36 protein-coding genes and 1 tRNA gene are annotated in these 57,671 nt (G+C 45.5%); 20 read left to right on the forward strand and 17 right to left on the reverse strand.

What is annotated here, in order from left to right:
- Window positions 1–386: 386 nt before the first annotated feature.
- From JGK14_RS09240 to JGK14_RS09250, 3 genes are all read right to left on the reverse strand, one after another.
- Window positions 387–1,256, reverse strand: a complete 870-nt coding sequence (locus JGK14_RS09240) for a Tic22 family protein (RefSeq protein ID WP_325314986.1) — start codon at window positions 1,254–1,256, stop codon at window positions 387–389.
- Window positions 1,257–1,409: 153 nt separating this feature from the next.
- Window positions 1,410–1,483 (reverse strand) — tRNA-Pro (locus JGK14_RS09245).
- A 232-nt stretch (window positions 1,484–1,715) separates the two neighbouring features.
- A complete protein-coding gene (locus JGK14_RS09250; protein WP_293152075.1) occupies window positions 1,716–2,267 on the reverse strand; it encodes a GNAT family N-acetyltransferase in 552 nt (183 codons plus the stop codon).
- Between the two features lie 247 nt (window positions 2,268–2,514).
- Between JGK14_RS09250 and JGK14_RS09255 the strand changes: the two genes are divergently transcribed.
- The 11 genes from JGK14_RS09255 (at window position 2,515) to JGK14_RS09310 (ending at window position 14,147) form a co-directional block, all read left to right on the forward strand.
- Window positions 2,515–2,691 (forward strand): hypothetical protein, encoded by a 177-nt coding sequence (locus JGK14_RS09255; protein ID WP_293179970.1) that lies wholly within the window; start codon window positions 2,515–2,517, stop codon window positions 2,689–2,691.
- A 121-nt stretch (window positions 2,692–2,812) separates the two neighbouring features.
- Window positions 2,813–4,267, forward strand: a complete 1,455-nt coding sequence (locus JGK14_RS09265) for an RNA-guided endonuclease InsQ/TnpB family protein (RefSeq protein WP_442921443.1) — start codon at window positions 2,813–2,815, stop codon at window positions 4,265–4,267.
- 47 nt (window positions 4,268–4,314) lie between these two features.
- Entirely contained in the window at window positions 4,315–5,040 is a 726-nt protein-coding gene (locus tag JGK14_RS09270; RefSeq protein ID WP_006631881.1) for a hypothetical protein, read from the forward strand.
- Window positions 5,041–5,305: 265 nt separating this feature from the next.
- The gene (locus tag JGK14_RS09275) at window positions 5,306–6,172 is read left to right on the forward strand and encodes an alpha/beta fold hydrolase (protein WP_293179967.1); all 867 of its coding nucleotides are present in this window, start codon (window positions 5,306–5,308) and stop codon (window positions 6,170–6,172) included.
- Window positions 6,173–6,423: 251 nt separating this feature from the next.
- Window positions 6,424–7,521, forward strand: a complete 1,098-nt coding sequence (gene hrcA / locus JGK14_RS09280) for a heat-inducible transcriptional repressor HrcA (RefSeq protein WP_293179964.1) — start codon at window positions 6,424–6,426, stop codon at window positions 7,519–7,521.
- Between the two features lie 759 nt (window positions 7,522–8,280).
- The gene (gene metG, locus JGK14_RS09285) at window positions 8,281–9,888 is read left to right on the forward strand and encodes a methionine--tRNA ligase (RefSeq protein WP_293196950.1); all 1,608 of its coding nucleotides are present in this window, start codon (window positions 8,281–8,283) and stop codon (window positions 9,886–9,888) included.
- A gap of 91 nt (window positions 9,889–9,979) precedes the next feature.
- Window positions 9,980–10,585, forward strand: coding sequence for a LabA-like NYN domain-containing protein (locus JGK14_RS09290; RefSeq protein WP_096831201.1), 606 nt, complete (start codon window positions 9,980–9,982; stop codon window positions 10,583–10,585).
- A 10-nt stretch (window positions 10,586–10,595) separates the two neighbouring features.
- A complete protein-coding gene (locus JGK14_RS09295) occupies window positions 10,596–10,718 on the forward strand; it encodes a hypothetical protein (RefSeq protein WP_325314987.1) in 123 nt (40 codons plus the stop codon).
- Window positions 10,719–10,858: 140 nt separating this feature from the next.
- Window positions 10,859–12,079 (forward strand): LPS export ABC transporter periplasmic protein LptC, encoded by a 1,221-nt coding sequence (gene lptC, locus JGK14_RS09300; protein WP_293179958.1) that lies wholly within the window; start codon window positions 10,859–10,861, stop codon window positions 12,077–12,079.
- 190 nt (window positions 12,080–12,269) lie between these two features.
- Window positions 12,270–13,256 carry a DUF1517 domain-containing protein gene (locus JGK14_RS09305; protein WP_293179955.1) on the forward strand — a complete coding sequence of 329 codons (987 nt, stop codon included), beginning with the start codon at window positions 12,270–12,272 and terminating at the stop codon, window positions 13,254–13,256.
- Window positions 13,257–13,592: 336 nt separating this feature from the next.
- Window positions 13,593–14,147, forward strand: a complete 555-nt coding sequence (locus JGK14_RS09310) for a cyclic nucleotide-binding domain-containing protein (RefSeq protein WP_293179952.1) — start codon at window positions 13,593–13,595, stop codon at window positions 14,145–14,147.
- Between the two features lie 488 nt (window positions 14,148–14,635).
- On the opposite strand, the gene JGK14_RS09315 is transcribed toward JGK14_RS09310, so the two are convergent.
- From JGK14_RS09315 to JGK14_RS09325, 3 genes are all read right to left on the reverse strand, one after another.
- Window positions 14,636–15,052 carry a hypothetical protein gene (locus tag JGK14_RS09315; protein ID WP_293152017.1) on the reverse strand — a complete coding sequence of 139 codons (417 nt, stop codon included), beginning with the start codon at window positions 15,050–15,052 and terminating at the stop codon, window positions 14,636–14,638.
- Window positions 15,053–15,405: 353 nt separating this feature from the next.
- Window positions 15,406–16,176 carry a hypothetical protein gene (locus tag JGK14_RS09320; RefSeq protein ID WP_293179946.1) on the reverse strand — a complete coding sequence of 257 codons (771 nt, stop codon included), beginning with the start codon at window positions 16,174–16,176 and terminating at the stop codon, window positions 15,406–15,408.
- 697 nt (window positions 16,177–16,873) lie between these two features.
- Window positions 16,874–17,029 (reverse strand): hypothetical protein, encoded by a 156-nt coding sequence (locus JGK14_RS09325; RefSeq protein ID WP_293179943.1) that lies wholly within the window; start codon window positions 17,027–17,029, stop codon window positions 16,874–16,876.
- A 42-nt stretch (window positions 17,030–17,071) separates the two neighbouring features.
- Here JGK14_RS09325 and JGK14_RS09330 point away from each other — a divergent pair, with 42 nt between their 5' ends.
- The 3 genes from JGK14_RS09330 (at window position 17,072) to JGK14_RS09340 (ending at window position 19,533) form a co-directional block, all read left to right on the forward strand.
- Entirely contained in the window at window positions 17,072–17,770 is a 699-nt protein-coding gene (locus tag JGK14_RS09330) for a class I SAM-dependent methyltransferase (RefSeq protein WP_293204347.1), read from the forward strand.
- 195 nt (window positions 17,771–17,965) lie between these two features.
- Complete coding sequence (locus JGK14_RS09335) at window positions 17,966–18,598, forward strand: 7-carboxy-7-deazaguanine synthase QueE (RefSeq protein WP_293179937.1); 633 nt, start codon at window positions 17,966–17,968, stop codon at window positions 18,596–18,598.
- A gap of 515 nt (window positions 18,599–19,113) precedes the next feature.
- Window positions 19,114–19,533: a hypothetical protein gene (locus JGK14_RS09340; RefSeq protein ID WP_293190896.1), complete on the forward strand. Its 420-nt coding sequence runs from the start codon at window positions 19,114–19,116 to the stop codon at window positions 19,531–19,533.
- Window positions 19,534–19,773: 240 nt separating this feature from the next.
- Here the strand turns inward: JGK14_RS09340 and JGK14_RS09345 are convergent, their stop codons facing one another.
- Both JGK14_RS09345 and JGK14_RS09350 read right to left on the reverse strand, forming a co-directional pair.
- Complete coding sequence (locus JGK14_RS09345) at window positions 19,774–20,211, reverse strand: thiol-disulfide oxidoreductase DCC family protein (RefSeq protein ID WP_293211828.1); 438 nt, start codon at window positions 20,209–20,211, stop codon at window positions 19,774–19,776.
- A gap of 194 nt (window positions 20,212–20,405) precedes the next feature.
- The gene (locus JGK14_RS09350; protein WP_293179928.1) at window positions 20,406–23,456 is read right to left on the reverse strand and encodes a PAS domain S-box protein; all 3,051 of its coding nucleotides are present in this window, start codon (window positions 23,454–23,456) and stop codon (window positions 20,406–20,408) included.
- Here JGK14_RS09350 and JGK14_RS09355 point away from each other — a divergent pair.
- The 4 genes from JGK14_RS09355 (at window position 23,455) to JGK14_RS09370 (ending at window position 27,103) form a co-directional block, all read left to right on the forward strand.
- A complete protein-coding gene (locus JGK14_RS09355; RefSeq protein WP_325314988.1) occupies window positions 23,455–23,760 on the forward strand; it encodes a hypothetical protein in 306 nt (101 codons plus the stop codon). The two genes, JGK14_RS09350 and JGK14_RS09355, sit on opposite strands and share 2 nt — an antisense overlap.
- A gap of 40 nt (window positions 23,761–23,800) precedes the next feature.
- A complete protein-coding gene (locus JGK14_RS09360) occupies window positions 23,801–24,994 on the forward strand; it encodes an NAD(P)/FAD-dependent oxidoreductase (protein ID WP_293219385.1) in 1,194 nt (397 codons plus the stop codon).
- Window positions 24,995–25,425: 431 nt separating this feature from the next.
- Window positions 25,426–26,145, forward strand: coding sequence for an HAD-IA family hydrolase (locus JGK14_RS09365; protein ID WP_293179922.1), 720 nt, complete (start codon window positions 25,426–25,428; stop codon window positions 26,143–26,145).
- A 181-nt stretch (window positions 26,146–26,326) separates the two neighbouring features.
- Window positions 26,327–27,103 (forward strand): ABC transporter permease, encoded by a 777-nt coding sequence (locus JGK14_RS09370; protein WP_293190902.1) that lies wholly within the window; start codon window positions 26,327–26,329, stop codon window positions 27,101–27,103.
- 133 nt (window positions 27,104–27,236) lie between these two features.
- Here the strand turns inward: JGK14_RS09370 and JGK14_RS09375 are convergent, their stop codons facing one another.
- The 8 genes from JGK14_RS09375 to JGK14_RS09410 form a co-directional block, all read right to left on the reverse strand.
- Window positions 27,237–28,280 carry a methyltransferase gene (locus tag JGK14_RS09375; protein ID WP_293219387.1) on the reverse strand — a complete coding sequence of 348 codons (1,044 nt, stop codon included), beginning with the start codon at window positions 28,278–28,280 and terminating at the stop codon, window positions 27,237–27,239.
- A gap of 198 nt (window positions 28,281–28,478) precedes the next feature.
- A complete protein-coding gene (locus tag JGK14_RS09380) occupies window positions 28,479–29,069 on the reverse strand; it encodes an REP-associated tyrosine transposase (RefSeq protein WP_325314989.1) in 591 nt (196 codons plus the stop codon).
- 229 nt (window positions 29,070–29,298) lie between these two features.
- Entirely contained in the window at window positions 29,299–33,147 is a 3,849-nt protein-coding gene (locus JGK14_RS09385; RefSeq protein ID WP_325314990.1) for a type I polyketide synthase, read from the reverse strand.
- Between the two features lie 259 nt (window positions 33,148–33,406).
- Window positions 33,407–38,884, reverse strand: coding sequence for a non-ribosomal peptide synthetase (locus JGK14_RS09390; protein ID WP_325314991.1), 5,478 nt, complete (start codon window positions 38,882–38,884; stop codon window positions 33,407–33,409).
- Between the two features lie 453 nt (window positions 38,885–39,337).
- Window positions 39,338–45,010: a trifunctional serine/threonine-protein kinase/ATP-binding protein/sensor histidine kinase gene (locus JGK14_RS09395; protein ID WP_293219393.1), complete on the reverse strand. Its 5,673-nt coding sequence runs from the start codon at window positions 45,008–45,010 to the stop codon at window positions 39,338–39,340.
- A gap of 962 nt (window positions 45,011–45,972) precedes the next feature.
- On the reverse strand, window positions 45,973–47,562 hold the full coding sequence (locus JGK14_RS09400; protein WP_293179901.1) for a glycoside hydrolase family 57 protein: 1,590 nt from the start codon (window positions 47,560–47,562) through the stop codon (window positions 45,973–45,975).
- A 126-nt stretch (window positions 47,563–47,688) separates the two neighbouring features.
- On the reverse strand, window positions 47,689–50,859 hold the full coding sequence (locus tag JGK14_RS09405; RefSeq protein WP_325314992.1) for an EAL domain-containing protein: 3,171 nt from the start codon (window positions 50,857–50,859) through the stop codon (window positions 47,689–47,691).
- A 395-nt stretch (window positions 50,860–51,254) separates the two neighbouring features.
- Entirely contained in the window at window positions 51,255–54,542 is a 3,288-nt protein-coding gene (locus tag JGK14_RS09410; RefSeq protein ID WP_293219396.1) for a PAS domain-containing sensor histidine kinase, read from the reverse strand.
- Between the two features lie 61 nt (window positions 54,543–54,603).
- Here JGK14_RS09410 and JGK14_RS09415 point away from each other — a divergent pair, with 61 nt between their 5' ends.
- Both JGK14_RS09415 and gatB read left to right on the forward strand, forming a co-directional pair.
- A complete protein-coding gene (locus tag JGK14_RS09415; RefSeq protein ID WP_325314993.1) occupies window positions 54,604–55,044 on the forward strand; it encodes a hypothetical protein in 441 nt (146 codons plus the stop codon).
- Window positions 55,045–55,233: 189 nt separating this feature from the next.
- Window positions 55,234–56,724, forward strand: coding sequence for an Asp-tRNA(Asn)/Glu-tRNA(Gln) amidotransferase subunit GatB (gene gatB / locus JGK14_RS09420; protein ID WP_293190915.1), 1,491 nt, complete (start codon window positions 55,234–55,236; stop codon window positions 56,722–56,724).
- Here gatB and JGK14_RS09425 read toward each other — a convergent pair.
- On the reverse strand, window positions 56,721–56,867 hold the full coding sequence (locus JGK14_RS09425) for a hypothetical protein (protein WP_293203166.1): 147 nt from the start codon (window positions 56,865–56,867) through the stop codon (window positions 56,721–56,723). The two genes, gatB and JGK14_RS09425, sit on opposite strands and share 4 nt — an antisense overlap.
- Window positions 56,868–57,671: the final 804 nt, after the last annotated feature.

Consider the following 57,671-nt stretch of genomic DNA (forward strand, 5'->3'; position numbering starts at 1 on the left):
GGTAATTGGTAATTGGTAATTGGTAATTGGTAATTGGTAATTGGTAATTGGTAATTGGTAATTGGTAATTGGTAATTGGTAATTGGTAATTGGTAATTGAGAATTGATAAATAGTAGGTTGAGTCGAGAAATGCAACAATCCAACCTACCAACTTAGTCCCGAACGCAAAACCTAATTATGTAGGGTTCCATCCACAGCGCACCTTACCGCTACTATAAGTAGCACATGAAACCAATTTTTGAGTAAATCTTGTCTGTAACTAATGACTAATGACCAATGAGTACCCTTCGGCTTCGCGAGCGGGCAAGATGACTAATGACCAATGACCAATGACTAATGACTAATGACTGCTAACTAATGACCAATGACTACTGACTACTGACTATTAGCGAGCCGGTCGAGCTGGAGCTGGAGATGCAGCCGGTCGAGCTGGAGCTGGAGATGCAGCCGGTCGAGCTGGGGCTGGAGATGGAGCCGCCTGTGGATTTTGGTTGCCAGCACCAGCCGGTTGGCGCGATCGCAGATATTCTAATGATTCCCGCGACGGAATTAAAATCATTTGGCTCAAAGACGGGTCATTTTCAGTACCCAAAGCCTCCAAAATCCTCTCCAAGTTCGCCACCTCAATCTTGATTGTGGCAGTCACGTTCGGCTGCTGCTGCTTAAAACGTTCGACCATTTCCTGCAAGTCCTCCTTATTAAAAAACAGAGGAAGCTCTTCTTTACCGCCCCGTTGAATCGTCAGATAACCATTTTCCGGGCCACCTCTCGCCAAAAACAGAGGTACACCGTTTAACTCGTTAACTTGTTGCCCAGTCTGCTGAAGAATAGTTTTCGCCGACTGTACCTGCTGCGCTGCTGGAATAAAAGCAAACAGCACCTGATCCGGCTTGCCTTTATTTTCTTGAGCCAGCCGATAAATTTCCCCCAGTGACACCGGTGTCACGCGCGCCGAAGCCGCCAACTGAGGATTTCCCGTTTTCAGTTGATCGACAAAAGCTTGAGCATCTTTCTGGCTGATGAAAATTCTGGCTACCGAAGCATTACCAGTTTGACCCTGACCTTGCTTGGGAACAGTAGTGATGAAGAACGCATTCTGACCGTCTGTAATCGTAAATACCGGCACCGGGCTTAACTTTTCTACAACTTGTGGCACTGGCAATGCGAGTGCAGACATCTTGGCAATGGGCGAGGGGCCGAGCAGAGTGCAGCCCACAATCCCCAATATTGCGCCTAAACGAACTAATGATTTCATGTTTTTCCACTCCCGAGCGATCCTGAAACACATTAACGCAAAGACTGGCTCCTTGACACGATCGGCAAAAACTACCTCAATCGGTTGGCATTTTCAACAAATGTAAACCTCAGCCGCAGTTTGTGCTTGAATCTATTATTTAAAATTGTGCGATCGGGATGACAGGATTTGAACCTGCGACATCCTGCTCCCAAAGCAGGCGCGCTACCAAGCTGCGCTACATCCCGGTGTATTGGCTATCTCTTAACCATTAACGCAGAAAACCACCTGCTTGTCAAGCTTTTTTTTAATTTTAGCTTTCGATGCAGCTACGTCGAAGTTTTTTTAAGGTTGTGGGGCTTGACAAGCTGCGGGGATACATAAAAGCGTAACTGACCGCAGCCCACAGGCTTGTGAGGTGTTTGACAGCTTGAATATTGGATTTATTCAACAAATCAATGCTGACCTCCACCGGACGAGCTAATCTGGATACCAAAACATACCTTTAATGCCCTCTGGATCGGACATAAAGCCCAAATTTCGGTAAAAATCCACCACCTGAGGGTCAGCAAATAAGGTAATGTTGCTGATGTCTTCACTGCGGAGTTTTTTAATGATGTATTTCATCAGTGCCTTGCCCATGCCTTTACCCTGGTAATCAGGATGAACTACCACATCCCAAAGCGTGGCATTAAAAGCATGGTCTGAAGTCGCTCTGGCGAAACCGACCAGCCGTCGCTGGCTGCCCCGTATCTCCCACATAGAGACGACTAGGAAGCTGTGCACAATAGCTTTTTTGACTTTACGCAGGGGACGGCGGGACCAACCCACTGCATTACAAAGTTCTTCGAGTTCGTAGAGGTCAATGTCCCGATCGCAACTAAAAAAGATGCGAGCGTTGCCGCTGGCGGGTTTGCGAAACATTGGGGAAAGCGGATCGCCTAACCCAAGAGCCACATCTTCCTCAAATTCCGCTGTTTGGGGTACAGAGGCAGACTCAGAACTACTAAATAAGTTTTTCCAAAAACCCATGCAGGCGCGGTTAAGGTAGTAGAAGTTGGACGACGTGAAAGAGAGCCCGATAGATAAACCCACTCCGATCGGCGTGGGATGAACTGCGGGTAGCCTCTTGAGGAACAGTTTACGGTACACTCATCTTACGCCGAAAACAGGGATTTGTCGTCCAACATTGACTCTGTGCTTTTTTGCTTCTCGTCAAGTTTGGTAGAACTGTTCTCCTAGCCTGTGCCAGGACAACCCAGTGTTAAGGTAAAATTTGTTGCCCAACCAGGACAGAGGCATTTTAGGAATTGCTTCTTTTGAGTACCGCCGATCGCGTCGGAACTCATATACTTGGTGGAAAATGCTAATGGAATGGCACAACCGTGACATTCTAGTTAGATATTCCCAGACAGATTTGATTTTTGTTTTTAGTGAGGAGACGGGCGAAATTTAAGTCGAATCGTCAAATCGAAAATCCCATTGCCATAAGGCATGGGAGGACTAACTAAATAACAAATTTGCCGGACATTACGGGACAATCTGATACAATCAAACAAGAGTTGAGGAAAAAACTATTGTCAAGTACGTCCCACTCTCACCATCATTCATCCTTGGAGTCAACGAAAGAAATCTCCGATGTTGGGAACAAAGCCAGTGAAAAATCCAAAAGCTTCTTCCCCTATTGGAACGAATTTTCTCATGAGATGTCCGAATGGTTGTCGTTGCCCACAAAAACCGATTGGCAAGAAGAGGCTTTGACCAATGCCAATGGAACAGCGAGCAAAACTGGTGTAAACTCCTGGTACCGGGTAAAACAAACCTTAGTCCAGAACAAAAAATGCTTGAAGACGTGCTTGCAGTCCTCCACCGATCGAGTAGTAGATTGTACGGACGGCGACAGTATAAAACTCAAATCTCACAAGCTCAGGATTTATCCCAGTCAGGAATTAAATAAAGTCTGGCGTAAATGGCTAGCAGCCTGTCGTTATTGTTTCAACCAAGCAATAGCAATGCAGCGCAAAAAGCCCTTAAGTAAGTTGCAGTTGCGTAACGAAGTTATGCGAGGCGATTTACCAGAATGGGTAAAAGAAACGCCTTGTCATATCAGACAGAATGCTATTTTTGATGCTCACCGAGCATTTAAGGCAAGTTCAGACGCCAAGTTCCGTAGCATCAGAGATTACTCTCAAACCATAAAGTTTAACGATTCAAACTTCAAAAAAGGCACTTGGTATCCTTCCTTAACCAAAGGATTAACCTATCATACTTCTGAGATAATTCCTGAGTGCGATCGAGGTACTCAGTTGGTATACTGCAAGGGTCGTTGGTTTGCAGTGTTTCCTCTGTCAGTTACCGCAGAGCCTACGGACGCAACAGGAATTATTGCATTAGATCCCGGCGTAAGAACATTTATGACCGGGTTTGATGGCAATAAATTCCTTGAGTTTGGAGGTGGTGACATGGGGCGAATAGCTCGTCTCTGTCAACACCTAGATAACCTAATGAGCCGAATGTCTCAAGCTACGAAACAGCGCCGAAAACGAATGAGACAAGCGGCTCACCGTATGAGAATACGCATTCGTAATTTAGTAGACGAATGCCAGAAACAAACCGCTTGCTATTTAACTAGCAACTATAGAGTCATATTTCTTCCGACTTTTGAGTCTTCCCAAATGGTCGCCAAAGCACGAAGAAAGATTCGTTCAAAAACTGCTAGAGCCATGTTGACATGGGCGCATTACAGATTCAAACAAACCATCAAACATCAGGCAAATGTTAGAAATGTCAATGTGATTGATGTCACTGAAGAATACACGTCTAAAACTTGTACCCATTGCGGTCACGTACATCAAAAGCTAGGTGGTTCTAAAGTGTTTACTTGTCCTGAATGTGGCTGTTCAATCCCACGAGATTACAATGGCGCTTTTGGTATATTACTGAAAGCTTTGCGGGATACCGCCTCTATCTCCTATGAGGGTGATAGTGCTCTCGTTACTTTGTCCGGTAATAGCCGGGCAAGTGTCGCGTAAATGTATCAGTCAATACCTAGTATATCTCCCGCACCTTCCCCTCAATTATGGCTTCGGGTTTAAAACCATCTACACTAGAACTTCTCAAGCGCTTTAACCGAGCGTTTCCACAGTTTTACGAGCAATTTGTCAGCAGCGAAATCCAACTGCAAAACCTCAAATTAGCTTACCAACTTTACAAAACTCGGCAAGCCGTCATCGAAATAAGAGCCGAAGGTAACAAAAGTGCCCTGCATTTTGCTTACCGGAACCAGTCTTTCCTACTGAGCGACATTTTCGGTGTGCTGGCTGCCTACGGGCTGACGATTCACAGTCTCAGTCTCTACGGTCAAATTTACCCGCCGATGCTGGTATTTATCAAATTGGTGGTATCTCGCGGTGGCAAGGTACTGGCAGATAAAACAGCCGAAAACGTCTGTAGGGCGGTTCGAGAGGCCTTGGCGGGGCATTTTGAGGTGGAAGAGATGTTGGCTGTGGAATTTAATTTAGATGCGGGTTTGGAGGATGTGGCTACTGAATTTTACGTCGATCCGGTTTTCCACTTGCCGGCTTTGCTGATTGAAGCAGACAACCAGCCTGGACTTTTTTACAAGGTTATGTATGCCATCTGGCAAGAGGATTTGTTGGTGGTGAATGCAAATTTATTGGTTTGGCGGGGGCGAACTCGCTTGATTCTCTACTTGTTGGGCCCCAATGAAAGTTTGATTCCTGAGTATCTGGGGCAGAAAATCGCTGAGGGGGTGCGACAAAGATTGTTGGGCGAGCGGTTTTAGGAATAGCGCCTGACGCTGGTGAAAGCCGGTTTATCACAACAACGTTTCGGAGCTATCAGATCGAGCTTAAGGACGTTCTTAATTCCTGAAACCCTTGATTTTATTACTTCTTTGTGATTTCTACTTCCGACTTCCATTTCTCTTGCGTTCAGAAACTGGGTTTTTGCTCAAAACCTGATATTCATCGAGAGAAAGTTAAACTGAGCCGATCGCCCGGAGTGTAACTGCCGATCCCTCTGTCTTGATTTCGCGATAGGATAAAATTATGGCAACCATCGACATCCTAGGGGTTCGGCACGCTTGCGATTTGACGGCTCCCACTCCAACTTCCCCGGTTCTGGTATTTGTCCACGGCTGGCTGTTAAGCCGCCGCTACTGGCAACCTCTGACCGATCGCTTGGCACCCAGCTATCAGTGCCTGACTTACGATTTGCGAGGGTTTGGCGATTCTCAATCCGACGGCGATGATAGTCGCGAGCGAGGAGAATCGCTAAGTTCCTACACTCCCGCAGCCTACGCTCGCGATTTGGAAATTTTACTCAAAAAACTGGATATTTCTAGTGCTTGGCTGGTGGGACACTCTCTCGGCGGTACGATCGCTCTTTGGGGAGCCAGCCAATTGTGCGATCGTATTAAAGGTGTTCTCTGTATTAATGCAGGCGGCGGCATCTATCTAAAGGAAGAATTCGAGCGATTTCGAGCCGTCGGCACACAGCTAGTAAAAATGCGTCCCCGCTGGCTGCCTCATTTGCCACTAGCAGATTTGGTGTTTGCCCGCGATTCTGTCGATCGCTCGATCGGGCGATCGTGGGGACGGCAGCGCTTGAGAGATTTCGTGGCAGCCCATCCAGATGCAGCTTTGGGGGCTTTGTTGGACTCCACCACAGAAGCCGAGATTCACCTGTTGCCACAAATAGTTTCCCGACTCAAGCAGCCCGTGTATTTTATTGCCGGCACTAAAGACAAAATTATGGAACCAAAATACGTGCTGCATTTGGCTAGCTTTCACTGGATGTTCCAAGGTTGTGGCGAAAATGTGCTTCAGCTTCCCGATTGCGGCCATTTGGCAATGGTGGAACAGCCAGATGCAGTGGCTAGTTACCTACAAAATATTCTGAAAGAACACACTTAAAGGGCATGGGGCATGGGGCATGGGGCATGGGCCTTCCCAGGGCATGGGGCATGGGGCATTAGAACTTACCAATAACCAATAACCAATAACCAATAACCAATAACCAATAACCAATAACCAGTAACAACTGACTTCTTCCTTAACCTAAAATCTGTTATGTTTAAGTAGATAAGTCTGTCCGATCGCCCTTTTCGGACAAAGCTTTTCAATGGCTTTCAACTCTAAAATCTTACTCTGCTTAAATATTATTTGTGCGCGTTAACCTCACCGATCGGCAACAACACATCCTTTGGGCAACGGTTCGCCACTACATAGCAACAGCGGAACCCGTTGGCTCAAAAGCTTTGGTTGACGAATACAACCTCAGCGTCAGCCCAGCTACCATTCGCAATGCGATGGGGACTCTTGAAAAAGCTGGACTGCTATATCAGCCCCACACTTCTGCCGGACGAGTCCCCTCTGACTCCGGCTACAGAATTTATGTAGACCAGTTGATTCAGCCGTCTGATACGCTGGCCCGTAAGGTGGAACAGGTACTGGATCAACTCAATTGGTCGGATGGTCGCATGGATGGGGCACTCCGCGGCGCTGCTAAAATTCTGGCAACGATCAGCGGTTATATTGCCATGATTACCATACCGCAAACCAATATGGCTTGCTTGCGACACTTGCAACTGGTGCAGCTAGAGGCGGGTAAGGTGATGCTGATCGTGGTGACGGATGCCTACGAAACTCATTCGGTGTTAGTACAGTTGCCGAAGGGCGCAGAAGGTAATTGGCCTGATGTTGAAATTGTCGATCGCGAATTGCAGATTTTGTCCAATTTTTTGAACAGCAAGTTACGCGGACGATCGCTCTCGGAACTCTCCGCTGTAGACTGGAGCGAGTTAGACCGGGACTTTGAACTGTACGCGGAGTGGATGGAAACCATGCTGGCTGCATTGAGCAGCCGTCAAAGCAATCCAACCTACACGCGGATTCTGATCGGCGGTTTGGCAGAAGCGCTGCGCTTGCCAGAGTTTTCGCAGTTGCAGCAAGTTCAAACCCTGGTGCAACTGCTCGAACAAGAACAGGAACTGCTTTGGCCTTTGATTTTTGAATCGCCTGATTTGGACTCGCCTGGGAAACGGGTAACGGTGCGTATTGGTTCAGAAAATTCGTTAGAACCAATTCGCGGCTGTACTCTGATTTCTTCGACTTACCGCCGGGGATCAATGCCAGTGGGTAGTGTTGGGGTTTTGGGACCGACGCGGATGGTTTACGAAAATGCGATCGCGGTGGTGGAAGCTGCGGCGGATTATTTGTCCGAAGCTATTGGCGGAAATCGAGTGAATTTTCCCGAAGGATAACATATTGTTATATTTACCATAATTTAGATAGCCCCAAGCCTAACTGGCTTGGGGTTTAATTGTGTTTGCCGGATGTAGTGGCAACATTAAAAAAACCATTTTTTTGTCAATAAACATTTGCTTGGGTGCAGCGACCTGTGCAAGGCAAATATGTTTGTAGGGGCGAAGCATGACCGCAGTGAATATAAGATTATAACTAATAACTTATATGCGGTCATGCTTCGCCCTCTTCAAAAACCAGATGGGGCAAGAAACCAAAGCATCGTTCAATAGAGATTTTCGCAAACAACCCGGTTGCTGCTTCTACGAGTAACTCGGAAACTGGCAGGAGTTGCGGGCGATCGGGTTTGACACAGCCAGTGAACCCCGATCGCCCATTTACAGGAAGCGCTGGCGGAGCGCCAGTCGCTCGGTTGCTTTCAGCAAGCTAAGCAAGGAGTTTTGTCGGCACTATCCAGTTGGCGATCCCGCGCACTCCAGGATAGTGCCTGCGAGAAATGAATTGAAGACCCGGGATCTGCACTTCTATGGGCCCCCAAGGCAGCAAAATATCAAAATCTTAAGACATTTTAGAGAGTTCGTCAAAAAGATCTAAAAAAGATTAGTCTTGAGAGGAAAGCTATATTTCTTTTGGGAATAGCCCGGGTTAAACAATTGCCCACAAGTTGCAGCAATTTTGGCTTGAATGCCACTCCAGAAAAGATTGAAGCGCTGAGTTAAGATCGAAATTAAATTTAGGGAATTTTCTTTTACCATTCAATGAAATCGACCGATATAACTAAGAATACCTTTGCCATAACAACGCCTCTGTATTATGTCAATGATTTGCCTCACGTTGGCAGCGCTTACACGACTATGGCAGCCGATGCCCTAGCCAGATTTGAGCGGCTGCGGGGCAAATCAGTGTTGTTGGTTACCGGAACCGACGAACACGGGCAGAAAATTCAGCGCACGGCAAGCAGTTTGGGACGATCGCCCCAAGCTCACTGCGATTTAGTAGTTCCCGGGTTTGAGGCGCTGTGGGAGCAACTCTCTATCCATTACGATCGCTTTATCCGCACAACTTCGCGACGCCACGAGTACATTGTCAAAGAATTTTTCCAGCGCGTCTGGAACTCCGGCGATATCTACTTGAACCAGCAACAAGGCTGGTACTGCGTCTCCTGCGAAGAATTCAAAGATGAACGCGATTTGCTCCCCGGAAATCGCTGTTCCGTCCACACCAGCAAGGAAGTGGAGTGGCGCGACGAAGAAAATTACTTTTTCCGCCTGTCGCGCTATCAAGACCAACTGCTGGCATTGTACGCAGAACGTCCCAACTTTATCGCGCCGGAAAGTCGGCGTAACGAAGTGCTCAGCTTCGTCAACTCCGGACTCCAAGACTTTTCGATTTCTCGGGTGAATCTGGAATGGGGCCTGCCAATACCAGTTGATCCGGGCCACACCATTTACGTCTGGTTTGACGCTTTGCTGGGATACATCACGGCTCTGCTCGATCCGGACAGCGACCCATTGTTAGAGAATGCTTTATCTAAATGGTGGCCGATTGACCTGCACTTGATCGGCAAAGATATTCTCCGCTTCCACGCAGTTTATTGGCCGGCAATGCTGATGTCCGCGGGTATGTCCGTACCTGGCCGCGTCTTCGCTCACGGTTTTTTGACCAAAGACGGCAAAAAAATGGGAAAAACGGAGGGAAATACTTTAAACCCAGTCGAATTGGTGAATAAATACGGCGCTGATGCAGTTCGTTACTATTTCCTCAAAGAAATTGAATTTGGAGAGGACGGCGATTTTAACGAAACTCGGTTTATCAATATATTGAATGCTGAGCTAGCAAATGATTTGGGAAATTTGCTTAACCGCACCTTAAACATGGCTCGCAAATATTGCGGTGGCTGCGTGCCAAATGTGTCTGGGGAAAGTATTTCCGGCGACAACCTTCTCAAGGGTATGAGCCTGGATTTGGGCGATCGAGTGGCGGGTTTTTACGAAGAGTTAGCTTTTAGCAAGGCTTGCGAAGCTGTGCTTGCATTAGTTCGAGCCGGTAACAAGTTTATTGACGTACAAGCACCTTGGAGTTTGTACAAGCAAGGACAGCTCGAAAGTGTTCAACAAGTGCTATATTCTGTTCTGGAATCTGTTAGACTAGCATCTTACCTTTTATCGCCGATTATTCCCAATATCAGCAGTGCTATCTATCAGCAGCTAGGTTTTTCAATTGACTTTAACGATCGGGTTGCAGTTAACAGTTTAGCGACTTTTGCAGTTCATGCTGCCTGGGGCGCTTTGCCTGCAAACCAAACTCTGGGGGAACCCCAACCAGTGTTTAAGCGGCTGGAACTGCTGGAAACAGTAGCGTCATAGTCGGCAGCCTGCGATCGGGGTGCTATGACAGATTATGAATTAGCACTTAATTTCCTTACCAATCTTTCATAAAATTTGAGGCATAACAATCATGTTGAATAGAATAGAAAGCAACGACCTTTTTACGCCGGAACAGGTTCTGGAAAATCGCGGTCGAGTGGCAATTTTTATTGACGGATCTAATCTTTTTTACGCGGCTTTGCAATTGGGAATTGAGATTGATTACACTAAGCTATTGTGTCGTTTAACTGCGGGATCGCGGCTGTTGCGCTCTTTTTTCTACACGGGTGTCGATCGCACGAACGAAAAACAGCAGGGGTTTTTGCTGTGGATGCGCCGCAACGGCTATCGCGTGATTTCTAAGGATTTGGTACAGTTACCCGACGGTTCTAAGAAGGCGAATTTGGATGTAGAAATCGCTGTAGACATGATGGCGTTGGTCGGTTCCTACGACACGGCTGTTTTGGTGAGCGGCGACGGTGATTTGGCCTATGCTGTGGATGCTGTGAGCTATCGCGGCGTGCGGGTTGAGGTGGTGAGTTTGCGATCGATGACCAGTGACAGTTTGATTAATGTAGCCGATCGCTATATCGATTTGGAAATGATTAAAGACGACATCCAAAAAACTTCGCGTCCTAATTATGCCTACCGCCCGTTGTCGGGTTTGAGCTTGATGGACGAACACGACGACAGATAGGGAATGGGGAATGGGGAATGGGGAATGGGGAATGGGGAATGGGGAATGGGGAATGGGGAATGGGGAATGGGGAATGGGGAATGGGGAATGGGTAATAGGGAATGGGGTAATAGCTGATGGGTTGAATAATTGAAAATTAGAAGTTAAAAATTTAGCTCAAGTATGACAGATTTTTGATTAGTGTTTTTAATTAGCCAATTACCAATTATCAATGCCCTGTTTGGCCAATTACCAATTATCAATGCCCTGTTTGGCCAATGCCCTGTTTGCCCAATGCCCAATTATCGATTACCAATGATTAATCTCAAATCCCAAATTACCAATTTCCAATCCCCAAAATCAATGTCGCTATTGTTAGCAGCAATGATTTTGGGGATTAATGCTTGTGCGGCTCCCCAAGAGACTCAAAAGAACAAATTAGCTGAGGATATCAAAACAGCTCAGCAGTCAAATAGCACTTTAACTTTGAACAAAGTAACCCTAGAACAAGCAAACGAAAAGGGTGAGACGTTCTGGAAAGTAAAATCGAAAAATGCGGTTTACAGCAAAGACCAAAAAATAGTTAACGTTCAGAAACCTGTGGGCAAATTGTTTCAGGACGGCAAAGAAATTTATGATATTCAGGGAGAAACCGGGCAGGTATTTCAGGAAGGAAATCAGGTTTTTCTCAAAGGTAACATAGTCGCTACCGATCTCAAAAATGGCGTGGTATTGCGAGGAAATGAGTTAGAGTGGCGCCCGAAGGAAGATGTTTTAGTTGTTCGCAATAATTTGACTGGACAGAACAAACAGGTGACTGTTTCAGCGAAGGAAGCGCGGATTTTCAGCAGGGCTAAGAGGATGGAGTTATTCGGATCTGTGGTGGCGAATGTTAAAGATCCAATTTTGCAATTGCGAACCGAACATTTAGTTTGGTTTGTGGAGCAACAAAAGGTACACAGCGACCAACCGACTCAACTTGACAGATATAAAGATAAAAAAGTAACAGACAGCGGTTTTGCCGACAAGGTAGATGTAGACTTAAAAACCAAAATTGCCACGCTAACCCAAAACGCTCAATTGATGCCATCAGACCCGCCGCTGCAAATAGAAAGCAGTTTGATGAGTTGGAATTTTCCGGCTCAATATGTGATATCGCCCGGGCATGTGAAGATTTTTCACCGCGTGGAAAAGGTGACGATGACCGGGGATACTGGGCGGGGAGATTTAGATAAAAAGATTTTTTATTTGACGGGAAATGTGGTAGGAATCGGGGAAAAACGTGAATCTCAATTAAATACCGATCGCGTAACGTGGTATTTAAGTAACCAGACCTTCGACGCCGAAGGAAATGTGGTTTACAAGCAATTAAATCCGGTGTTTAATTTGACTGGGCCGAGGGCGGCGGGAGAGTTAAAAAATCAAACTGTGATTGTCAAAGGTGACGGTGCCGGCGGCCAAGTGGTGACGGAATTTGTGCCGGATGAGAATAAGGGAATTTTGGACAGTAGATAGGATTGTTTTGACAATTAATTATGGGTCATCTGAGGTGGCAGGCGGTAGCTTTGGACTCTAGCCTTTCTGCTTCTCTCGGGGTGCTGGGATCGGTTGGTACGGATATCTCGCACGCTGCACACCTGCAACCGGGCTGCCCATAAGCGAGGATAGACTGTAAATTAAAAGTGTATCGAATAGTAACGGTCTTATGTACAAGCAACTAATTTCAAAGATCAAACCGCTTTTGAAATCACTATTTGCGATCGGTCTGGTACTGACGCTAGCCCTCGGTAACGCTGACGGAGCTCTGGCTGCTCGCAGCGGAGGACGGATGGGGGGCGGATCTTTTAGAGCTCCGGCGCGCAGTTACTCGTCTCCGACTAGCACTTACGCGCCGTCTGGTGGGTACGGTGGTGGCTATCGCGGCGGTTTTGGTGGCGGTTTCGGTTTCCCATTCTTGCTGCCGTTTTTTGGCTTTGGGGGCGGATTTGGCGGCCTGTTTTCGATTTTGATTTTTATTTCGATCGCCAATTTCCTCGTGCAAAGCTTCCGCCGCGCTGGGGATTCAACTGACGAACTCGGCAACAGCGCGCCTACTACCACGGTATCTGTGGCACGCTTGCAAGTTGGTTTGCTAGCAGAAGCCCGCGGTTTGCAAGCCGAACTCGACGCGCTAGCGCGCAAAGCGAATACCGATACAGCGATCGGCCGCGCTCAAGTGCTGCAAGAATCTACTCTGGCGATGCTGCGGCATCCTGAATATTGGGTTTACGCGGGCGCTGACTCTGTGCAAACTCGCTTGGAAGCAGCCGAAGCTAAATTTAACCAGTTTTCTTTGGCAGAACGCAGTAAGTTTACTGAAGAAACGCTCTCGAATTATAACAACCAGCTCCGGCAAGCAGGGAGCAGCAATAACCTGCCAGTTGTGCAGGAAAACGGCGCCCTAGTTGGTTCTGATTTGAATTCAGAGCCCGGTGAATTTATTGTGGTAACGGTGATTGTCGGTACTCAGGGCAAGTTGCAATTGCCAGCAGTGAAAAACTCTGAAGATTTGCGCCAAGCTTTGCGCCAAATTGGGGGAGTATCGAGCGAGCAGTTGCTGGCGGTTGAGGTGCTGTGGACTCCTCAAGCTAACGGCGACACTCTGACTGCTGATGATATGTTGGCTGGCTATCCTGATTTGCGATCGATTTAGCGATACAGCAGATGGGGCGCGGAGCACTGTCTCCCGCGCCCCCTGCCGCACCCATGCTGTGGGGGAGAACCGGGTTGGTTTTAAGACGGAGATGAAGCAGGATTTTTGGGAATGCCGATCGATTTAAAAAAGATTGTTCAACGAATGCTAGTATTGAGAGATTATGATTCAGCCTGGTTCATCTGTGAATATTGGGAATGTCTGCCCTAATAGGATTTTGCCAAGCAGTTAGGCAGGATAAAAAAACTGTATTCAGCGAGGAGTGACTGCTTAGGAAGAAGTTGCGACCGCGCGCCCTCTAAATTTAATATAAATAAGCGATCGGGAGCTAAAGTTATGGCCGACAGCAGTAGAAAAAAAGCGCTTTTTATTTTGAGCCAGTTAAATAATGACGATATCGACTGGATCGTTCAAAAAGGGAAAAAAGAAATTCTCGAACCGGGCGAGATTTTGATCCATGAAGGGAGACAGCACGATGCCCTCTACATTGTTTTGAAGGGGAGTATGAGCGTTTGGATCGAGGCTGAGCAGAGCAAAGAACTCGCTAAAATAGGTAGCGGAGAACTTGTGGGAGAAGTTTCTTTCATTGACGCACGCCCTCCTTTGGCCACGGTGATGGCGATCGAAGAAACTCACTTGTTGGTAATTCCCCGAAGGCAGCTAGTCGTCAAACTTCAACATGATATGGGTTTTGCTTCCAGATTTTATTATGGAATTTCGCTGTGTCTGGCAGACCGGATGCGCGGTACGATCCGACATATAGAATACGGTCGCAATATAGAATTGGAGCAGCAAGAATTAGATCGGGAGGATATTAATCCGAACGTCCTGGAAAATTTGGCGCTAGCTCAAGCAAAGTTTAATTGGCTGAGGGAGAATGTGAGGGCTTGATTAATTTTAATGCGATCGGCATTGAGGTAAATTTTCAACTCTCAAAACAGAAGCACTCCTGCTCAAGAAACCGGGTTTTTTAACCACCCGTGCGTAATATCATCTCCGAATACAATATTGGTTTGTAGTGAGGGCTTCAGCCCTCATCCATGACGCTTGACTGAAGCGATCGCGCTCGAGCTGTTTTTATTGGAGGTAATTGACGGAGGATAATATTAAGTCCTAAATTAGACCTGAATTGCAAAAGTCCTTTTAATGAAATTTTACGACGGGCGGGACGCCCATCCCACAAGAAAAAAAGTTGTGGGATGGGCGTCCCGCCCGTCGTAGGTATTTTTGCAAGAGGTATATTATCAAAACATCAGTCGAAAGCAAAATAGAGGCTGGTTTTACCGAAAAGATCGACAATTCCCGTATCTAGAAAAACCTGCCCCTTGGCTTTGCAGTTGCAGCCTCGCGCGCCAAAGCGCAACTACCAAGCAGACAACCTAGATCATTCCTGGGCCTTTGCCGCGGGTGTCTTCATCCATTGTCAGTTTTCCTTCCTCACCTTTTTTATCTTTGATTTCTGCGAGAATTTGAGCGCGTTCTGCGGCTTCGGCTTCCTCTTTTGCTCTCAAATCGCCCGGTTCGTTGATGTACATTTCGGGTTCGATCGCGTAATTGTTAACCAGACCTTCCTTGTCTACTGTATAACCATCTGTAGTGTGAATGCTTTCGTCATCGGTTTGGTCGTCGGTTTTGGCGCTTTGCTGCTTCGCTTCAGTGGTTGTGTGCATGAAGTTAGAGCCTTCGCGTTCTTGCCGCGCTGCTGTCTCAGCAGGAGTAATGCCCCTATCGTAGTGGGGGGCTTCCATATTAGCTTCGATTTGTTCGTCGGTCGGTGTTGATTTGCTAGTTGTCATGATTTCTTCCTGAGTTATCTTTTCAAAAAGGTCTTTGGCTTATGTTTAAATATTAAGCCTAAGCTAACTCATTGACTCACTATCTTTGGTTATAGTTTCCTGAAACTTGCTGTTATCTAAAACACATTTATTGAGTCTTCCTCAAGACTGATAAAGTTCTATTTTAATTAAAAGTTTCACAGTCTGCGAGGCTCTGACATCTATCTAAAGGTTGGGAATTGGGAATTGGGAATTGGGAATTGGGAATTGGGAATTGGGAATTGGGAATTGGGAATTGGGAATTGGGAATTGGGCATGGCAACTAACTAATGACTAATGACTAATGACTAATGACTAATGACTACTGACTACTTTTACGATTCTTTGAAGAAGCGGATGATTTCGCGGACGTGGTTGAGAAATTGTCCGTCATCGGTGAGTTGGGCGATCGCACTTTCGGCATCTCTTGCCAGTTTAGTGTGTTCTGCCTGATTTGTCGATCGCAAATTTTCTAGAGATGCGGCTAAATTAGTTAATTCTCTTCTAGTGGCCCGTTGTTCCCGCTGTTGGAGAGTCGCCCACGAATTAGGATCGTCTGAATTTAATTGATCGGCCAAATTTTTGACTGTAGATTCTAATTCTGCAAAGCGGTTGCGGAGTTCGAGAATATCTTCGCGGGGGTGGAAAAATTCGCTGCGGATGGTTGTCAGCCGCTGGGCTAAATACTGATAACCTCGGATAGCTGGACGCAGTATAGTTAAAAGCAGTGCTGCACCGGAACTGAGATAGCCAACAGCGCTAATGCCGGTGGCGGATAGGGCATAAAGTGCGATCGCGCTAACCAGGTGAAGGGCGATCGCCACCCAGAGCGATCGGCTAGCTAATACAGTAACGTATTTGAGTTGTTCGGAATCGACAGCAATATTTTTTTTAGTAGATTCTGCGCCTTGGGCTAACACTTCCTTAGCTTCAAAATGGATATTCCAAGGAACTGTAACTATCAGCAACAGCCATTCAAAAATAGCAATGGCAATTACCCAATCTATAAAACTGCCGGCGGGGACGTGCAGCCATTGTAAAATAGCAAAAATTAACAGTAACAATAGGCCAGTACCAGCACCGAAACCTGCAAAAGTATAATACATAGCGATTGCCTTTGCGAAATGTTATTTTGATTGTGGGTAAGTTGTTTATGTGTCGAGCAATCAACTGTGACAGTTAAGAAATTGTCAGAGTGTTCCCGGTTCGTTAGTGGTTAGTAACAGTCCAGGGCAAAGGCTGCCCAAAACCGGGTTTTGTCACCAAAATACTTGTTCTGCTTCAACAGGAGAATGTTGTTTTTATTGTGGGTAGGTGGTTTAGGTGTGGATAAATATACTGTGACACTTAAAAAATTGTCCCGGTCTAGCCGACTTGTTAGTTATTAGTAATCCTCCCGGATAGAAGGATTGCCATGCGCCTGTTTGATTCCTGAAGAATACACAGGCTATAAGCCATCAACAAGACTCAAATTAAACTTTATTTGTGTGAGTTGTGGGCAAATTATAAATAATTATTTATTGGCGATTAGTTGTCAAAATTAAGTTATATTCTCCCCAGATCGTACCATTTGACATTTGAGATCATTCGACTTCATGAAAGGCTACGCTCAGAGCAAGGCGCGCTCCTACAAGTTGGAGAGTTGAGATGAGGAATGACTGATTGTGTATCGGTTGGCAACTTGCCGATTGTTAGATTATTTTGTTAAGCTGGCATTACTCACAGTGTTACGCAGCGCGAGGAATGCAGCAATCTCAAAACCATCCTTTTGTTCTCTTTTCTTTTCCAGGGCGACTAAATCACCTATAGCTGAGATAAACTGATTGGGAGGTCGATCGCCCGTGAGAGCAAGTTACCAGATTCTTGCAAGCGAGACGGCGATACTCTTACCCTGAGAGAAACGACAGCAAAATAGGTGCCAAAATTCACTCTACCGTCTGCAATTTCCAATAACTGCACGTCTACCACGTAAAATCAAAAGTCAGCAGCAAGGACAAACCGATGGCGAACTCAACTCTTGGCCTAGAAAATCAACTTTACGATTATCTGTTATCTATTTCTTTGCGGGAACCAGATATTCTCGCTTCACTGCGGAAAGAAACTGCTAAGCATCCTATGGGTATGATGCAAATAGCTCCCGAACAAGGGCAGTTTATGGAGATGCTCGTGCAGCTTATGGGAGCGACAAAAACCTTAGAAATTGGAGTTTTTACTGGTTATAGCTCGCTATGTGTAGCTTTAGCACTGCCTTCTAACGGTAAAATTATTGCTTGCGATGTCAGCGAGGAATATACTTCGATCGCGCGACGGTATTGGGAAGCTGCGGGTGTGGCTAACAAAATTTCTTTGCATTTGGGCCCAGCACTAAATACTCTCGACAAACTCATAGCCGAGGGACAAGCCGGAACCTTTGATTTTGCCTTCATCGACGCGGATAAAGAAAATTATGAGGCTTATTTTGAGCGATCGCTCCAACTGGTGCGGAATGGCGGTTTAATTGTAATTGACAACGTTCTGTGGTCTGGACGAGTTGCGGATCCTGAAGTACAAGACACAAGTACCCTCGCCCTTCGTAGTTTCAACGACAAGTTGCGTAACGATCCGAGAATAACACTCAGTGTTGTCCCCATTGGTGACGGGTTGAGTTTGGCCCTGAAACGCCGCTGGGCTACGATGATGGAACCTGAAGAACAGAATTAAATAGTTCAAGTGGCTGGGAACTTCATTAAGACTCCTCGAAACCGGGTGGTTATCTGTATTAAAGGCTGCGATACAGTATTTGCATAAAAAACCCGGTTTCTGCCTACCGGTGCATCCAGGACTATATCAATTACCGATGACAAATTACAATTACTAAAAGTAATAACAAGTATTATTAATTACTTTGAGGTAAAAATGCAGGGATCGAATTTACAAATAAAATTACCGATTCATGAAACTTTTCAGTGTACGGTTCAAGGTGAAGGTTATTGGACGGGGACTTTAGTTGATTTTATCAGATTAGCTGGTTGTCCTGTGCGGTGTGCTTGGTGCGATACAGGCTACGGAAATGGTGGCAAAGGTTTGCCATCGGTGCCACAGTCGATCGCACAATTGCTAGATCAATTGCAGTCTTCGAGGGTTGTCATTAGTGGTGGCGAACCTTTTATTCACCAGAATTTGCCGGAGTTAGTGCGAGCTTTGTTAGCAACTGACAAACAGGTGAATATTGAAACTTCTGGCGCTTACTGGCAGGATATTTCGCCGCTGGCTTGGATTACTCTTTCTCCTAAAGAACACGTCAATCCTCAATATCCGGTGCAAGACCGTTTCTGGACGAGAGCTAATGAAATTAAGTTGGTGGTTAGCAGTGGCGAAGAAGTTGATTTTTACACAAAATATTTGGCTGACAATGTGAATATTCCTGTATATTTGCAGCCGGAGTGGGAAAAGCGCGATCGGGCAATTCCGATGATTTTGGAGTTATTGAAACAGCATCCGAGTTACAGGTTGTCTTTGCAAACTCACAAGTTTATTGGTGTTCAATAAACATCCCAAAATGCTGTAGTTCCTGTCTTGAAAAGTCAAGGGGTAGCGAGCAAATAAGTTGGATCGAAAGGTTTTTGGGATTTTAAAATCCCAAAAGGCAAATGTACCCATTTCCGCATGACTCGCACCAATCACCTGCATTTTCACGCCAGCCACGAGCCAATAATCGCACAGCGAGTCGCTTTCAACAAAGGATTGTGACGCATCGCCACTACATAGGGCATATCTGTGTTGGGCCCAGGTACGGAATTTGCGATCGAAGTGCCGATCGACTAAAATTCATTCAACCTGGGAAAATGTAGCAGATTAAACGCATCAATACCAAAGAAACCGGGTTTTTACTTGCATTGTCGGCTGTAACACGTCTTTTCGTAAAAAAAACCGGTTTCTGGCCACCCGTGCAATCGCGAACTGTAATCTATCAAATAGTCCACAGTTTACCGTTTAAAGCAGGCAATATGCAGTTACATTGTTAACTAAATGTGTAATAACTGTATTTGATAGGAGTATTTCGAGTGAACGCTGCCGAACAAGCCAGAAATATAGAATTAGCTAGCAAAATTGCTGCGGTTGTTAATTTATTTAAGTCAGATTTTCCGGATGTGAAAGTCGATTTGAAACCTTGGATGAATGACCAGGATACCAGAGAACTTGTCGATCCTGAGTCGATCGATATTGGCTTCCATTTTCCCGGTAGAAGTCGGTTGTTGCAAAGCCGCAGTATCTTAATCCAAATCCGATTTTACCAAGATCCGGTCGAAGGATCTCGGCGGGCGATCGGGGTTGAGGCGGCAGGTTACGATCATACTGGTCAACAGTGGCGCTTTTCTACCGTGGAAAATTGGGGTTTTGTGGGTGAAACTGAGCCCGCTGCGGAATCAGCCGAAAAGCTCAAACACTTTTGCCGCGAGATATTAGGTTTGTTTAATTGCTGAGAATAATTCCCGGTTAATGACTCATCATAAATCAGGTTTGTAGTGAGGACTTTAATCCTTCTTGAACTAAATTCTCCACAGATGGAGAGGACTGAAGTCCAGGTTTGTAGTGAGGACTTTAGTCCTTCTTGAATTAAATTCTCCACAGATGGAGAGGACTGAAGTCCTTACTACGAACCACAGATGGAGAGGACTGAAGTCCTCACTACGAACCACAGATGGAGAGGACTGAAGTCCTCACTACGAACCTGATTTTAAGTCTTGATTATCGCAATTGTCGATCGACCTACAGCCCACTGGATAAGCCGATTTGTAAGTTGTCGATCGCTTGCCAAACAAAGTATAGCGGTTATCGCGCACTTGTTCGTACACGCGATCGCCCATCCACTTCATCCCCGGCATTGCCCGGTAAGCTGCCACAAACACCTCGCCAGCAGGCAATATCCGCCCGATTTCCTCGGCTGCATCGCTACCTTGCCAACGTTTTGTGGGATTATTCTTATCTATCAAAATCATCCCCATTTCGCAATCCTCAGCAGTTATATCAAACTCCTTTAATCCCTCTAAATCTTGCATGGAAATATATTCAAAGTTCTGGCCTCGATCTAGATTTTCAAGTAACTGCACCAAGGTGACACAGAGATTGCAATTGCCGTCGTAAATTACGTTGTAATTCATAAGTCAATAACCTAGAAAACTGGGCGGTTGAAACCGCTTCTATACAAGCAAAACCCGCCTCCGCGGGTTGAAGGCAATGCGGTTAAAATACATTATCTTCTTCAGTCCGCGGAGGCGGACATTGTTTGTATAGACGCGGTTTCAACCGCCGTCTGCATCTATGGAATTATAACTCATAATTTCCAATTTTACCGCTAACTTCTAGCGACAGGAATCTCGATCGCAAATTCCGTACCTTGACCCGGTGCAGAATTGCACTTCAGCCGCCCGCCGTGCTTTTCCACCACAATTTGATAACTGATAGACAGCCCCAAGCCAGTACCTTTCCCCGGTTCTTTCGTAGTAAAAAACGGATCGAACAGCCTTTCATGAACATCTATCGGAATCCCCGGCCCGTTGTCAGCAATCCGAATCACAATATGAGAAGGACGGCGAATAGAATCAGCACAAACAGCAGCCTGTTCATATTTTACCTCAGTACAAATCCGCAGCGTCGGCGAAGGACAAGAAGGAATAGGCGCCTGTTCCCCGTCGCCCCACTGTCCGGTTTCCATTGCCTCTTCCAAAGCATCAATTGCATTGCCAATAATATTCATAAATACCTGATTCAACTGTCCTGCATAACACTGTAAGCGGGGCAAATTGCCGAACTCTTTAACCAGCGTAATTTTCGGATGTCCTGCTGTTTCTTTCAACCTGTGCTGCAAAATCAACAAAGTGCTGTCAATCCCTTCGTGAATGTCCACCTGTTTTTGTTCTGCTTCATCCAATCGCGAGAAATTCTTCAGTGACAGCACAATCTGGCGAATTCGCTCGGCTCCCATTTTCATTGAAGTTAATAGCTTTGGCAAATCTTTGAGCAGAAATTTCAAATCTATATCATCTATTTCTTCTCGAATTGCCTCTGTTGGTTCCGGGTATTCGCGCTGGTAAAGTTGCAGCATTTTTAGCAAGTCTTGAAAGTAATCGTCAGCGTGCATGACGTTGCCGTAAATGAAGCTAACTGGATTGTTTATTTCGTGAGCGACGCCAGCTACTAATTGCCCCAAACTTACCATTTTTTCATTTTGAACCATCATGCTTTGAGTTTTATGCACGTCCCGCAGGGCTTTCGCTAATTCTTCATTTTTAGTCCTCAATTGACTTTCGGAAAGCCGCACAGCTTCTTCTGCTTGTTTGCGATCGGTAATATCTTTGCGAATTGCTACATATTGATGGGGTTCTCCCCGAGAATTTAAGAAAGGTACAATCGTAGTATCCAACCAGAATAATCTGCCGTCTTTAGCTTGATTTTTCATTTCTCCCCGCCAAACATTTCCCTGGCGGATTGTTGACCAAAGCTGCTTGAAAAAATCAGTTGGGTGATAGCCGGAATTTACAAGTTTGTGGGTTTTGCCGTTCAATTCTTCCCGAGAATATTTAAACAGTTCGCAGAATTGCTCGTTGACGTAGGTAATAACGCCGAATTCGTTGGTATTTGAGACAATTGCCGATTGATCTAAGGCAAATTTTTCAAATTCTAATTCTTGGAGAGTTTGGCGCAATTCTGCTTCGGCTTGTTTGCGATCGCTAATATCGGTAATCATCCGCAAAACCCCCGCAAATTCGCCGTCAGCGTCGAACATTGGTGTCGCTGAGACGATCGCCCACAAGTGAGAGCCATCTTTGCGGGTAAACTGAAAATCGTGGCGTTCGCGAATGCCTTGCCGCCTGCGCTGCACATAACTTTCGGCTATTTCCCGAGCCTCGTCATCGATAAACTCAAATAGCGATCGCCCCAGCATTTCCTCCACAGTATACCCCAGCATTTCGGCCATCCGACAGTTCGCAAAAGTCGTGCTGCTGTCGGCGTCAAACATCCAAACGCCCTCCGAAGCAGTTTCGACGATGCAGCGGTAATAACTCTCGCTTTCCCTGACAGATTCAGTAGCTTGTTTGCGATCGGTAATATCAGTTTCCACCGCAATAAAACCTTCAAGTTCCCCGGTTTCTCGATAAATCGGGGCGATCGAAAGCGCCACCCAATAACCCTTTCCATCCTTCCTGTAATTGTAAATTTCCTGATTAAACGGCTCGCCTTTATCCAAAGCCGATCGCAATTGGGCAATAGTTAATGGATCTGTTTGAGGGCCTTGCAGCACATCACCCGGTTTTTTTCCCAGCATTTCTTCTAACACGTAACCGCTAATCCGAGTAAATGCTTCATTCACCCATTCAATGCAGCCTTGAGCATCAGTAATAATCACACCATTTTGCGTTTTTTGAGCCACGATGGCCAAGCGCGACAATTCTGTTTCAGTTTTTTTGCTTTCGGTAATATCTTGAGAAATACCCAGAATGTACTTAGGCGCGCCATCAGCGTCAAACAAAGGAACTTTTTTTGTGTGCAAAATCCGTTTTCCCCGGTGCGGAAGTTGGATAATTTCTTCTGGTATATCAACCTCTTTTCCCGTGGCAAATACTTCTAAATCTTGTGCTTGCAAGTAATTTGCCTGATCTGCTTCCAACAAGTCAGCAGCATTATTTCCCAGCACTTCGTCCCTCGAATAGCCAAACAATTCTTCGCTAGCAGCATTCCAATAAATAAATCTTTGTTCCACCGCATCTTTAATAAAGACGCTAACCGGCAGATTTTGCAGTACCGCATTCAGAAAATCTTGAGTGTTTCGCAGCTTTTCCTCAGCGCGCTTGCGCTCAGTAATATCCAAAATCACTCCGTCGAGATAGACAACCTGACACAGAGAATTTGCGATCGGCGAAACCGACGAAACTACACCCGACAAAAATTCCTCTATTTCCCCTTGTCCCTCTTTTCTTTCTCTAGCCTCATCCCCCTCCCCACAAACAGCTTGACCTTTTTCGTAAACCCAGCTAATTTCGCCGTCAGCCCGGAGAATGCGGTATTCCAGGATATACGGAGTTCTAGTTGCTACACTTTTTATGAGAGCCTCCTCCATATTTTTGCGGTCTTGAGGATGGATGATGCTCGCAAAAGAACGGACGCGATCGTTGATAAAATCAGATGATGGATAGCCAGATATTTCTTGAACAGCCTCGCTCAAAAACGCCATTGTCCGTATTAATTCGCCATCGGATCCCGTCCATTCGCAGTTGCAGCGGTATACAGCACCGGGAATATTAGCTACTAAATTTTTATATCGTTCTTCGCTGCTTAACAAAGATGAGCTGTCTTCGTTATGGCGATCGCCATTCTTAACTTTAGAAGAATTCGAGGAAATTTGCATGATTTTTTCACTTGTGACTGCGGGGGCAAGTGTTAGAGTAGATGGCTGTATAAAAAGTGAATTTAATTGGCGAAATAATACGCTATCAACTAATATAGTACAAAATTACTTGTCCGAACATTCAAAAAATTTGAGGGTGGATAATAGCAAGAAGGAAGAGGGAAGAAGGAAGAGGGAAGAAGGAAGTCGGAAGAAGGAAGATTTTGCGACTCTCCCCATCTCCCCATCTCCCCATCTCCCCCTCTCCCCCTCTCCCCCTCTCCCCATCTCCCGCTCCCCCAATCCTCCACTCTCGTTACAATAAGATAAGTTGCCTTGCTACCGATCGCCCTCAAACAAAAACCATGACTCAACAACAACCCCGGATTTGCATTCTCGGCGGAGGCTTCGGCGGACTCCACACAGCCCTCCGCTTGAGTCAGTTACCCTTCTCCAAAACCGAAAAACCCGAAATAGTCCTAGTTGACCGTCGCGATCGCTTCCTGTTCGTTCCCCTACTGTACGAGCTCCTCACCGGCGAACTCCAAACCTGGGAAATCGCGCCGCCCTTTGCGGAACTCTTGCAAAACACAGGCGTGCGCTTTTGTCAAGGCACTGTCTCCGGCATCGATGTGGAGTCCAAGCGAGTGCAGTTGCACGACGGGCCAGAAATTCCGTGCGATCGCCTAGTATTAGCTTTAGGTGGCGAAACACCCCTAGATATGGTCAAAGGAGCCGTTGAATACGCTTATTCCTTCCGCAGCCTCGACGACGCCTACCGCTTGGAAGAAAGACTGCGGTTTCTCGAAGCTAGCAACCCCGACAAAATTCGGATTGCGATCGTCGGCGCCGGTTATTCGGGAGTAGAATTAGCTTGTAAATTAGCCGATCGACTCGGAGACAAAGGTCGCGTCCGATTAATCGAGCAAGGCGACACGATTTTGCGGACATCACCCGAGTTCAACCGCGAAGCCGCCAACAAAGCATTAGAAAAACGCAAAGTCTGGATCGACTTAGAAACAGCAGTAGAGGCGATCGAATCCGACACCATATCCTTACTCTACAAAGGACAATTAGATGTTCTTCCCGTAGACATAGTATTGTGGACAGTAGGAACCCAAGTTAGTCAAGCAGTGCGATCGCTCCCCCTGAAACAAAACCACCGCGGTCAATTAATAGTTAACTCCCAGATGCAAATCATCGACCATCCAGACATATTTGCCTTGGGAGACTTAGCCGAATGTCACGACGCAACAGGTCAAAAAGTCCCCGGAACAGCCCAAACAGCATTCCAGCAAGCTGACTACACGGCATGGAACATATGGGCATCCCTGAGCGATCGACCATTACTACCTTTCCGGTACCAGCCGCTAGGAGAAATGATGACATTAGGAATAGACGAAGCCACCCTGACAGGTTTAGGAATCAAACTCGACGGACAACTAGCACACATTGCACGCCGCCTAGCCTATCTCTATCGAATGCCAACATTTGACCACCAACTAAAAGTTGGTTTCAACTGGATTAGCAAGCCGATTCAGGAGTTGCTGAAAAAGTAATATAGCGGTTATCAGAAAGATGAGGTACGTTGTTGGGCTTCAGCCCTCTTGGTTTAAACGGTTATGTAAGCTGTCAGTTATACCTCATCTTTTTGAGATAAGACGTACGAATAGAATTCGCGTCTACACAAACGATGTCCGCCTCCGCGGACTGAAAAAAATAACTTAATGACCTTCGCCCGGTATTATTCTGATTCTTGAACCTGCGGAGGCACGTGAGTGTTTGTGTAGACGCGAATGACCTTCGCCCGGTATTATTCTGATTCTTCAACCTGCGGAGGCAGGTGAGTGTTTGTGTAGACGCGAATGACCTTCGCACGGTATTATTCTGATTCTGGTTCTTCAACCTGCGGAGGCACGTGAGTGTTTGTGTAGACGCGAATGACCTTCGCCCGGTATTATATTACTCGTTTTCAAATTCATTCTAACCAATGACAAAAACTATCTTTTTAGATGCAGCAGGCACACTATTTTACGTTCGCGGTAGCGTCGGCGAAGTCTACGCAAAACTAGCCAAAAACTTCGGAGTAACAGTTAATAGTAAAGACTTAAATACAGCATTTTACCAAAGCTTCGCCTCAGCAAATCCGATGACATTTCCAGGAATCGAAGCAGCAAAAATTCCCCAACTAGAATTTGAGTGGTGGCTAGCAGTTTCGGCAAAAGCTTTTCAAATAGCAGGCGTTTTCAATCAATTTTCAGACTTTCCCAAATTTTTTGCCGAACTCTACGCTCATTTTGCCACCCCCGAACCTTGGTTCGTCTATCCCGACGTATTCCCAGCCTTAAATAAATGGCAGCAACAAGGAATCGAATTAGCAGTAGTCTCGAATTTCGACTCGCGACTTTATCCAGTATTAAAAGCACTCAATTTAGCAGAATATTTCACATCAGTGACAATTTCCACCGAAGTAGGTGCAGCAAAACCCCAGCCGGAAATTTTCACCGCAGCTTTGCAAAAGCACAACTGCACAGCCGAGAATGTCTGGCATATCGGCGACAGCTTCAAAGCCGATTATTGCGGCGCCAAATCCGCAGGCTTAAAAGCAATTTGGTTGAACCGAGAACAGGAAAAAGTAGAATCCGGCACATTGCCTTTAACTGAAACTAAATTAGAACAGTGCAGCAGCCTTGATTATTTAACCTTTTAACCGGATAATGAGCAAGATGTAAAATCATGTCCGGTCAATTACCCGCCATCCAAAAGGTTTGTAGTGAGGACTTTAGTCCTTTTTGATGCGGACTAAAGTCCTCACTACAAACCAATTTTACTACGGTCATTAGTCCCGTTAATTAACAGAACTTGATATCTATTATGCAAATCACCTCGCCATGAAACAAAACTCAATTCAAACTATACTAACAGACACAATGACCGTGTTTTGGGGAGAATGGCTAGATTTGCGAGTCCGAATCCTGCCAATTGCCGCCGCTGGTTTAACATCCCCATTAATTTACATTCTAGCTTTTGGTTTCGGGTTGGGCAGTTCCATGCCTAAACCGGCAATTGGTGGCAATTATCTAGAATTCATGCTGCCGGGAATGGTTGCACTTTCATCGATGACAGTAAGTTTTACAGGCGCAGTATTTTCTATTTGTGGCGAACGCCTTTTTAGTAAAACATTTGAGGAATTGCTACTGCTGCCGGTACACCCCCTAGCTTTGCACGCAGGCAAAATGCTAGCCGGAATACTGCGGGGACTGCTAACTTCGGTTTCCGTGATTTTAGTAGCAGTTGTGTTTACTCAAAAGCTAGTATTTTTGCATCCGCTATTTTTGTTAGTGATAATTCTCAACTCCGCTGTATTTGCGGGCCTGGGAGTGATAGTGGGTTTAAACGTAAAATCTCTCGAATCAGTCGGATTGTACAACAATTTTCTGATAACTCCGATGTCATTTTTGGGCGCGACATTTTTCGACCCCGCGTCGCTACCAGTAGCCCTGAAAGGGATAGTTTATCTGTTACCGCTGACTTATGCCAGTATTGGATTGAGGGCTGCTGCTTACGATATCGCCAAGTTTCCTTGGTACAGCATACCTGTTTTGTTGGTGGCTGCGATCGCCTTTTCTGCGATCGGCGCCCGCCAGTTTTCTACCCAACAAGACTGAAGGAAGTCCGCACTCATTAGTCCGCGTCGGCTGACTTCGCTGAGAGTATCTCAGTTTTGCTTTGTACAAAGTGAGATGCACCCATTTCATTTGTCCACAAGCGGTCTCAACCGCCCAATCATAAAAGGAGTGGCTAACTAGGATTGGTTATTACCGCCTCGATCGCACTTGCAGGCCCTTTTGTGGCGATCGTATCAGTCACTTTAAAGCCAGCAGAGGAAAGCAAATGATAAAATTCATCTTCCCTCCGCATAAAAGTACCGCCTATCACAAACAAAGTTAGGCTACCCATACCAATAAAAGGCGACATTTTGCCTGAAGGCAACATAAAATCAACAATCAGCAGGCGATCGTTAGCTGTCATAGCTTGATAGCAATTTTTAAGAATTGTAATAGCACGCTCATCATCCCAATTCAGGAGGACACGAGAGAGTAAGTAAAGATCCCCACCACGCGGCACCGCTTCAAAAAAGCTGCCTCCAACTACTTGACACCTATCTGCAACTCCAGCCGCGTGCAAAACCTGAGGTGCATCCACAATAACATCTTCGCGATCGAACAAAATAGCTTGCATTTGGGGATTTGCATTCAGAATAACAGCCGTTAGAGTTCCAATGCCCCCTCCAACATCCACAAGCGTCTTAAATCCTGAAAAATCATAAGCTTCAAGCACCGGAAGCAGCCACTCCCTTGTTGTCTCCTTCATCCACTCATTGAAATTTATAGCCGCCTCAGAATTCTGCGTCAAATAGCTATAAAAACTCATCTTAAAACTATGTTCAAAAGCCGTTTCTCCCGTCTTTATACTGTACAATAAATTCCCCCATCCCTGATATAGTTCATCACCCATTGCCAGAACCGTACCTCGCAAAGAATCAGAAGTACCAGTCAAGAGATGCTTGCCCAGAGCATTCAAGCAAAACTTATCATTATCTTCCATAGAAAACACACCAACACTTACTAGCATACGCATCAGGTGATAAATACCCTGAGAATTTACCCCAGCAGCTTCCGCAAGTTCATCAGCAGTCTTAGAACCATCACTCAGAATATCTGCAATTTCCAGTTTAGCCGCTACAAAAAGAGCCTGGGATATTTTAAATCCATACATCATTTCTAGTAGCACTGACGATGATTTTTCGCCTTCAGGCTGGGCATTTTCTGTATATAAAACCATGAGTTATCCTGTGAATTACAATCTTCAATTATAAGTTGTTGGTATGTTGTTGGGCTTCAGCCCCAAGAGCACTTTGGTATGTTGTTGGGATGCGAGCCCTAAGAGCGCTGAAGCGCAACTACGTACCTGGTTGGTATGTTGTTGGGATGCGAGCCCTAAGAGCGCTGAAGCGCAACTACGTACCTTTAACTACCTACCTTAATCATCCCATCCTTTTCCATAATCTCTTACCGGATATTCTGTCCATGCACTTCTTAGCCACTCTCTTCCTTGATACTCTAAATACCAATGTACGCTACTTGCTGACCAATCATAAGGAGATTTTGCCCAGCCATGTTTGACAGGATTGTAATTGATGTAATTAATAGTGGTATAATAATGCCTTTCGGAACGAATAGCGCGATCGCTAAACGAGTACCAGACTTTACCAGTAAGATTATCCTCCATATTCCATTGTCGAGCCAACGGGCCATGAATCGAACGAAATAGCACACTTAATTGTGGCATATTAACATGATGGACTAAGAGATGATAATGATTCGGTAAAACTACCCAAGCATTAATTTCGATACCATCGGAAATAAACTTCTCAAAAATTGAATCTAAAAGTTGGTGACGGCGTTCCTGAGTATTAATCCGAGATTTATGCTCAAAACAACTAACTGTAAGATGATAAAATTCAAAATCTCGCACTGGATGAGGTGGAGAATGAGCAGGATATCCCTTAGCCAACCTTTCATTAACAAGTTGCACCCGTTCTTCTAAAGTTAATTTCCGATATTCATACATAAAGGTAAGTAGTTGCGCTTCAGCGCTCTAAAAGGTACGTAGTTGCGCTTCAGCGCTCCGAAAGGTACGTAGTTGCGCTTCAGCGCTCCAAAAGGTACGTAGTTGCGCTTCAGCGCTCCGAAAGGTACGTAGTTGCGCTTCAGCGCTCCGAAAGGTACGTAGTTGCGCTTCAGCGCTCCGAAAGAGGGCTAAAGCCCAACAACGTACCTAAAACGTACCTAATCAGTACCTAATCAATATATTCTCTAAGTTGTTGGGCCATAACCTGAACATGAGGAGGGTAATTCATAGTAATATGATTTCCCGGCACCTCTCGAACCTCTATCCCTCCCCCAGCCACCTCAATCCATGGCAATTCAGGATTTTTAGGATTAACTTCATTTTGTTCGCTAGCACGAAAAAAGATAATTCGACCCGGATAAGCTTGAGGGATGTAATTTCGCATAGCTTGACCGTGTACTTTAAACAGATGAAGAAAGTGACGAATCTCAGGCAATCCAAAATCGGGAGGAACTACCCTATTAGCAATCTTTACTTGCTCTAAAAAGTAGAGAAGTTGCTCATCTTGCTCAAGCTGTTGGAGGACATCCAAAGAAAGAGACAGATCGAAACCAACACCTAGTATATAAACCAGAATTGCTGTATCATCTTCTGTCTCTAAAACAGGCATTTGACCGGGGCCAGGAGTATCTATCAGAGTTAGCAATGCTACTTTTTGACCGATCGCATTCAGTTGTTGCGCCATCTCAAAAGCAACTGTGCCACCAAAGGAAGAACCTCCTAGGAAATAGGGCCCTTCAGGTTGGCGAATCTGCAAAGCTTCGATATAGCGAGTTCCCATTTCCTCAACTGTAGTACAGGCATCTGTTTCATCAACCGAAGCAGGTGCTTGTATTCCCACAATAGGCCGCTCTGAACCGAGATAACGTGCCAAATCCCGATAAATGTAAACGTGTCCGCCTACCGGATGCACTAAAAACAAAGGTTGTTTCAAACTCCCCCGCCGAATCTCCACTAATAAGGACTCCGAAGCTGACTGGGATTGCTGATTATCACTCGCAGACAACCCGGAATCATCTTTAATTAATTCAGCCAAAGCTGCAATAGTTGATGATTGTAACAGGCTGTGGGGAGACAAGTTTTTTTGCAGTTTTTCGTTTAACTTAGTTATTAGTTGAACTGCTAATAATGAATCCCCCCCTAAATCAAAAAAATCATCATCAATTCCCACTTGTTCAATCCCTAGAAATTCTTGCCATATCGTAGCAATAGTTTGCTCCATTTCATCTCTAGGAACACTATAAGTATTTTGTAGATTCGGTCGAGAATGGAGTTGTGCTGAATCTACATTTGGGGAATTGTCATCGGGTAAAGATCCAATTTTAATCGGTTGCTCGATTCCTGGTGGTTCAATCCAGTAACGTTGGCGCTCAAACGGATAGGTTGGCAATGGGAGACGATAACGCTGCTCATCAGCATAAAATTGAGACCAATCTATTTGTACTCCTCCTAGCCAAAGCTGACCCAATGTAGTAAGTAAGAAAGCTACATCTGATTTTTGGTCTTGCGGATGGCGCAATGAAGAAAGTATAATCTGTTCAGAAGGCTTATTGTGATGTTGTTTTGCTAGCGTGTTCAATGTCCGTCCGGGACCCACTTCTAGCAATATTTGATTGGGCTGGTTTAATAGCTGTTGTAAACCCTCTGCAAACCTTACTGTTTGACGCAGATGTTGAGCATAATAACTGGGGCTTGTCGCCTCCCCCGCTGTAATCCAATTCCCAGTAACATTGGATATGTAGGGAATTTTTGGTGATTTGAGCTTGACTTTTTTCACCTGTTCGGTAAATGGCTCTAAAATTGGCTCCATCATTTGTGAATGAAAGGCATGGGAGGTGTGCAACCTGCGACCCTCTATACCTTTTTCTTTTAGTTTTTGTTCCAATTCATCTACGGCATCGATGGCACCTGAAATCACGCTTAGAGATGCTCCATTGATCGCAGCTAGATCCAGCTTATTGCCGAGTAAGGGTTTGACTTGCTGTTCTGTAAGTGGCACTGCAAGCATGGAACCAGCAGGCAGTTGTTGCATCAATTTACCTCGTGCAGCTACCAAGGATAAGCCCTCTTCCAAGGAGAACACGCCAGCCAAACAAGCTGCTACATATTCGCCAATGCTATGACCAATCATTGCTTGAGGATGCACTCCCCAAGACATCCACAATTTAGCTAAAGCATATTCGATCGCAAATAGTGCAGGTTGTGCGATCGCAGTCTGTTTTAGTTGGTTGGTAGCTGCTGCTGCTTCTGCTGCGCTTGGATAAAGTACGTGGCGCAAGTCAATGCCCAAGTAAGGTTTCAGAATTTCCGAACATAGATCGATCTGTTCGCGAAATGTTGGTTCAACTTGGTAAACCTCCAAGCTCATATTGATGTACTGCGAACCCTGTCCTGAAAACATAAATACGACAGGTGGATTTTTGGACTCTGGGAAGTTGGTAAAAACTCGTTTTGGATCGAGATTCTCAAGGGCTGTAAAACCATCTTGACTGTCATTGCAAACCACTATGCGGCGATGATTAAAAGCCTTTCGACCGACTTGCAGCGTGTAAGCCACATCAGCCAAATTTACATCGGTATTTTGTTTCAAATACTTGCTTAAGTTGGCAGTAGCACTATTAAGTGCAGAGCTAGTTTTTGCCGAGATAACTAATAGTTGCGATGGGCGAGATTCTCCTGATGCTTCTGCAATAGGCGCTTCTTCAAGAACTACATGAGCATTAGTTCCACCAATGCCAAAAGAACTAACTCCAGCACGACGGGGTGATTTACCTGCTTTCCATTCGGAAAGTTGGGTATTGACATAAAAAGGACTGTTGGCAAAATCAATCTGAGGATTTGGCTGTTCAAAATGCAAGCTAGGGGGTATTAGCTGGTGTTTGAGAGCCTGGACAGTTTTGATTAAGCCAGCAACACCAGCCGCAGTATCTAAATGTCCGATATTAGTTTTGGCCGAACCGATCGCACAAAAGCCTTTTTTCTTAGTATCCACAGAGAAAGCTTGCGTCAGCGCAGCGATTTCGATCGGATCGCCGAGGGGTGTTCCAGTGCCGTGAGCCTCTATATAGCTGACGGTTTCAGGGGGAATCTCGGCTATTGCTAAGGCATCTGCGATCGCCTGCGCCTGACCGTCTATACTAGGAGCTGTGTAGCCAACTTTCAGAGCACCATCGTTATTAATAGCGCAACCTTTGATTACCGCATGAATATAATCTCCATCTGCGATCGCCTCCTCTAATCTTTTCAAAACCACAATTCCCACACCGCTACCGCTAACAGTTCCCTGTGCATTAGCATCAAAAGCCCTACAGTGCCCGTCTGGAGAAAGAATCATGCCCTCTTTATAAAAATAGCCTGTCTTTTGATTGACGCCTATAGAAACGCCACCAGCCAAAGCCATATCGCATTGGTAATTTAGCAAACTTTGGCAAGCCATGCCGATCGCAACTAATGAAGTTGAACAGGCTGTTTGGACAGTAACACTCGGCCCCTTCAAGTTTAATTTATAAGAAACGCGAGTTGACAGAAAATCTTTCTCATTGGCGATCGTAAGTTGGAAATCTCCCACAGATTCTCTAAGCTGACGATTCGGATAAAGGTTATTCAAAAAATAAGTATTGAAACTCCCTGCGCCTGCGTAAACCCCAATCGCACCTTCGTAAGTTTCTGAGTTGTAGCCCGCATTTTCTAGAGCCTGCCAAGCCGATTCCAAGAAAAAGCGGTGTTGTGGATCTGTGATTTCAGCTTCTCTAGGATTCAACCCAAAGAATGAAGCATCAAACAACTCAATATCTGCTAGTACCGCTCTGGCTTTTACATAGCGTGGATCGCGCACGACTGATGGCTCAATCCCGAAAGATGCTAGTTCTTGTTCGGAGAAGAAAGAAATAGATTCAACACCATCACGCAGGTTTTGCCAAAACTCATCAACATTTTTCGCGCCAGGAAAGCGACCCGCCATGCCGACGATCGCGATACCTTCTAGAGAAGATTGGGTGGTTTTTTCAGAGTTATCCATTTTGATTCTTTCCTGGTAACAATACTTTGGACAATTGATTAGGTACGTTGTTGGGCTTTAGCCCTCTTAGGTACGTTGTTGGGCTTTAGCCCTCTTAGGTACGTTGTTGGGCTTTAGCCCTCTTTGAGGATGGTATGTTGTTGGGCTTGAGCCCTCTTTCGGGATGGTATGTTGTTGGGCTTGAGCCTCCTTCCGGAGCGCTGAAGCGCAACTACGTACCTAAGAGCGCAACTACGTACCTCATTTGGAAAATTTAGAGTTATCGATTTTTATTCTTTCCCTTTAGCGCTTGTTTTTGCTTTTGGCTGTTCATGGCATCTTTTTGTTTTTTGATCCGCTCTTGACTTGACCCAACAGAGGATTGTTCCGCAGCCTCCTCACTTAAATATTTAGCCAAAGAGCTGATGGTTGGATATTTAAACATTTCAACGATTGACACATCTCTGTCCACCACTTCGCGCAGTTGGCTGTGAGCCTGAGCCATCAATAATGAATGACCTCCTAAATCGAAGAAATTATCATCTACACCTACTTTTTCCAAGTGTAATAGCTGTTGCCAAACAGTAGCGATATTTTGTTCTATCTCAGTTTGAGGAGCCACATAAGTTGCTGACAACTCTGGGTTAATAGCCTCAGGTTCAGGCAGTGCCTTACGGTCTACTTTGCCATTGGGTGTAAGTGGGAAATTAGGCAAAAATACAAAGCTGGAAGGCACCATATAGTCGGGCAGTTTTTGCTTCAAAAAGTTTCGCCAACTGCCGAAATCTGTGTGTTCTAGTCCGAGGTTGGAAATAATATAAGCGACTAAGCGCTGGTTGCCGGAGACATCGGAGCGGCTGATAACTAGAGACTCCTGCACATCTGGGTGTTGGCTTAATACCGCCTCAATTTCTCCTAATTCGATGCGGAAGCCCCGAATTTTTACTTGGTGATCGATGCGGCCTAGAAATTCGATATTGCCATCGGGTAAGTAGCGAGCTAAGTCGCCTGTTTTATAGAGGCGAGAACCCGGTTCGTTGCTAAAGGGGTTGGGAATAAAGCGTTCCGCAGTTAGTTCAGGTCGGTTGAGGTAGCCCCGCGCTAAACCAGCACCGCCAATATAGATTTCTCCGGGAATGCCGATCGGCATAAGCTGCAAATGGGCATCCAACAGATAAACTTGCGTATTGGCGATCGGGCGACCGATGGACGGCGGCTCTTGACTATCGGTACATTCGGCGATCGTTGCACAAACGGTGGATTCGGTCGGCCCATAAGCGTTAAAGAATCGACGACCCGGTGCCCACTTAGCCACAACATCGACGGAAACAGTTTCTCCCCCAACAATAATTGTTTGCAATGTAGAAAGCTCTTCAAAAGGAACAACTCCCAAGACTGCTACTGGTAATTCAATGTGGGTAATAGCTCGATCGCGCAATACCTCAATCAAATCAGAACCTGCCAAAAGAGCATTATTGATTGCGATACAGAGAGTTGCTCCCGAACACAAGGCAATAACCCAATCGGAAGTTGCAACATCAAAGCTCAAGGAAGCAAATTGGAGAACTCTGCTGTTCGGTTGTACGTCGAATATCTGAATCTGTGCTATAGCCAGGTTGCATAGTCCTCGATGCCCGACAAGTACGCCTTTTGGCTTCCCTGTAGACCCGGAAGTGTAAATCACATAAGCCAGGTTCTCAGAGGTTAAGCTGCATTCAGGATTTTCCTCACTCTGTCGCTCAATAATTTCCCAATCTGTGTCCAGACAGACAACTCGCGCTTGGTGTTTGGGAAGAGATTCAACTAACCGCCTCTGAGTCAGCAGCACTGGTACTTGGGCATCTTCTAACATCAAGGCCAAACGCTCTGGCGGATAAGCTGGATCTAGTGGTACATAAGCCCCGCCAGCTTTGAGAATACCCAGCAGTCCCACTACCATCTCCAAGGAACGCTCTACACAAATTCCCACCATTATTTCAGCGGTGACACCTAATTTGCCCAGATAATGCGCTAACTGGTTTGCTCGTTGGTTCAGCTCTTTATAGGTAAGTTGTTGGTCTTCAAATACTAGGGCAATAGCATCTGGCGATCGCTCTACCTGCTCTTCAAACAACTGGTGTATGCACGCATTTTGAGGGTAATCGGTTGCGGTATTATTCCACGCTACTAACTGCTGCCGTTCCCACTCAGTTAAAAGGGGTAATTCTGAGATTTTTTGCTCTGGGTTAGAGACGATTCCTTCCAGCAGGGTTTGGAAATGTCCGATCGTTCGGGAAATCGTACTAGCTTCAAACAAATCCGTGTTGTACTCAATGCGACCAATGATGCCTGAAGGTCTCTCATCTAGTTCTAAGTTTAGATCGAACTTTGCTGTGCCAGTATCGATATCTAGCTGGCTAATCCTCCATCCATCCATTTCAGCAAGTGGGGGTTCGAGGACAAACACGACTTGGAATAGAGGATTATAGCTCAGATTGCGTTCAGGCTGTATTTCTTCCACCAGCTTTTGGAAGGGCAATTCTTGATGGGTATAAGCCCCTATTGTTACCTCCCGCACCCTTGCAAGCAGCTCTTTAAAGGTGGGGTTGCCAGAAAGGTCAGTACGCACTACCAAGGTGTTGAGGAAGTAACCAATCATCCCTTCTAACTCTTGTCGGTTGCGGAGGTTAGCGACTGTGCCCACAGGAATGTCGGTCTGTCCCGTGTAACGGTAGAGTAAAGTTTGGAACGCTGCCATCAACGTCATAAACAGAGTGACACCTTCCCTGCGACTCAGATCTTTGAGCCTCTCGGTTAGACTCAGAGGTAGGGCCAGACATTGCCTCGTACCCCGAAAAGTTTGGATTGGCGATCGCGATCGATCTGTGGGCAGTTGCAGCGTTGACAGATTCGCTAGTTGCTGTTTCCAGTATCTCAATTGGTTTTCCAGCACCTCTGGCTGTAGCCATTGCCGTTGCCAATAGGCAAAGTCCGCAAACTGAACCGGCAGTTCTGGCAGGGGCGATCGCCCGCCCAAAGAAAAGGCGCTGTAGAGTGTCGCCAGTTCCTTCATAAACAAGCTGTACAAAGAAACACCATCGATCGCGATGTGGTGTATGGTCAGGAACAACCTGTAATCAGCCTCGCCCAACCGCATGAGAGTACCCCGCAGCAGTGGCCCTTGGGTAAGGTCAAAAGGCTGCTGCGCTTCCAAAGTTGCCAGCCGCAATGCTTCAGACTCCCGTTCTGCCTCTGGCAATTCCCCAATATTCACCACTGGCAGGATGAAATTAAAGGCATCTTGAATCACCATCACTGGCTGCCCATCCACGACAGCAAAGGTCGTTCGCAAAATTTCGTGACGCTTGATGATTTCGTTGATGCTGCGCTCCAGAGCAGCAATGTTGACGGAACCAGGTAGGCGAATGGTAATCGGTTCGTTATAAAAAGGTAGATCGGGAGCCAGTTGACATAAAAACCACAGTTGTTGCTGGCTGAAGGATAGAGGTAAGTCCCGATGCCGCGAAATCGGTTGAATCGAGGAAGGCTGGGGTGTTGGAGATTTTTGACTGGCGATTTCCAGATTGCGAGCCAGATCGGCGACTGTGGCAGACTCAAACAAGGTACGCAAAGGTAACTCTACCTGGAAAGTGTCTCGGATTCGAGTTGCAATCTGCGTGACTAGCAGAGAGTGACCTCCCAATTCTAAGAAATTGTCGCGAATACCCACTCGCTCTAGTCCCAGAACTTCGGCCCAGATTCCTGCCACCACATCTTCCACAGGAGTTTGAGGTGCCACATAATCTTGTCCTAGTTCGGGAATTTTAATGGCAGGCGCTAGTAGCTTCTGACGGTCTATTTTGCCGTTGGGCGTGAGCGGCATGGTTTTCAGGAACACAAAGCTGGAAGGCACCATATAGTCTGGCAACTTATCTTTCAGGAAGTTACGCAACTTGCCCGCTGTCGTGCGTTGCAAAAATTTTAAGAAGCCTTGAGTTTCTAGGAGGTAGTCCATACTCTGCTGAATCACAGCTTTTTCACTCGCTGTGAGAGATAACTCAATTCCTGCCTGATTTCCTTGACACCAAGCGACAGTTCCCTCAAAACATCGCTCTTCGGTATCTCCCGGTAGCACGAGGCGCAAGTGCAGGCGTTTACCTTTTGACCAATTATCTGGCACTCCGATCGCGCCAATCCCACTGATCGATATGTCTTCTGTTTCTAACTTAACTGAGCGATCGCCATCAAATTCTGCTAAACACTCGCTTTTAAAGGGTATTCGTTCTGCGGTGACCTTGGAAACAACATAAGCGGCGATCGAGCGCTTCTGTCCGGGGACATCTTCTTGTGCTGCTACCACTGCTACCTGCACGTCGGGGTGTTGTCCCAGCACCGCTTCAATCTCGCCTAGTTCAATGCGGAAACCGCGAATTTTCACTTGGTGGTCGATGCGGCCTATAAACTCGATATTGCCATCCGGCAGATAGCTGCCCAAATCGCCCGTACAGTAAAGCCGATCGCCTGTATGGGGATGAGTGATGAAGCGTTTGCTAGTCTTTTCCTCATCTCGCCAATAGCATCGGGCTAGACCAATTCCCCCAATATAAAGCTCTCCGACTACTCCCTCTTGACATGGTTCCATCGCTTCGTCGAGCACATAAAAATGCTGGTTGGTCATTGACCCACCGTAAGGGATACTTTTCCAGGTGGGGTCTATTGTTTCGATGGGATATAAAATCGACCAGATAGAAGCCTCCGTTGCACCTCCTAAGCCGATGACAGCAGGGATTAAAGATTCGTCTAGCTGAGAGCTTGAATCAAGGCACTGGCCGGGCTGGACGCCCGCCCTACTCAACTGAGGTTCAATATCTAAATCTAAACTTTCCGACACCCACCTAGAAACTAAATTTTTGATTTGATCTGGCAAAGTCAAAGGTATCCAATCGCCGCTGAGAAGGACTAATCGCAGAGACGAAGATAAATCTTTGCTATGAACAGCGGCATAATCTACCAGCATCTGCATCAATGCCGGTGCAGAGTTCCAGATAGTGACTTGTGCTTGCACTATCAAATCGACCCAGTGAGCGGGATCTGGCGTTGCTGATACTTGAGGGATTACAACCGTTCCTCCTGCTACCAGCAAGCCGAAAATATCATATACCGATAGGTCAAAGCTCAGGGAAGATAGAGCTAAGACCCGATCGCCCGCTCCCACTTCAAAGCGTTGGTTGATATCGAGTAGAGTGTTGACAGCACCCCGATGCTCGATCGCTACTCCCTTCGGTTGACCAGTTGAGCCGGATGTGTAAATCACATAAGCTAAATTATCCGATGTCACCCCACTGTCTGGATTTTCCTCTCTGGAGCGATCGACAGTTTCTAAATTCCCATCCAAACAGATGACACGCGCTTGATGCGAGGGAAGAGACTCGACTAAATGCTGTTGTGTAAGCAACACTGGCGTTTGGGAATGTTCCAACATAAATGCCAGTCTATTTGCCGGATAATGCGGATCTAGCGGTACATAAGCTCCCCCTGCTTTCAGAATACCTAATAGACCTACAACCATCTCCAGCGATCGCTCCACACAGGCTGCCACCAATACCTCTGGCCCAACACCCACAGTCTTCAGATAATGTGCCAACTGGTTAGCTTGAGAGTTTAAGTCCTGATAAGTTAGCTGCTTCCCTTCAAAAATTACGGCAATGGCATCAGGCGATCGCTCTACTTGGAACTCAAATAGTTCGTGAATGCACCTATCCGGGAAATTATCTAACATTTTATTTTTCCTTATATCGAGGTATACAGAGTTTTTTTTTCTTTGTTTTCGTAACTATTGCTGAGTTAAGCTGATCCAGCCAAAAGGCTTAAATTATTAACAAAAATGCCGTCATACATAAGGGGTTAAACCCCTTTATACAAGCCCATAAATCTAGTCACTGGCATCGTTATATTTTAGTTGCTATTCCTAAACTCACCTATTATATTTCTATAAGGTTCACTTAGCGCTAATGTCCGAAAATTAGGTACGTTGTTGCGCTTGAGCGCTCTAGTTGATACATGAGAGCGCTCAAGCGCAACAACGTACCTTTCTTTAATGTGAAACTTGCATCCATGACTGATGTAGCAAAACCCTTGAAAAAGGGTATTGCCAATAATCGAAAGACGAAAATATAGAATAATTTTTAACTATCAAATTTTCAGAAAAATTATACCTGCTACCTTCTCCTTATTAAATTTTCTGCTGAATAGGAATCTCAATCACGAAATCCGCTCCCTTACCTCGTGCTGAAATACAAGTTAAGCTCCCCTGATGTTTTTCCACCACAATTTGATAGCTAATAGCTAACCCCAAACCAGTACCCGATCCCACAGGTTTCGTAGTAAAGAAAGGATCGAAAATTTTTCGACATACTTCCTCAGTCATCCCCGCTCCATTGTCCGCAATAGATATCTCCACTTTATTACGGTTTACGACTCTGGTGCGAATGCAAATTTTTCCTTTATTATGCGTCACAAATTCTTTTTTCTGTGCAGCTACTGTGGGACAAACCGCAAATGACTCTTCAATCGCATCAATCGCATTGTTGAGTATATTCATAAATACTTGGTTCAAAAAGCCGGGGTAACACTCTACCCTAGGCAATTTTCCATACTCTTTAACAATTTCAATACCTAATTTTGAGGTGCTGGCTTGTAGCTGATTTTGTAACAGCAGCAGAGTGCTATCGATCCCTTCATGGATATCTACTGGTTTCATTTGAGCCTCATCCAAGCGCGAGAAATTCCGTAGCGACAAGATAATCTGGCGAATGCGCTCTGCCCCTACCTGCATCGAATCAATCAATCTAGGAAAATCTGAAATTATGAATTCGATATCAATATCTTCTGCATAGTTTTGAATCTCAGGAGTTGCATTAGGCAATTGCTGCTGGTAAAGATTCAGCAACCCCAGCAAGTGATCGACATAGTCACTAGAGTGGGTAAGATTGCCATAGATAAAGTTAATCGGGTTATTAATTTCGTGAGCTATACCACCAACCAATTGCCCCAGACTTGACATTTTTTCAGTCTGAATTAGTTGAGTCTGTGTCGCTTGCAATTCCTGTAAAGCAAGTTCAAGCTCAACTGCTTGTTCTCTCAAAAGTCTATTTTTTTCTTGTAACTCCAGCGTCCTTGCTTCGACTTTCTGTTCCAGCCTTTGGTTGTAATCGTCTAATTGCTCGTTGGCTGTTTTCAATTTTTGAGTTGCGGCTTCCAATTTACCATAGAGCATCGCATTTTTAAGGGAGATAGCTATCTGTGAAGAAAGTATCTTCAACAATTCCAGCCTCTCCGTTGTAAAGGCACCTACTGTCAGATTATTTTCTAAATAAATAATTCCAATTAGTTTGCCTTGATTAATAAGAGGCATAGACAAGATTGACTTCGGCTTGGTTTTGATGATGTAAGGATCGTTGATAAATATTCCTGAAACTGCTGCATCATTTAATGCGATATTTTCTTTGGCAATGCGAACATAATTAATCATAGAAATAGGAAGATTGTCACTTGTTTCAAATGGTGAGTCTGAATACAATACAACCGCATCACTATCCACAACACCTGTAGCTTCTATCAAAAGCTTTCCATCTTTTTCTAGAATCAGGCAGCTACTTGTAGCTCCGGCATTTTCCATCACAATTTTAAGTAACTTATTCAGCAACTTATCCAGCACTATTTCCTCAGCCAAGGCTAGAGATGCTTTGTTGACAGTAGACAAATCCAATACCGCCGAATTTCCTCCTGCGACCGATGTTGTTGTCCTATTAATCTCTAGGCCTATGGATTCTCGCTTTAGAATCTCGGAAAATACCAAAGGATATCTAGACTCTAAATCTTTAACTTTGGCATTGGCTCCCCAACGAATATATCCATAGTAAGCCTGTGTCAGATAAATTTGAGCAAACTTGTCTCTGCCCAGGGATAAATAAAACTCTGCCGCTAGTTCTGAAGCTAGTGCTTCTTCCTGAATGTATCCTTGTTCTTTAGCTCCCGTTATAGCTCGGTCATAATAGTCCATTGATTCTACAATTTGCCCTTGAATCCTTGCTTTTTCGGCCTCCACAAGTTCGTACTTATGCTGGAAGTTAAAGGGGGCATGGAATGCCCATTTCTGCATTTGTTGTTGATTAGCTTCTACCAAGCTCATATATTGTTGTTGTTCGGCCTGAGAAACTTGAGGATAAACAGCGAGTAGAGCAAGGGAATAATAGAAGTTATGAGGAGCAGAAACTACCATACCCATGACGTTACCTGCGTGTTCTGCGCCTAAACTGGCGCTGGCAATAGCATTCTTAGGTTCTTTAAATAGATAAGAAAGAATTGTTTTGGCAAGATAGGAAACATATAGCAAAGTTCGATTGTTACTTTCAATAAAAACAGGCAGCATTTGTGTTTCATTAAAACTTTCGCCAATCAACTGACATTTTTCTCCACTTCTATCTTCAAGATTTAGCGTCATTTGGTGGAATATTTTGATGTAGTAGATTGAATAGTCTTGTTTTAGCTTGATTGCCAAATCAAGATATTGTCTTTGCTTCTGATCTACAATGTCTAATCGCTCCCCCGTCAAAAATATGCTCGCGCAATAAACAGTAATACAATAACCAGCATATTCTATATCTCCAGTTTCCAGTCCACTTTGTAGCCCAGAGAGTAAGGGTAACAACGCTTCTTTACCATGCGCTTTCCAATGTATAACCAAACCATAAAATATTTGATGTACTTTACATATAAGCGAGTTCGCATTAAATTTATCCAACAACTTTAAAGCCAAGTTGCCTGCATGATATCCGGCATCTATATCCCCGATTGCCGAACACAGTATTACACTATAAGAGACATACGCAACAGCACTAAGAGGGGAGTTGCCGTGTTCCAGGCAGATTTTAACCAAGCTCACTATAAGCAGGGGCAAAATTTCGGGATTAGCAGCGACAGCAGGAGAAACAAGGGATGTCATTATCCTTAAAGCTGCTATTTTGTAGGGGTCTGTCATTTCTGGGATATTTTCTAAGTCGCTGAGCTTTGGTAACTCAAAAACAAAACCCCCGTCGCCCACTTCATTTGACAAGGAAACACCCAGCATATCCAATACTTGCAGACCCGTATCAATGGCTTTTAACATCTGATTTTGAGCCATATAAAACTGGATTTGGAGCTCGTATACCTTCACTCTTTCGAGCAGAGTGTTTGCTTTTTGCAAAACAACTTCAGCCAGGGTTGCTGACCTTTCGTAATTGGTATTAAGATATTCCGCTTCTACGGCTTCTACATAGAGTGATAGTGTCAGATTGTAGTTGGTCTGCCAACTGTTTTCTGCTAAGAGTTTTAACCCTACTCTTAGTTGTGTGACAGCAGCTTCATAAGCTGACGCTGCTTTGGCTTTCCGACCAGCTATTAAATTTAAGTGAGCCAGGTTATATTTTTCTTCTTGCTCGGTAAGGAATTCCACTCCGACATTTAGCTGGTTAACAATATCAAAGATATTGTCTTCTAGGATGTCTGGATTCATATTCTGTAACAAGAGTTGACCAATTTTCAGGTGCGTAGCTTTTTGCTGCTCAGTAGGAATCAGAGAATATGCTGCTTGCTGCACTCGGTCATGCAAAAATCTGTAGGAAACTTTGTAATTATTAATTTCTAATTGGGTTCCTTGAGTATTGGCTACTACCAAGGACTCATTACTCTGGCACAGTAACGGTATTTTGCAAGCACTTTCTCCCAAAGGCAAAATTAGACCAGTCTGAAGCCCCTCCCATAAAGCAGATGCCGTTTCTGATATAGATTTTTCATTGACTATTGCCAAAACATCCAAATCAAATCGATTCCCAATACAAGCTGCTAACTTTAAAACTTTCTGGGTATCTGAAGGTAGTTTTTCAATGTTTCTGGCGATGAGTTCGACGACATTATAATCGGCGATTCCTACAGTTTGAATCTGTCCCATGTCCCACTGCCATCTGCCAATGCTGAAGTCGAATGTCAACAGCTTTTCTGCGTAAAGGGTAGTGAGTAGCTGAGTTAAGAAAAAGGGATTTCCTTGAGTTTTATTGAAAACTAGCTCAGCTAGTAATTGCCATCTTTGTGTTTCATATCCATCGTTTCCTACAAGTAAACTTTCTTCCTCAAGTTGTTCTTGTTGATCGAACAAGCAAGTCAGAGGAGATGCTGCTGATAAGAAGCTTTCACCCAAAGTATCAGCAACTAATTGACTGACGGTATTAAATGTCAACGGTTGAAGGATGATATTATTGACGATCGATCCAGATGAATAAATACTATCTAAGGTCTGCATTAACGGATGAGCTGGGCTGACTTCGTTATTTCGATATGCTCCAATCACGAATAAATATTTGCTATCTCGGTCAGTTAGCAGCACATGAATCAATTTCAAAGAAGCAGAATCTGCCCACTGCAAATCATCTAAAAATAATACTAGGGGATGTGCTTTTTGGGTAAAAATATGAATGAATTGTTGAAAAACATGATTGAAACGGTTTTGTGATTCGCTTGCCCCTAGTTGAGTAACTTCGGGTTGCTCGCCAACAATTAATTGTAATTCGGGAATAACGTCAATTATGACTCTAGTATTTTGACCTAAATTATTTAAAATCTCCTGTTTCCAAAAATTTATTTTTTCAGAACTTTCTGTTAACAATTGTCGAATTAGTTCTTCAAAAGCTTGAATCAAGGCTCCATAGGGAATATTGCGTTTAAATTGATCGAACTTACCAGCGATAAAATAACCCCTTGCTCTGACAATGGGTTTGTGGATTTCATAAACTAAGCATGATTTACCTATTCCTGAGTAACCGGAAACTAGCATCATCTCGGCTGTTCCAGCACTAACTCTATCAAAAGCATCCATTAGATTGGCTACTTGCGTTTCTCGTCCGTACAGTTTTTGGGGGATCAGAAAATGACCTGATTTATCACACTTGCCCGGAATAAAGTTACAATTTTTTCCACTTTGCTGCAATTGATTTAGACATTGTTCTAGATCGGCCTTGAGGCCATAACCACTTTGATATCTATCTTCAGCAGTCTTGGCTATTAATTTCATCACAATGTCAGAAATTGCTTTGAGAATCTCGCCATTTTGAATTTGAGATTTGGAGTGATTGCTGCTAATTTCTACTTGCCTATTTTGCTCTTTTGCACATATAATCTTCCAGGGCGATACAGGCTGTTTAGCGATATGGCAGTGAACTAATTCCATTGGATCTGTAGCTTTAAATGGCACTTCACCGCACATCATTTCATAGAATGTGATACCTAAAGAGTAGAAGTCTGTGCGGTAGTCAATTGAGCGATTCATCCGCCCAGTTTGCTCTGGTGACATATAGGCAATTGTGCCTTCTAGTAAATTGGGATGGCTGAGTGTTTGGGTCGATCTAGACAATCGCGTAGCAATACTAAAGTCAGTAATTTTTACTTGGAGGGTGGCAGGATGGATGATGATATTTGTTGGTTTAATATCTTTATGAATAATTTGGTTGTCATGCAGTTTACCCAGAGTATCTGCTAACTGAATAGCGATTGATAAAAAATCTTTTAGTTTAAGCTTGTGAATGCTCAAAAAGTTTTTGAGTGCTTCTCCTTTTGAATCTTCTAATATCAATGCCAGACCATTGCGATGATTTTCTAATCCGTAGGGCTTGACAATACCTTCTAAATTGAGATTTCTAGAGAGTTCGTATTCATGTCTCAATTGCATAATCTCTTCGAGATTAGGATATTCTGCTCTCAAAATTTTGATGATTACAGCTTGTCGATCTTGCTTCCTCTGAGCCCGATAAACTACTGTATTCAAACCTTGGTTGATTTTTTCTATTAATTGGTAGTTAATCTTAATACTCATAAGCATTTAGTTAAATTAAATCTAGTGAGTGAATTATGTTATAATATACCACAGTCAATCTAAAAGTGTGCTTTTTTACACAATATCTGAGAGCTTTTTGGGAGTTTTTTGGTTGACTATGTTTGTGATACAAATTATCTTAACGTACTTGGGGTCTGATTAGAATCCGTAATTTCCACATGATTTTCATTTTATTGCTACTACCAAAAGCGATCGCAAGTTTTGCCACCCTCTAAATACCAATAAAAAATTAGGATTGTTTATTGTATAGTTGGTTCGCTCAAACCTGATGTTCTTTTCGTCTGAACAAGTAAGCAAATTGGTATTCCTAAATTCGCGGTATAATTAGAGAACAAAATTAGGCGTTCCTGATTTGGAGTATGATTTGCCTCGGAAATGAGCGAGTAGGGGCAATTCATGAATTGCCCCTACTCGCTCATTTCCGAGATTGCCTAAGCGACTGAATCATACCTAAATTCAGCAACGCCCATAATTTTTTGATGGATAGGGAAACGGCTGATTAACGTTGATAAACGTAGTCTGAAGCCCTAGGGTGCCGATACATAAAAAATCTTCAATAAAAATCGACTTTTTGAGCAGCGATGCACCTGAAAAATAGTTGAGTAAACACACTTAAAACTAATTTTTTAGTATCAAAAATTGACACTAATTACGCATTTTAGATCGAGTAAACAGGTTTTTCGCCAAAAGTTGTGCCTCTAGAGAATAATTTTTGTAAAAAAATCCGGTTTCAGACCACCAGTGCGTAAGTCCTAATTGAGAGAAATGATATTAGTTAAGCCACCCCTGGCATGGTGCGTTGCTACTATATGGTTCGATTTGCTCGACATATTGTTGATGGCGGCGCACCCTAAGACTTACTACGAGCGGGTAAATTAAGACTTAATAAAAAAACCCGCACTGGCGGGTTTTTTTATGCGGGAAATTAGCTCGAAGTTTGCTTAAAGCGATCGATAAACGCGATAATTGATCTCGGGGAAGATGTTGTCTATCTCCTGAACCTTCTCCAACCAGCCGGAATCGACTTTGCCTTCTTTGACTTCATCGTACAGCTTGTGGAAACGCATTAAGTGCGATCGCGTCCGCCGCACTGCATAGGGCACCATCGTCCCTGTACGCATGATAAACGCCCAGTCAGACGATTGAGCTAACAACACTTCCCGCGCAGCCTGATTCAAAGCCCGCAACTGCAACTCATCCTCTGCTTCCATGTTTCCCAATTCAATCATCCGTTCCGCGGCTTTGTGCAAGTGCGGGTAAATCCAAGCATTGGTATCGTTTAGCCAATATTCGTGGAAACCCCGGAAACCCCAGCTAGACTGGGACGGACGGCATACTTGCTGAGTCGGATTTCCGCGCAAATAATCGGCTAAGTGCGTCATTTCGTAGGTATTTTGGTCGTACCAACTCTTGCGGAACAGGTAGTCTAAGAACCAAGGCCCTTCGTACCACCAGTGACCGAAAAGTTCGGCGTCGTAAGGTGAAACGATAATCGGAGGACGCTGCATGATGCCGTTGAGGTGCTCGACTTGGCGTTCGCGATTAAAGGCAAAGTTGCTGGCGTGTTCGGCTGCTTTTTCCCGCGCCCAATACGGATCGTATAACTGTTTGTCGCCTAAACCCAATCCGCGACCGGTGATTTTGTGATATTTAATCCCGGTGTTTTTGCGCTGGCCGTTGGGCATGATGTAGGGTTTGATGTAGTCGTATTCGGCTTCCCAACCTAAATCTTTGTAAAATTCGCGGTATTCGGCGGCGCCCGGATAGCCGACTTCGGATGACCAAACTTGCTGGGATGATTCGTGATCCCGACCGAATGCTGCTACTCCGCATTCGGTGAAAATTGGGGCGTAGCTACCGTAGCGGGGACGCGGGCGGGCGTAGAGGATGCCGTGACCGTCTGTGAGGAAGTAGCGGAGGCCGGCGTCGGCTAACATCCTCTCTAAGCCTTCGTAGTAGGCGCATTCGGGCAGCCAAATGCCTTTTGGGCGGCGGCCGAAGTTTTGTTCGTAGCTTTCGCAGGCTACTTGTATTTGCGCCCAAACTGCTTCGGGGTACATTTTCATCAGCGGTAGGTAGCCGTGGGTGGCCCCGCAGGTCATGATTTCAAGGTTGTTGCTGTCTTGAAATTGTTTGAAGGCTTTGACTAAATCTCGATCGAACTTTTCCCAATAATTCCGAACTTGGGAGAAGTGGGCGGTGTAATGTTCGGCTAAGTACCTAACGTGACCGTTGTCGCTGTTGTGTTCAATTTCGAGTTCGGCTAGTTCTTCGAGTTTTGCTAAGTGGTCGTCGAAACGGTCTTGCAGCAAGGGGTCGCGCAGCATGGCTACCAAGGGCGGTGTCATGCTCATGGTAATTTTAAAGTCGATGCCGTCGCGCTTTAGCCCTTCAAAGACTTGCAGCAGGGGAATGTAGGTTTCGGCGATCGCCTCAAACAGCCATTCTTCTTCTAAAACGTAGTCGCTTTCGGGGTGGCGGACAAAGGGCAGGTGGGCGTGGAGAACGAGGGCGAGGTAGCCAATAGCCATAATGATTTGGATGACGCCAGTTAGGGACAGCTTTAAAATATTTTAAGATTTTATGCCGAAATGGGATCCACAAAGTTCAGTGTTTTTTTAATGACCTTTGTGTGACAGACTAAATCTTCGCAAATTCTAATTTTGTGCTTGCTGCTGGATTAAGACTGCTGCTGTTTGAGAGTCTACTGGCTTTGAGAAAAAGAATCCCTGGGCGAACTCGCATTTTAATCCTTTGAGTATCGATAGTTGCGAGGCTTCTTCGACTCCTTCTGCTACTACATCCATTCCTAAATTGTGGGATAAAGTCACGATCGATCGCACAATTTCTGTGGGGTCGATGCCTCCTTTGCCGAGGTCGAAGTCGCCTCCCATCCTGCTGACAAAGGATCGGTCTATTTTTAAGGTATTGGTGGGGAAGCGGTGCAGGTAGGAGAGTGATGAATAGCCGGTGCCGAAGTCGTCGATGCACAGGTGTATGTTTCGGGCTCTAAGCTGCACCAGCATGGCTGTGACTGATTCGGAATTTTCTATGAGTACGCTTTCGGTAATTTCTAGCTTTAAACTGTTGCCGTCGAGGTGACTTTCTTCGAGAACTCGATCGATATATTCGATTAAATCTGGCTGAGAAAACTGTTTGACTGACAGGTTGACGCTGACGCTTAAGGGCGGGTTATTTTGAAATAGCTGCTGCCACTGGCGGATTTGCTGGCAAGCTGTGCGGAGTACCCAGCGGCCCAGCGGTACGATCAATCCGGTTTCTTCGGCTATGGGAATAAATTCGTTGGGCGAAACTAAGCCTCGTTCTGGATGCTGCCACCGCACCAGGGCCTCAAAACCGATAATTGTGTTATGGGCGATCGACATAATCGGCTGGTAGTGAATGATAAACTGGGGTGTTAGGGATAAGGGAGGTAAGCCCGATCGGGCTGATTGCGGAGAGTCTTCTTCTCTAGCGGGGTCTCTAATTGATTCGATCGCCCGTCGCAGGTCATTTTCTAACTGCAACAGCTTCAAAGCGTGGGCGTGCATGGAACTATTGAAAACTTCGTGTCGGGCTCTGCCGAGTTCTTTGGCGCGGTACATGGCTGTATCGGCGTCGCGTAGCAGGCTTGTCGGTTCCTCGTATTCGCCGGAGCTCAATGCAATGCCGATGCTGGCGGTGATAAAGACTTCGTGTCCGTCTAGCAGGATGGGGGAGGTGATTGTCTTTTGCAAGCGGTTGACTATGTTGGTAGCTTCATTTACGCCGTCGATGTCTTCGAGTAACAGCACAAATTCGTCTCCTCCGAGGCGGGCCACTGTATCTCCGACTCTGAGACAAGCTGTTAGACGCTGCGCGATCGCAACTAGCAGTTGATCGCCGATCGCATGGCCGAGGGAATCGTTGACTACTTTAAATCGATCTAAATCGAGAAACAGCACGGCAAATAAGTAGTCTTTGCGCCGTTTTGCTAGCCTCAGAGCGTGTTCCAGCCGATCGCTAAATAGCGATCGGTTGGGCAATCCGGTAAGGGCATCGTGAAAAGCGTCGTGCAGCAATTGTGCTTCGGCGAGTTTGCGCTGAGTGATGTCGTGGCAGTTGATCACGATGCCCTTGACTGCCGGATCGTGCAGTAAATTGGTGGCTACAGCTTCTACATAACACCAGGAACCGTTGCGGTGGAGCACTCTATACTCCAGGGGGCACTGGCTTGTTTTGGGGTTTTCAATGGCTTTGTGGAGGGTTTGGGCGATCGCGGCGCAGTCGTCGGGATGAACAGTCCCTAGGGCGCTGCGCCCGATCGCCTGGTGGGGCGCGTAGCCTAAAATTCGCTTGACGGAAGGGCTGATGTAGCGGAATATGCCCTCGGCGTCGAGAATGATCGTGATGTCTGTGGCGTTTTCAATCAGCGATCGAAATCGCTGTTCGCTTTGTCTGAGGGCTGATTCTGCCTGTTTGCGTCCGCTGATATCAAGGGCTACTCCGTCTATAATGATGTCCCCGTTTTTGTTTTTGGAAAATCTGGCGCTGTCTTGCACCCACTTGACTTGGCCTGAATTCAACAGGATCCGGTACTGGCGATCGCAGGGCAACAGACTGGCACTCGATGCTGCGACGCTGCTGTCATAGGAACTTTTGTCATCGGGATGGATGATTTTGGTCAACTGTTCGGGGTACGCCATTGCTTCTTCTGGCCCGATCCCAGTAAGTTCGCGCACCCCCGGACTAATGTAGGGCATGGAGGTTGTGCCGTCTGGATGCAGCACGGCGCGGTAGACTGAACCGGGAATGTTGGCTGCCATTGTGGCTAGCTGTTGCTGGATGCCGCGGACTTCGGCTTCAGCGCGTTTGCGTTCTGCGAGTTCGGTTTGGGCTTGTTGGTAGAGTTCGGCTTGGTGGATTGCGATCGCACATTGATCTGCGATCGCTTTGAGTAGCGACAGTTCTTCGGCGCTCCAATAGCGATCGCGATCGCACTGATAGATACTAATTCCTCCCAAAAATGACTGACGGTAAAGCAGCGGTGCGATCGTGACGGTGCGAAACCCTACAAACTCTGCTGATGCTTGCAGGGACGGGCACAGGCCCGATAACTCTTCGATGACGACGGCTTCTCCTGCCGCGAGGGAGGTTTGGTAGTGTTGGGCAAATGTGCAATTTAGCCCGATGAGTCCTTGTTTCTCTGCGGCTTTGCTGATATGGCGGACTACAATCCTGCCTTCAGCATCTGGCTGCAAGATCGCGCAGCCGCTGATTTCGAGAGATTCGTGCAGTTGATCTGCGGTAGTTTGCAGCACTTCGTCGAGTACCAGGGTTTCGCGCATGGCTTGGATGATGCGGTTGACGATCGCCTCACGAGTCGCTTGCCGCTGAATTTGGGCGATCGCGAATTGTTGCTGGCGGCGCATTTTGTATTCTTGGAGCGATCGTTCTAATACTGTTGGCAGCCTAAACAGCCGCCCTTTTAATACAAAATCGTTCATGCCGGCTTTGATGCACTCAACTGCCGCTTCTTCTCCCAAACTTCCCGTTACTAAAATAAATGGTATTTCTTGCCCTAATTCCTGCATTAATTTCAACACTTCTAAACCGTTAAACCCAGGGAGGCGGTAATCTGACAGCACTGCGTCGTACTTGCAATTGTGGATCAGTTGTCTGCATTCTGTTGCTGTTTCGGCAGTATCGTAGTTAAAATTTACTCCCCCCGCTTCTAACGCGAGCACTATTAATTCCAGATCTTCCGCCATGTCTTCGACAATCAACAATTTTAACGTTGATTCTGATACTGTTTTTAGTAAATAGTTTGTCTGAGTTCTATCTAACATACGGTATTGTGGAGTATTAAATTTGTTGTTCGTTTTTGGGCTAGATTTCATTTATTAAATTGAGTATAGTTAAGTTTGTATCACTGTTTTTAGTTAGATTTTTAATGCTTTAGCAATATTAATGATGTTTTGATGACATTGATTTAGCACGTGCAACGGAGGGCTGGCAGAACCGACTGTTACTTATTGAACTGTATAATAGTTTTCAATTATAAATTAAGAACTACTATAGCATCGAAGGCGAAGAGTGACGTATGTCTGGTAATAGGTAATGAATAATGTGCCAGAAAGCTTTTGAACAGCAAGCTTTTCGGTGATTGCCGATTACCTTTTTCCCGATTACCCAAGCGTACCCGATCTTTCTGAGAACTGCTATATACTGGTCACTTGCGAATCTACATTGCTGTTTGAGATTGTTTGCCTAGTTTAAAGTAGAACGTGGCTCCTTGACTAGGTATGCTTTCTGCCCAAATCGTGCCGCCGTGGCGGTGAATAATCCGCCCGACGATCGCCAAACCGATCCCCGTACCTTCAAATTCTCTCTGGGAATGCAGCCTCACAAAGGCTCCAAAAAGTCGATCGGCATATTCCATCGGAAAACCCACGCCGTTATCCTTGACAAAAATCGTTCCATCAGGTAAGGAATCAATAACTATTGTAGCCGGAGTGCGTCCGCGGCTGAACTTGACGGCGTTGCTAATCAAGTTGCTGAACACCTGTTGCAGCAAGGTGGGATCTCCCATCACCGTCGGCAAATCTCCGACGGCAAATTCAACGCTGTCGGGAGTTGGGCCCAGATCTCCGGCTGTTCGGGGTTTAGTCAATTTAATCGCAGTTTGCACCAGGCGGGTGAGATCGATCGGAATTTGCACTAACTCGGTGCGGCCCACCCGCGAAAGAGCGAGTAAACCGTCAATCAACAAACTCATTTTTTGGCTGCTATCATCAATCACTTCCATGTAGTGAACGATTTTAGGATCGTTCAAGATTTCAGTTGATTCTAAGCGTTGTTTCAAAGCATTAACAAAACCTGAAATATGGCGTAAAGGAGCGCGGAGATCGTGGGAAACAGAATAGCAAAAAGATTCTAATTCTTGATTAGCAGCCTCTAATTGCTCAGTGCGTTTCGACAAAGCTTGTTTTGTCTCAACCAACTCAGTGATATCGCGAGAAGTGCCAATTAAAGCATAAACCTCGCCATCGAGATTCCTGAGAGGAATTTTAAAAGTGTCGAAGTAAACAGTATCGCCGGACAATACAAATTTTTCTTGCAAGTGTAGAGTTTCACCTGATTCAAATACCAGCAAGTTTTCACGCACAAATTTTGTGACAACTTCAGGGGAAAAACACTCAGACACGGTTTTTCCTTGCATTTCTTTTCGGCTGTTGAACCCTGCCATTTTTGCCAAAGGTTGATTGACAAAAACCTGACGCATATCTTCGCGTTCTACAACAAAAATGTGATCGGGTAAAGCATCAAAAAAAGTTTCAAGTTCGGCGGTACGCTGGGCAACTTGAACTTCTAAAGTTTCGTAGAGCTGTTTGAGTTCTTCTTCGGCTCGTTTGCGATCGCTGATATCTTGACCGATGCCGATGTGTCGGCCGTCGGAGAGACGAATATTTGCCCAAGTAGTGTCAATTATTCGCCCGTCTCTAACTGTTGTTTTGAAGTCTTTCCAGTTCTCAGTTGCTGCTTGGATTTCATCCAAAACGTATTGGCGGTATTCTGCCTGCGGGTAGCATTCGGCAAAGATATCGTAGTTTTTGAGTTCTGCAAAACTCCAGCCCAGCACTTTTTCCCAGTAGCGGTTTACCCACTCTATTTCACCGCTATGTCCCAAGAATGATAGCATGACTGGCACGTTGTCGAAGATTGTTTGCAGCACTTCGTTTTGCTCTTTTAAGGATTCTTCGGCTTGTTTGCGTTGCGTAGCTGCCGCCACGGCATCGCTGATGTCGAGTATCGAACCGATAATTTGCTGAATTTGTCCCCCTGGGGTTCTTTTGAAAATTGTCGATCGATCGTGCACCCACCGCCATTCGCCGTTTTTGTGTTTGATTCTGTAGTCAGTGTCATTTGTAGCGTGAGGGTTGGTGCTGTGTGCCAGCCACTGCATACTTGCACTTAACTTGTGCAGATCCTCGGGGTGAACTAAGCTAGAAATAGCTTCTGTACCCAACTCTTGCATTTCTTGGGGAGTGTAGCCCAGGATGGCTGTGACGGCTGCATTGGCATAGATATTTTGCTGTGCTTCTGTGTCGTAAATGTACAGAAAGTTCGGGAGGGTTGTAACAATGCTTTCTAAAAGTTTTTGCTGTTTTTGCAGCTCTAATTCAGCTTGTTTGCGCTGTGTCAAATCCAGCACAAAACTCACCCCAACTTCCTGGCTTCCTTCTAAAAATGCAGCGCCTAGCAGCACCGGAACGCGGCTGCCGTCCGAGCAGATGTATTCTTTTTCATAGGGAATAGCTGTGGTGGTAACTGTCATTTCTGCAAGTTTTTGTTCGTCTAGGCTGCGGTACTTTGGCGGTGTCATTTTTAGCCAGCTAATTTTTTTTTCAAGCAAATCGTGTCTTGTGTATTTTACTAGGTTTAAAAAAGCTTGATTTGCGTCGGTAATCTGACCGTTAATTTCCCAAAAAAAGATGCCGATAATATTAGAGTTAACTACGCGCCTAAACCTAGCTTCGCTTTGACGCAACTGAGCTTCGACTTGTTTGATTTCTGTGATGTCCCGGGTGATGCTTAAAACTGTTTCTACTGAATTGTCCTCAGCAAATTCGGGAATTACTCGACTTTGATAGTATTTTGTCCCATCGGGAGTGGGAAAGTCAAATTCGATGGTTTCTTGTTTGCCGGTGCGACAAACTTTGACACACGCTTCGTCCCACAGGTTGCAAATGTGGGGGGACATTCCTAATTCTTTGTTGCTTTTGCCGATAAATTCTGAGGGGGGTTTTCCGGTGGCTCGTTCGACTTCTTTGTTGACGTAAAGGTGGCGCAGTTCTCGATCGAACCGCGCTATGATATCGGTAGCATTTTCCGCTAGGGCGCTGAAGGCCTGTTGGCGCTGGCGAAGTTGTTCTTGAGTGCGGTGCTGTTCGGTGATGTCTGTGGCAAAAGACAGAATTGAAACTAATTTTCCTTCTGCATCGATTAGTGCAGAATTGTACCACTCGCAGTAAATTACTGAGCCATCTTTGGTAGAGTTGCGGTTGCGGCAAACGTTGCGGGGTTCTCTGCTGTAAAACATTTGATTTGCCGCAGCGCTGACTTGCTCGAAGTCTTCTGGATAAATTATTGAGCATTCGTGCCAGTATTGGCCGATTATTTCTGCTGCACTCCAGCCAAATATTTGTTCGGCCATTGGCGACCACCGCACTACCCGCAGTTCGCTATCCCACTCTAGAACTGCCATTGGCGAGTTTTCTAGGTGAAATTCCCGCTGCGAGTTGGCTTGTTTTATTTTGGTTTGAAGTTGCTGGCGGAGTTCCTTGGCTGCGACAAAGCGCTCGCTGATTTCCTGTGCGTTTGCGGCGCCGGCTTTGGCTATCTGAGCAATGGTTTCTGCTGTTTGTTTTTCGAGTTCGTTCCAAGCGAGTTCGAGGGCTGATTCCACCTCCTCTAGCTCAGTGATGCTGTTCTGAAACAGTGCGGCACTTTCCACTGGAATTTCAGGCATATTTTTGACAGTTAAGCAAGTGTTAGGTTGAGACTTTTAAATTAAACTTTAACAATTAAAAATGTGTAGTTTATTGTTAAATTATACATTTTTACTTTTTAATTTGTGCGTGGCGCCGATTTTGAGTGGCGGCGGTGCTATTAAAGACGGCAGGTATAGGTTTAGCGTGCAGATCGGCACTTGCGATCGATCGCCCCAAAACTCTCCTCACCCAAGTACGGGCGCACTCTGCTCTGTATATTTTTGCACAGGATTGTGTTCCCGTGGCGTCGAAATAATACTGAGGCAGATCTGTGCGCGAGCCGATCGCGCATCCGTAGTAGAGCATTGGGTGTGCCGATCGCCAGCAAGAAGAGCGCGGCGGGGGAAAACTAACCCAGGGAAGTCAATTATTAGCCACCAGTGGCCCAAATGGTCGATCGATCTTGTTTGCGAACTCTGCCGGTGTGAAGTGAAAACCGTCCCTAGCCGACAAATACTCCCAAGTCGGTTTCGTCAATAAACAGCTAAAATATAATAGACCTCTTGCAAAAATCCTTTTAACCAAATTTTGGGACGGGCTAGAAGCCCATCCCACAAGAAAAAAGATTTTTGTGGGATGGGCTTCTAGCCCGGGATGGGCTTCTAGCCCGTCCTAACTATTTTTGTAAGAGGTCTAATCTTAAAGTTATTCAGTCTTTATAGGTCTCTTATGACTGCTGCTACATCAGTTAAAACTCAGTACGAAGCTGTTATCGGTCTCGAAACTCACTGTCAATTGAGTACGAATACTAAAATTTTCTCCAGCTCTTCTACAGAATTTGGTAATGCTCCAAATACTAACATTGACCCAATTTGTATGGGGATGCCTGGAGTGTTGCCAGTATTAAATCAAAAAGTGCTGGAGTATGCAGTGAAGGCAGGGCTAGCTCTCAACTGTCAAATTGCACCTTATAGTAAGTTTGACCGCAAGCAATATTTCTATCCCGATTTGCCAAAAAATTATCAAATTTCTCAGTTCGATTTGCCGATCGCTACTAACGGTTCAATAGAAATTGAACTGGTGGACGAGACAGGCAATTCTACTAGAAAAAAAATCGGAATCACTCGCTTGCACATGGAGGAAGATGCAGGGAAATTGGTTCACGGCGGTAGCGATCGCCTCAGCGGTTCTACTTATTCAATGGTAGATTACAACCGCGCCGGCGTGCCTTTAATCGAAATTGTTTCGGAACCGGATTTGCGAACGGGCGCGGAAGCTGCCGAGTACGGTCAAGAATTGCGCCGGATCGTGCGTTATATCGGTGTCGGCGACGGGAATATGCAGGAAGGTTCCCTGCGCTGCGACGTGAATATTTCGGTGCGCCCCGTTGGCAGAAAAGAGTTCGGCACGAAGGTGGAAATTAAAAATATGAACTCTTTTAATGCGATCGAACGGGCGATCGATTACGAGATCGAGCGGCAAATTCAAGCGATCGAAAATGGCGAAACCATCATCCAAGAAACGCGGCTTTGGGATGAAAACAAGCAGTGTACTTTCAGTATGCGGATTAAGGAAGGTGCGAGCGATTACCGCTATTTCCCGGAACCGGATTTGCCTCCGATCGAAGTTTCGGCAGATCAACTGCACGATTGGAAAGCTCAACTGCCGGAATTGCCAGCAGAAAAACGATACCGCTACGAAACTCAACTAGGTCTTTCTCCCTACGACGCGCGGGTTTTGACTGACGACAAAGCGGTGGCTGAGTATTTTGAAAAGTCGATCGCCGCCGGTGCTGTGGCTAAAGGCGCTGCGAATTGGGTGATGGGCGATATCACTGCTTATCTGAAAAATGAGAAACTGGCGATCGCACAAATTCCTTTCCAACCGCAGGATTTGGCCGAACTGCTGGGGCTAATTGATGCTGGCACGATCAGCGGCAAAATCGCTAAGGATATTTTGCCGGAGTTACTAGCAAACGGCGGTTCGCCTCAGAAGTTGGTTGAAAGCAAGGGTTTGATTCAAATTTCTGATACAGGGGCGATCGATCGCGCGATCGATGCAGTGTTGGCCGCCAATCCCAAGGAGCTCGAACAGTACCGGGCTGGCAAAACTAAGCTGCTGGGCTTTTTCGTCGGCAAGGTGATGAAAGAAACAGGCGGCCGGGCAGATCCCAAATTGACCAATGAGTTGCTGGCAGCCAAGCTTAACAGCCCAGCCTAAGCAGTCGTTAAAGGAGTCGTGTAGCGGATAGAGTGGCGGGCGATCGGTTTTTCCTGAGCCCGTCCTTCCCGCTTCATGGTAACTTTACAATTAAGTATACATTTCTTGACAATATCTTCACATTTAGGGGTATCACCCCTCATGCCTGTTGTGTTATATTCTGTTATGTAGATGCACCCTGATGGCAAGGAGAGTTACTTCCGTAGCTCTCTCTTTTTTTTGTCTTTTTTTTGTGGGACACGGACGTGAAAATACGGATGAGCGGTTTCTGGAAGGTTTCAATCGTGGTATCGTGTAGCGGATAGAGTAGCGGGCGATCGGTTTTTCCTGAGCCCGTCCTTCCCGCTTCATGGTAACTTTACAATTAAGTATACATTTCTTGACAATATCTTCACATTTGGGGGTGTCACCCCTCAGTCCTGTCGTGTTATATTGTGTTATGTAGATGCACCCTGATGGCAAAGAGAGTTACTTTCGTAGCTCTCTCTTTTTTTGTCTTTTTTTTTGTGACTACGGTCGTAAAAATACGGATCGCAAGATTCTGGCTGGACCAATACCGAATAATCGCAGCAGGAAAATGCTAAAGACAGTCAGAAATAGACAATAAGAAGCTGGCAATCTTGATATGTAAAGGTTTGAGGCGCTTGGGCTAGCTATACTTCTTCATGAAAATTTTACATAAGATGGTGTCACCCCTCATCCCTAATGTGTTATAGTCTGTTATGTAGATGCACCCTGATGGCAGGGAGAGTTACTTCCGTAGCTCTCTCTTTTTTTTTGTCTTTTTTTGTGGGGCACGGACGTGAAAATACTGATGAGCGGTTTCTGCTTGGAAGAATCCCGAATTGTGGAACCGCGAGGACGCTTGTCACGAAGGAAGATACCTGAAGCAACTGCCAATCTTCAGCCCGCAAGGTTTAAATCGTTGCGCCAGCTATACTTTTTCA

It is taken from the genome of Microcoleus sp. PH2017_28_MFU_U_A, from assembly GCF_020738035.1.
Classification (GTDB): Bacteria; Cyanobacteriota; Cyanobacteriia; order Cyanobacteriales; family Microcoleaceae; genus Microcoleus.

Bases quoted from the DNA above. Each gene is read 5' to 3' on its own strand.
- JGK14_RS09335 (WP_293179937.1), top strand. From the start codon at position 17,966: ATGCAGGGATCGAATTTACAAATAAAATTACCGATTCATGAAACTTTT.
- JGK14_RS09310 (WP_293179952.1), top strand. From the start codon at position 13,593: ATGGCCGACAGCAGTAGAAAAAAAGCGCTTTTTATTTTGAGCCAGTTA.
- JGK14_RS09380 (WP_325314989.1), bottom strand. From the start codon at position 29,069: ATGTATGAATATCGGAAATTAACTTTAGAAGAACGGGTGCAACTTGTT.
- JGK14_RS09315 (WP_293152017.1), bottom strand. From the start codon at position 15,052: ATGACAACTAGCAAATCAACACCGACCGACGAACAAATCGAAGCTAAT.
- JGK14_RS09390 (WP_325314991.1), bottom strand. From the start codon at position 38,884: ATGTTAGATAATTTCCCGGATAGGTGCATTCACGAACTATTTGAGTTC.
- JGK14_RS09400 (WP_293179901.1), bottom strand. From the start codon at position 47,562: ATGGCTATTGGCTACCTCGCCCTCGTTCTCCACGCCCACCTGCCCTTT.
- JGK14_RS09330 (WP_293204347.1), top strand. From the start codon at position 17,072: ATGGCGAACTCAACTCTTGGCCTAGAAAATCAACTTTACGATTATCTG.
- JGK14_RS09250 (WP_293152075.1), bottom strand. From the start codon at position 2,267: ATGGGTTTTTGGAAAAACTTATTTAGTAGTTCTGAGTCTGCCTCTGTA.
- JGK14_RS09270 (WP_006631881.1), top strand. From the start codon at position 4,315: ATGGCTTCGGGTTTAAAACCATCTACACTAGAACTTCTCAAGCGCTTT.
- JGK14_RS09290 (WP_096831201.1), top strand. From the start codon at position 9,980: ATGTTGAATAGAATAGAAAGCAACGACCTTTTTACGCCGGAACAGGTT.
- JGK14_RS09305 (WP_293179955.1), top strand. From the start codon at position 12,270: ATGTACAAGCAACTAATTTCAAAGATCAAACCGCTTTTGAAATCACTA.
- JGK14_RS09275 (WP_293179967.1), top strand. From the start codon at position 5,306: ATGGCAACCATCGACATCCTAGGGGTTCGGCACGCTTGCGATTTGACG.
- JGK14_RS09360 (WP_293219385.1), top strand. From the start codon at position 23,801: ATGACTCAACAACAACCCCGGATTTGCATTCTCGGCGGAGGCTTCGGC.
- JGK14_RS09425 (WP_293203166.1), bottom strand. From the start codon at position 56,867: ATGAGGGGTGATACCCCTAAATGTGAAGATATTGTCAAGAAATGTATA.
- JGK14_RS09350 (WP_293179928.1), bottom strand. From the start codon at position 23,456: ATGCAAATTTCCTCGAATTCTTCTAAAGTTAAGAATGGCGATCGCCAT.
- gatB (WP_293190915.1), top strand. From the start codon at position 55,234: ATGACTGCTGCTACATCAGTTAAAACTCAGTACGAAGCTGTTATCGGT.
- JGK14_RS09365 (WP_293179922.1), top strand. From the start codon at position 25,426: ATGACAAAAACTATCTTTTTAGATGCAGCAGGCACACTATTTTACGTT.
- lptC (WP_293179958.1), top strand. From the start codon at position 10,859: ATGCCCAATTATCGATTACCAATGATTAATCTCAAATCCCAAATTACC.
- JGK14_RS09345 (WP_293211828.1), bottom strand. From the start codon at position 20,211: ATGAATTACAACGTAATTTACGACGGCAATTGCAATCTCTGTGTCACC.
- JGK14_RS09405 (WP_325314992.1), bottom strand. From the start codon at position 50,859: ATGTTAGATAGAACTCAGACAAACTATTTACTAAAAACAGTATCAGAA.
- JGK14_RS09415 (WP_325314993.1), top strand. From the start codon at position 54,604: ATGTGTAGTTTATTGTTAAATTATACATTTTTACTTTTTAATTTGTGC.
- JGK14_RS09370 (WP_293190902.1), top strand. From the start codon at position 26,327: ATGAAACAAAACTCAATTCAAACTATACTAACAGACACAATGACCGTG.
- JGK14_RS09410 (WP_293219396.1), bottom strand. From the start codon at position 54,542: ATGCCTGAAATTCCAGTGGAAAGTGCCGCACTGTTTCAGAACAGCATC.
- JGK14_RS09355 (WP_325314988.1), top strand. From the start codon at position 23,455: ATGATTTTTTCACTTGTGACTGCGGGGGCAAGTGTTAGAGTAGATGGC.
- JGK14_RS09375 (WP_293219387.1), bottom strand. From the start codon at position 28,280: ATGGTTTTATATACAGAAAATGCCCAGCCTGAAGGCGAAAAATCATCG.
- JGK14_RS09395 (WP_293219393.1), bottom strand. From the start codon at position 45,010: ATGAGTATTAAGATTAACTACCAATTAATAGAAAAAATCAACCAAGGT.
- JGK14_RS09320 (WP_293179946.1), bottom strand. From the start codon at position 16,176: ATGTATTATACTTTTGCAGGTTTCGGTGCTGGTACTGGCCTATTGTTA.
- metG (WP_293196950.1), top strand. From the start codon at position 8,281: ATGAAATCGACCGATATAACTAAGAATACCTTTGCCATAACAACGCCT.
- JGK14_RS09240 (WP_325314986.1), bottom strand. From the start codon at position 1,256: ATGAAATCATTAGTTCGTTTAGGCGCAATATTGGGGATTGTGGGCTGC.
- JGK14_RS09385 (WP_325314990.1), bottom strand. From the start codon at position 33,147: ATGGATAACTCTGAAAAAACCACCCAATCTTCTCTAGAAGGTATCGCG.
- JGK14_RS09295 (WP_325314987.1), top strand. From the start codon at position 10,596: ATGGGGAATGGGGAATGGGGAATGGGGAATGGGGAATGGGGAATGGGG.